Genomic DNA, 43,299 nt, shown 5'->3' with positions numbered 1-43,299 from the left:
CGGCCTGCAGGCCGATGCCCTGCCCATGCAGTGGCGCTGCGGCGAGGAACTGGTGCAGGCGGCCGCCGATCCGGCGCGCGAGCGCCTGGCCCTGCAGGTGCGCGGCACCCGCCTGGACATGCAGCGCACCGATGCCGGCGGCGCCACCGGCGCGCGCTACACCGACGCCCTGGGCAATACCTTCTGGCAGTCGCAGCCGGACCAGGCCACACTGACCCTGGCCGGCCTGGGCGAGACCCTCAAATGCGTCCGCCACGACAGCGGCATGACCGGCTGAAGACCGGCGCGGGCGCGGCCGCCGCCAAAAACCCGGCACAGTTCACACCTTCAGAATGGCGCGGCGGGGCCGACATCTAGAGCGTCCCCGCTTCGGCCCGCAGGCTGCCCCGCCATGCTCATCATCGTTGGCTTCATCGTCGTCATCATCAGCGTGGTCGGCGGCTACGTGCTGTCGCACGGCAAACTCGGCGCGCTGTGGCAGCCCTACGAGCTGATGATCATCGGTGGCGCGGCGCTGGGCGCGTTCCTGGTCAGCACCCCGGGCAAGATCGTCAAGGCGACGCTCTCCGGCGTGCTGGGCGTGTTCAAGGGCCCGCAGTACAAGGCCGACGACTACCGCAGCACCCTGACCCTGATCTACGAACTGCTGAACAAGGCGCGCCGCGACGGCTTCATGGCCCTGGAAGACCACGTCGAGCGCCCGGCCGACAGCGCGATCTTCGGCAACTACCCGAAGGTGCTGGCCGACCACCACCTGCTCGACTTCATCACCGACTGCCTGCGCCTGATGATCGGCAGCAACATCGAGCCGCACGAACTGGAACCGCTGCTGGAACTGGAGCTGGAGAAGCACCACCACGAGGCGATGGCGCCGGCGCATGCGCTGAGCAAGGTGTCCGACGGCCTGCCCGGTTTCGGCATCGTCGCCGCGGTGCTGGGCATCGTCATCACCATGGGCTCGATCGGCGGCCCGATCGAAGAGATCGGCCACCACGTCGGCGCGGCGCTGGTCGGCACCTTCCTCGGCATCCTGCTGGCCTACGGCTTCGTCGCGCCGCTGTCGGCGGCGATGGAAGCGCGCGCCGAGCAGGACAGCCGCATCTTCGAATCGGTGAAGACCGCGCTGCTGGCCTGCCTGCGCGGCTACAACCCGAAGATCGCCCTCGAATTCGCGCGCAAGACCCTGCCGACCGACGTGCGGCCGAGCTTCGCCGACTTCGAATCGCATCTGAAGACGATCAAGTAACGCGGTCATGGCCGAGACCAAATCCACCGTCGTCATCCGCCGGGTCAAGAAGGTCCAGGGCGGCGGCCACCACGGCGGCGCGTGGAAGGTGGCCTATGCCGACTTCGTGACCGCGATGATGGCGTTCTTCCTGGTGCTGTGGCTGGTGGCGGCCACCACCAAGGAACAGCGCGCGGCGATCGCCGAATACTTCCGCAATCCCAGCCCGCTGGCCGGCAAGAGCCCGGCGCCGAGCCCCGGCATGGCCGGCCCCGGCGGCGCCAGCACCTCGATGATCAAGCTCGGCGGCGCCGGCGAGATGCAGCGCGGCAACAACAAGGATCCGTTCGGCAGCAAGAGCCTGAAGGGCGACGACAGCAAGACCACGCAGCGCGAGAAGGAGAAGCAACGCCTGGAAACGCTGATGCAGGAGCTGAAGGAAGCCATCGACAAGAGCCAGGCGCTGGAACCGTTCAAGGACCAGCTGCTGCTGGACCTGACCCCGGACGGCCTGCGCATCCAGATCGTGGACAAGGAAAACCGGCCGATGTTCGACCTCGGCAGCGCGGTGCTCAAGCCCTACACCCGCGGCATCCTCCACGAGCTGTCCGGCTTCATCAACCAGGTGCCCAACCACATCAGCATCACCGGCCACACCGACGTCACCCAGTACAGCGGCAAGAACGGCTACAGCAACTGGGAACTGAGCGCGGACCGCGCCAACGCCGCGCGCCGCGAACTGGTCGCCGGCGGCATGGGCGAGGACAAGGTCTCGCGCGTGGTCGGGCTGTCCTCCTCGGTGCTGTTCGACAAGCAGGTGCCGAACAATCCGATCAACCGCCGCATCAGCATCGTGGTGATGACCAAGGATGCCGAGGACGCCGCCACCGCCGACGGCGATCACAGCGTCGCCCTGGGCACGGTGCAGCCCGACGCCGACACCAAGGTGCCTGACCTGAGCGCCGCGGCGGGGGACGCGGCCGCCGCGCCGACCACCGGCAAGGGCGCGCCCGCGGCGGCGCCTGCCGCCAGCAACGGCGCTACCCCGACGGCGCCGGCCGCGACGTCGGGCAAGGCCTCGGTGCAAATCGCCGAGCCGCGCACGACCTCGCCGGAAGCCGCGGCCGCGGCCGCGCGCGATGCCTTGCGCAGCATCAACGGCAGCGCACCGGTGGCGAGCACCGCCGCCCCCGGCGGGACCCCGGCAGCGACCAACACGCGCTGACCGCGCCGCCGCCGCGCGCGCGGGCGATGACCGCGCCGCACCGGCCCGGCGGGACCGCACACGGCGCGGCGCTTACAATGGCCGCCACTTCGCCAACGAGACCGCCGTGTCCAAGCAATCCAAAGCCAAGCGCGACAAGCGCAAGAAGCAGCAGTCGCCGCGCCCCTTCGCCCGCCTGGGCCGCGAGCAGCCCATCGCCAACCACGCCGTGCTGCAGAACGAGAGCGGCCGCGTGCTGGCCGCGATCGGCCTGCAGGGTCGCCAGTGGTTGCTGTCGGTCGGTGGCCAGACCATGGGCAATGCCGACAATCCGGTGCCGATGCTGGCGATGCTCAAGCACCTGGCCAACCTGCAGGAGCAGGAAGGCAACACCATCACCCTGGACTACTCCACGCAGCTGCAGCAGATGATCGACGCGCTGGCGGCCGAGGCCGGCCAGACCCCGACCGAGTACCTGGACGCGCTGGTTGCCGAGTTCGCGGCGGGCGATGGCGCGGCAGAGGATGCGGACGAGGACGGGGCCGACGCGGACGCCGCGGCGGAGACGGGCGATGCCGCTCCGGCCGAGGCCGACGGCAGCGCCACCGCGGAACCCGCGGCGGACGCCGACGGCACGCACAAGCCGGCCTGACCTGGCGCGTGGCGGTCTACATCGACGATGCGGTGCATCCCTGGCGGGGCCAGCGCTGGGGCCACCTGCTCGCCGACACGCTGGACGAACTGCACGCCATGGCGGCGCGGCTGGGCATTCCCCGCCGCGCCTTCCAGAACAAGCTCAGCGGCGCGCACTACGACGTGCCCGCCGCCCTGCGCGACGACGCGATCCGCCTGGGTGCGGTGCCGGTCTCGCGGCACAGCGACCGCGAGCTGCTGAAAGCATTGATCCGCAATGCACGTGCGCAGGCGCGCGGCGAGGCGCGGTGAACGGCGGCGCCACGTCCGCCTAGAACGGATCGCTGCCCGGGCGCAGTTCGATGTCCAGCAGCGCCGCCAGGCGCCGCATGTCCTCGTCGTCGCGGCTGAGCGCCATCCACCCGGCGTACGCATCGCCCTCGGTGTCCCAGCACCAGAGGGTATAGCCGTGTTCGCGCAGGCGGTCGTAGGCGACGTTCAGCAGCGCCGGCACGTCATGGCTGTCGAGGAAGTCCTCGTCGTCCACGTCGCCGCCCCAATCGATGCGCAGGTTCCAGCGCGTCGCCAGCTCGTCGATCGCGCCTATCAGCGACTCGGTGTCCTTCCAGTCCACGTAGAAGCCGGCACTCCAGTCGATGGCATCCTTCAGCGTCCACAACCAGCCGTCGTCCTCTTCGCCCTCGTGCTCGGCGCGCGCTTCGCGGAACGCGTTGAACTGACGCAGCGCACTTTCCTCGTCGCCGGGATTGATCAGCAGCAGCAGGTTCCAGATCAGCCCTTGCTGGGTGTCCGGATCGTCGTCGAGCTCGTCGTGCAGATCGTCGGGATCGTCGTAATCGGTGCTGTTGTCGGGCATGGCGTGAGCCGGCGGATGGAAGGGAAGGTGCAAGTGTGCCGTGCCCGCCGCGGCGACGGAAGCGCACGGAACTCGGCAACGGCGCCGCAGGCGTTTATCCTTCGCAGCCCGGAAGACGGCGCTGTCCGCCGCCACGCGAAGCCACCACGATGTCCGACACGCCCCCCGACCGCCTGGCGGTCAGCCCGCAGAGCCCCTTCCACGATGCCGAGACGCTGTCGCGCGGCGTCGGCATCCGCTTCAACGGCGTGGAGCGCGACAACGTCGAGGAGTACTCGATCAGCGAAGGCTGGATCCGCGTCCAGGTCGGCAAGGCGCGCGACCGCCGCGGCAACCCGATGACCATGAAGGTCAAGGGCACGGTCGAAGCCTTCTGGCTCGACGCCAAGTAGGCGCGACCGCCGGCAGGCGCCGCGCCTGCCGGCATGCTGCTGCGACGCACGGCCGCACGCCGCGGCCCCCGCTGCCGCCTCAGGGCTTGAGCCGGTAGCCGCTGCGGAAGATCGCCCACACCACGCCCAGGCACAGCGCCAGGAACGCCAGGGTCATGCCCAGGCTGGTCGCGATGTGCACGTCGGCCTTGCCGTAGAACGCCCAGCGGAAGCCGCTGATCAGGTACACCACCGGGTTGAACAGGCTGATCTTCTGCCACAGCGGCGGCAGCATGTTGATCGAGTAGAAGCTGCCGCCGAGGAAGGTCAGCGGCGTGATCACCATCAGCGGGATCACCTGCAGCTTCTCGAAGCCGTCGGCCCACACGCCGATGATGAAGCCGAACAGGCTGAAGGTCAGCGCGGTCAGCACCAGGAAGCCGAACATCCACAGCGGATGCGCGATCTCGTACGGCACGAAGGCGCGTGCGGTGAGCAGGATCAGCAGGCCCAGCAGCACCGACTTGCTGGCCGCCGCGCCGACATAGCCGATCACCACCTCCCACCACGCCACCGGCGCCGACAGCACCTCGTAGATGGTGCCGGCCCAGCGCGGCATGTAGATGCCGAAGGAGGCGTTGGAGATGCTTTCGCTGAGCAGCGACAGCATCACCAGCCCGGGGATGATGTAGGCGCCATAGCTGATGCCGTCGATGGCGCCCATGCGCGAACCGATCGCCGCGCCGAACACCACGAAGTACAGCGAGGTCGACAGCACCGGCGAGGCGATGGACTGGGTCAGCGTGCGGAAGGTGCGCGCCATCTCGAAGCGGTAGATCGCGGCGATCGCGTGCAGGTTCATGCGCGCACCTCCGCCGCGGCCGACGCCGGCCGCACCAGGTTGACGAAGATCTCCTCCAGCGAACTCTCGCTGGACTGCAGATCCTTGATCTCCACGCCCTGCGCCTCCAGTTGCCGCAGCAGCGGGCCGATGCCGGTCTGCGCGGCCTGCGCGTCGTAGGTGTAGGTCAGTGTCGTACCGTCGGCGGACAGCTCCAATGGCTGCGCCGCCAGCGCCGGCGGCAACGCGTGCAGCGGTGCCTGCAGGGTCAGCGCCAGTTGCTTCTTGCCGAGCTTGCGCATCAGCGTGCGCTTGTCCTCCACCAGCACCAGTTCGCCGCGATTGACCACGCCCACGCGGTCGGCCATGTCCTCGGCTTCCTCGATGTAGTGCGTGGTCAGGATGATGGTGGTGCCCTGCTCGCGCAGGCGCCGCACCATCTGCCACATGTCGTGGCGCAGCTCCACGTCGACCCCGGCGGTGGGTTCGTCCAGGAACAGGATGGACGGCTCGTGCGCCAGCGCCTTGGCGATCAGCACGCGCCGCTTCATGCCGCCGGACAGGGTGGAGATGCGGCTGCCGCGCTTGTCCCACAGCGACAGCTCGCGCAGAACCCGCTCCAGATGGGCGTCGTCGCGCGGCTTGCCGAACAGGCCGCGGCTGAAGCGCACCGTCGCCCACACCGTCTCGAACGCATCGGTGGCCAGTTCCTGCGGCACCAGGCCGATCTTGCTGCGCGCGGCGCGGTAGTCGCGCACGATGTCGTGGCCATCGGCCAGCACCCGGCCGCTGCTGGGCGTGACCAGGCCACAAATGATGCTGATCAGCGTGGTCTTGCCGGCGCCGTTGGGGCCGAGCAGGGCGAAGATCTCGCCGCGGCGGATCTCCAGATCGATGCCCTTGAGCGCCTGGAAGCCCCCGGCATAGGTCTTGGTGAGCTGTTGTACGGAAATGATCGGCGACACGGGGACTCCCTGGGCGCGCGGCGGCTGCGGAAACGGCCCCCAGGGTAGAAGCCGGCTTGTGATGGATAAATCCCGATCCGGCGGAAGCACTCTCCCGGATGCGGGACAGTGCGCCAGCGAGGTATCCGCAAACGCCGGGCGACGCCGTCGTCGCGCCGTGGACTAGCGCTCGCCGGTCTTGAGCCGGCTGGCAGGCGCCCGCGCTGCGCGCGGCCACGGCAGCACGCGCCAGCCGAAGTTGACCCCGGCCGCCGCCAGCAGGATCAGCAGCGCCCCGAGTACCTGCGTCCACGCCAGCGACTGCCCGAAGGCGATGCGATCGACCGCGATCGCCACCACCGGATAGATGAACGACAGCGCCCCGATCATCGCGGTGGGCAGCGCCTGAATGGCGCCGTACAGCAGCACGTACATCACCCCGGTGTTGACCACGCCGAGCACGACCAGATCCAGCCATTGGCCGGGACGGCTGGGCAAGGCATCGAAATGCACGAACGGCGCCAGCAACACGATGCCGATGCCCAGTTGCAGCAGCGCGAGCAGATGCGGCGGCGTGCCTTTCAGGTGCTTGGTGACGATCGACGACACCGCGTACAGAAACGCGGCACCGAGCGCCAGGGCGACGCCCTGCAGGTACTCGCCCGGCACCGCGAGCACCGCAGGCGCGATGCGCACCACGCCCACCAGGCCGACGAACGCCACCGCCAGCCACCCCACGGTCGAGGCGCTGATGCGCTCGCGGAACACGAGCGCGCCGAGCCCGACCAGCATGAACGGCTGCGTGTTGTAGACGGCGGTGGCCATCGAAATCGACGCGCGGCCGTAGGCGGCGAACAGCAGCAACCAGTTGCCCACGATCGCGATCCCGCCGAGCAGCACCAGCGCCAGCATCCGCGGCGAGAACGCCTTGCGCCGCAACAGGCCCAGCGCCGCGCAGACGATGAGCAGCGTGGCCGCGCCGAACAGGCAGCGGAAGAACACCACGTTGAACGGCGACTGCCCCGACGACACCACCAGCCAGCCGATCGTGCCGGACATGAGCATGGCCACGACCATCTCGGCCGCACCACGGCGAATCTCGTTCGAGGCCATCCCGGTTCCTTTCAATGCTGCGAACAGCCGTCATTGTAGAAACCGAAATTCCGCGAAAATATGCTTAAACTTAGGCCAATTGCGGAGTTCACCTAAAAAATGAAGGTCACCATGCAAACCCGCCTTTCCCCTCCCGCCATCGCCCCACTCGACGCGATCGACCGCGCCATCCTGGCTGCATTGGCGCAAGACGCGCGCATGGCGACCAGCGAACTGGCCCGGCAGATCGGCCTGTCGGCCCCGGCGACCGCCGACCGCGTGCGCCGGCTGCAGCACCAGGGCGTGATCGCCGGATTCACGGTCGAGCTCGATCCGCGCGCGCTGGGCTACACCTTGCAGGCGATCGTGCGGGTCAAACCGCTGCCGGGGCAGTTGCACCTAGTGGAGGAACTGCTGCAGCGCATCCCGGAATTCGTCGAGTGCGACAAGGTGACCGGCGAGGACTGCTTCATCTGCCGGCTGTACCTGCGCAACATCGAGCACCTGGACAGCATCCTGGCAAAAGTCACCGATCGCGCCGAAACCAACTCCGCCATCGTGAAGTCGACCCCGGTGCCGCGACGGCTGCCGCCGCTGGCCGAGGACGCCTAGCGCGATGCGCTAGCCACGCGGCTTGCAACAGACCACACAGCGCCAGGGGCGCAGGCCGGCGTGCGCCCCTGGCGGGCAGAAAGCGACGAGCAGTGAACCGGCGCGCGCCGAAAGTGGCATCGCGGCGAGCCCAAAACGACGCCAGGAAGCCGCTTTCACGAATCCCCATTCCCGACTCCCCATTCCCGGCCGTCGATCAACTCTTGCGCCGCGCCTCCAGCAGATCCAGGTTGCGGATCAGCCGCCGCGCGATCTCGTCGGAGATCTTGCGCTGGCGGGTCAGCTTGAACAGTTCCTGGCGTTCGGCCTGCAGGCCGGCGTGCCGCAGCTGGCGCAGCACCGAGTCCAGGCGCCGCGCCTCCTCCGGATCGCTCTCCATCGCCTCGCCATGGTCGAGATGGCGCTGGTACAGCGCGCTGACCCGGTTGGCGGCCTCGTTGTAGAGATCGGCGTGCTCGCTGTCCTGCACCAGCCGCTGGCGCAGCTTCTCCACCGCCGCCAGCGCCGCGCGCGAGGACTCGCGGCGGGCCAGGTCTTCCTCCAGGCGATCGGTCGGCTCTTCCGGCAACTCCAGGCCGCGCAGCAGCCGCGGCAGGCCGATGCTGGCGACCAGCAGCGAAGTGACGATCACCGCGCTGGCCAGGAAGATCGCCAGGTCGCGCGCCGGGAACGCGGCGCCGCCGGGCAGGGCCAGCGGCAGGGTCAGCACGCCGGCCAGGGTGATCGCGCCGCGCACGCCGGCCAGCGAGGTCGCCACCACGATCCGCCACGGCGGGCTCTGCCGGTCCTCGCCGCGACGGCGCGCCTTGAGCAGGGTCCAGCGCAGCGACAGCCACACCCACAGGAAGCGCAGCAACAGCAGGCCGACGTAGATCGCCAGCGCGTAGGCGGGCAGCCACCACGGGTCCAGGTGTCCGGCTTCGTCCATGTTGTGCATGGCGCCCTGCACGATGCCCGGCAACTGCTCGCCGAGCAGCACGAACATGATGCCGTTGAGGGTGAACTGGACCATGTCCCACACCGCCGAGCGCTGCACGCGCATGCTGCCCGGGGCGCGGCCGCTCAGTTCCACGTAGCTCATGGCGATGCCGGCGGCGACCGCGGCGAGGATGCCCGAGGCGTTGATCGCCTCGGCCAGCAGGTAGGCGGCGAACGGCAACAACAGGTTGACCAGGATCGCCGCGCCCGGCTCCTCGCCGACCTGGCGCCACACCCAGCGCTGCGCCAGGCTGGTGCCGACCACCACCGCGATGCCGGCGGCCACGCCGACCAGCGCCACCCACAGGAAGGTCAGCGAGGCATCGGCCAGCGAAAACGTGCCGGTGATCGCCGCGGCCACCGCGAACTGGAAGCAGACCAGGCCGGAGGCGTCGTTGAGCAGCGACTCGCCTTCCAGGATGTGCATCAGCCGCTTGGGGATCGGCGCGCGCGCGGCGATCGAGGACACCGCGATCGGATCGGTCGGCGACACCACCGCGGCCAGCGCGAACGCCACCGCCAGCGGCATGGTCGGGATCATCCAGTGGATCAGGAAGCCGGCGCCGATCACGGTGAACACCACCAGGCCCAGCGCCAGCTCCAGGATCACGCCCTTGTCGCGGAACAGGCCCTGCTTGGGGATGCGCCAGCCGTCCAGGAACAGCAGCGGCGGCAGGAACAGCAGGAAGAACAGCTCCGGCTCCAGCGCATAACCCTTCTTGAACACCCCGGCGATGATCGCGCCCAGGCCGATCTGCACCAGCGGCAACGGCAGCGAAAACGGCAGTACGCGCACCAGGTAGCCGCTGGCCACCACGGCCAGCAACATCGCCAAGACCACTTCGATCGAATGCATGCTCGTCCGGACGGCGGCGCCACGCCGGCGGCGCCGCCCATGAATGGGGGAGCCTGCAAGCAAAGCGCACCGCGGCGGCGATGTCCAGTGGTGCGGGCGGCGCGGTGTCCGGCCGTACTGCCGGGTCGGCAGGCGGCGCCGCGGACACAATCGCACCGACGTGGGGCTTCACCCTGATCGAGCCACTGCCGCCCGTCTCAAGATGCCGGTCCGTCCGGGCTCCGACGGCGACCATGCCGGTGCGGTCGCGCCGGTCCCGGCATGCGTGCCGCCGTCCCACCACGCCGCCCTCAGCGCGAGGCGGACACGTACTCCACGAAGATATGTCCGTTCACCCGCGCCACCGGGTCGTAGCCGGTGCACCAATAGGAATAGCCCACGTGCGGCCGGTCCGGACCATTGCCCTGCGCACCTGCGGGGACGTCGTCCATGTCGACCATCAGCGTCCAGTGTCGCGCCCGCGCGCCCTGCCCCGTGGTGACCTCGTAGCGCCACTCCACCGGCGTGGAGGGACCGGTGTCGCCGACGGCGGTCCTGGTCACCGAAAACTGGCTGAGCGACAACGTCAGGCCGGTCGCCGCCGACAACCGTGCGATGGCGCGCGCCTTCGCCGTACCCTCCTTGTTGCGCATCCGTGCCGCACTCTGGGTCAGCGGCGGGGCGTCCTGCAGATCTTCATCGTGGGCCGATAGCTGATAATTGTTGCGACTGCCGCGCAGTGCGACCATCGTCCTTTCTCCTGGTTGGGCTGCACCGCGCCCATCGCGGTACAACCGCAGCGTCGGCGGACGCTCACGCCACGGCCATCGGACCAGGACTGATTCCACGGGCGATGCATGCCTCTGCGTCGCCACGCGCGGACGACCGGGCGCCGCGGGACGCATCGTGACCCGACACGCCCCCGCGGGGGCGTCCAGGCGTGTCCCGAGGAGGCTACTATCCGGCGGCAGAGCCGGTGGCGGACACCGGCGCATTTTCGCCGGAGACCGCATGCTCACCATCCAGGAACTCAACCGCTTCATCGACGAACACGCGGCCGAAGGCAGCATTCCGCGGATCTGGGACCTGATCGGCGACCACTTCGTCCAAGCCCAGGCCGGCCTGCCGGCCGAGCACGCGATGGAGCGACGCGAGCTGTCCTTCCACGACCATGTGCGGCTGCTGGGTTATCTGTGCCTGCTGCTGGAGGGCGTGCCGGGCGATCTGATGGAGATCGGGGTGTGGAAGGGCAAGTCGCTGGTGCTGATGAACGAGGTGTCTGGCCGCCAGCGCCGGGTGATCGGCATGGATCCGTTCGCGCTGCCGAATCAGTTCGAGGAATTCAACCACTATCGGCAGCAGTTGCTGCCCAATGCGCGCTTCATCCGCGGCTATTCCGAATTCTGCGCCGAACATTTCTACGCCATGGAGCCGAAGGTGGCGCTGTTGCACATCGACGGCGGCCACACCGGGCGCAACGTGTTGCTGGATTTCCTGCTGTACGGGCCGAGCGTGGTCTCCGGCGGGTTCGTGGTGTTCGACGACTACGGCGACTGGGAATACTCGCCGGAGGTCGGTCCCGCGGTGGACCTGCTGCGCGCCGCCGGCTACTTCGGCGACTTCCATGTGCTCGGCTGCGCCCACGGCTTCGAGAACAGCTATGTGCTGCAGCGCCGCTGAGCCGGCGCGCCTTGGCCCTCCAGCGCGTGCCGGCAGCGCAAAGCGACGTTCCGAGAGCGGCATCGCCGGGATGATCCCGGCCAACCAACAGGACAAACATTTCCGACACACCGATCATCGGTCCTGGACCCTGAGCCCGACAGCCACTCAGGGTGCGGACGTCGCGGCGCGTCCGAAGCTGCAGCCGCGCTCAACCATAACGGCATGGCAGATAGCATGCCGCCAATTCATCGCCGAGGCGGCCACCCATGAAAAACACAACCGCCAAATGGCGAAACCATGAATATCTGGCGAGCATCATCGACAGCATCGATTCGATCGCGGCTGGACGACCGATCATTCGCGACGCTGATCTTTCCGGCATCAGCATCGGCCCATCTGCCATCCTGGAGCAGTTAAAAGCCGCAAATCTCTTCGAATCGAGGATCAGCAACACCGACCTGTCTTACTCGAAAATATCGGGAAGTGCGAACGATAGTTTCTTCATGAATGTCAGCTTCGAAAGTGCCAGCTTGAACGGAGCCCTTTTGTGCAGATCGGAAATAAAAAACTGCAACTTTTCAAAAAGCAAGCTTGTAATCAACATGGATGATGCGATCTGCGAAAAAACCGATTTCGTCAAAGCCAGGCTTTCCGGTGGATCTTGCGGAGTGGAGTACGGCGGCCGCCGGGTAAAATTCATGGACTGCGATTTTACCGGCGCAGTCTTTGACAGAGTCGAATTCAGAGCATCGACATTCATCAACTGCATCTTTGCCGATGCGAAATTCAGGAAATGCGACTTGCGTGGCGCCAGGTTTGAGGCTGGCGTTCTGCCACTGGCAGCCCAGTTTGAGGATATGGACATCCCTTCTCAGTGTCGGTGATCTCGTCGGCGCAGGCCGACGATGAGGCCTGCCTGCACTCGTATAGACCGTTCGCCGGAGCGCTGCCCGGCCTTGCGGCTGCACCACCGTGCGACAGGGCGCTCGCCTGAACCGCCCTGGATGCGAGCGACGGTACCCGCCAGCCCCCCCCCCTGTTCATCATTATCTGGACGGCGTGATGCAACCGCGTCGGCGCAGGCCGCGTAAAGACAGGTGCACGGCCGACTGGCCGCGCATCCCTTTCAAGGAGCAAGCCCATGAAGATCCACTTGCTGTCCCTGGCCCTCGCCGGCCTCGTCTCCCTGCCCGCCATGGCCGCCCCCAGCCAGGCCGCGATGCACGACCACGCCGCGATGAGCGAAGCCAAGCCGAATCCGATGGTCGGCGGCGCGCCGATGTACGCCACCAAGGACATCATCGACAACGCGGTCAACTCCAAGGATCACACCACCCTGGTCGCCGCGGTCAAGGCCGCCGGCCTGGTGGACACGCTGAAGGGCGCCGGCCCGTTCACCGTGTTCGCGCCGACCAATGCCGCCTTCGCCGCGTTGCCGGCCGGCACGGTCGACACGCTGCTCAAGCCGGAGAACAAGGAAAAGCTGACCCAGGTGCTGACCTACCACGTGGTCCCCGGCAAGCTCGATGCGGCGGCACTGCTGGCGCAGATCAAGGCCGGCGGCGGCAGCGCCAAGCTGACCACCGTGCAGGGCGAAACGCTGATCGCCAAGACCCGCGGCGGCAAGGTCACGCTCACCGACAGCAAGGGCAACACGGCGCACGTCACCACCGCCGACGTGATGCAGAGCAATGGCGTGATCCACGTGGTGGACAAGGTTTTGATGCCGTAAGCACGCGTCGGGGGGTGCATTGGCATCGCGGGGGCGGCTACGGCCGTCCCCGTTTTGCACGTCCACGCCTGCAACCGCGCCGCCGCGCCCCGATGGCGGCAACTGCAGCACGCACACGAGCGGTCAGTTGCCGGAATTCCCCGCGTGCGGCATGGGCACCTGCTCCGCCAGCACGCGCAAGTCATCCACGAAGCCTTGATAGGCGGCCTCGCCCGCCTCCCCGCCGCGCTGGCGCAGCACCCACGACGGATGCACGGTGGCCAGGGCGCGGGTGCCGTCGTCCAGCGCCTGCCATTGCCCACGTTGGGCCATCAGCTTGAAGCCGCTTCCCAGCACCGCGCGCGCCGCGGTCGCGCCCAGGCACAGCACGATGCGCGGACGCACTCGCGCCAGTTCGCCGGCCAGCCACATCCGGCAGGCCTCGACATGGGCTCGCTCGGGATTGCGATGCAGCCGCGCCTTGCCGCGCTGCTCGAAACGAAAATGCTTGACCGCGTTGGTGACGTACAGGCCTGCGCGTTCGACGCCCAGCTCCTGCAACGCGCGGTCGAACAAGCGCCCGGCCGGGCCGACGAAGGGACGCCCGCTCAGGTCCTCCTCGTCGCCAGGCTGCTCGCCCACCACCATCACTGCGGCATCCTGCGGACCTTCGCCGAACACGGTCTGGGTGGCCGGCTGCCACAGCGGACAGCGGCGGCAGTCGCGCGCCGCCGCGCGCAGCGCGTCGAGGCTGTCGTCGGCGGCCACCACCGGCGCCGGTGCCGGCGCGGGAATGCGCCGCCGCACCGGCTCGGGCGCGCGCTCGGCCATCTCGCGCACGCGCTGCCCGGCGTCGCGGATCAGCGTGGGCAGCAGTTGCGCTTCCGGCAGGTGCTTCCAGTATTTCTGCGGCATCTCCTGGCGCATCATCGTCGGATTGAGCCGCGCCGGGTTGAAGATGTTGGCGTAGTAGGTGCGCCACAGCGTGTCCTGCGCGTCGTCGGCCGGCGCATCGGCACGCTGCGCACCGGCGCCGAACTGCAGCGTCTCGCCGTCCCAGCGCACGCTGCGGTACGGGGTGAGGATCGCCCAGCGCATGCCGGCGAAACGGCGTGCGAAGAACGGCGCCACCCGATCGACGATGTGGTGTTCCGGCTCGAACCAGGCGATGTAGGCCTCCTGCTCGCCCGGCACCTCGCGGAAGCGCACGAAGGCCTTCATCTTGTGGCTGTCGCGGCGCACCGCCTGCGCCCATTGCTGGGTGCGGTGCACATCGGCATCGGTGACCCGCTGCAGCAGCGCGCGCTCGCCGCCGGCGATGCGCCACAGCAGCCGGTACAGCAGCGCATGCCGCTGCGGATCGCGATGGCACAGCACCGCACCGGCCAGCGCCAGGAACTCGGCCGACACCCGCGGCGGCGGCACCTGCGTCGGCAACGTCGCGACGTCGGTCCCGACCAGCAGGCCGCCCTGCGCATCGCCGTCCCAGGCCAGCGTCTCCGGCGCCACCTGCGCACACCACGCCGCCCGCGCCACCGCCCGCCACGCCTCCAGGCTCCACGGCGGCACCACCTCAGCCTGGAACATGCCCCGCTCCACGCATCAGCTCACCGAAACGAATGCAGAACAAGGCAACACAACCGCCAACACAGCATCCGCAACCATCGCCGCGCGTGCAGATGTTGCTGTTGCTGTTGCTGTTGCTCGTGATGTTGCTTTTAAAACTTCCCGCCTTAAAGCGAGCCGAGCACCGGAGTGGCGAGCGGCCGAAGAGGCGCCCTTGTTTGAGCGAAGCGAGTTTGGGCGCCGTGCCGCTCGCCGCGAGGAGCGCAGGGGACCGGTGCGGCCGTATCGCACCGGCTCGTGTCAGGCGGGAGCGGTTTTGGTGACTTTTGCCAAGACAAAAGTCACTCGCGCCCGTAGGCGCGAAAGCCTTTGCTGTTGCTGTTGCTGTTGCTGTTGCCGTTGCCGTTGCCGTTGCCGTTGCCGTTGCCGCAAGCATGGCAACACCCCACCCCACCGCGTCAATCAAACAAGCCCCCCTGCCGCGGTGCCGGCGCCAGTTGCGCACGCAGCCGCTGCGGATCGTCCAGCCGCTGCCGCGGATGGTGGTCCAGCACACTGACGAACGGCAGCAACTTCTTCAGCGGCACCCGCAGCCGCGCCAGGTCCTCGACCCGCAGCCGCGCATGCCGCCGCGCCAGCAGCAAGCGCTCGACGTTGCGGGTGCCCAGCCCCGGCACGCGCAACAACAGTTCGCGCGCGGCGGTGTTGAGATCCACCGGGAATCGCTCCGGGTTGCGCAGCGCCCACGCCAGCTTGGGGTCCACGTCCAGATCGAGCATGCCGCTGGCCGCAGGCGGGGCGATCTCCTCCACCGAGAAGTCGTAGAACCGCAGCAGCCAGTCGGCCTGGTACAGGCGGTGCTCGCGCTGCAACGGCGGCGCCTGCAGCGGCAGCTTGCTGGAGGCGTCGGGAATCGGGCTGAACGCGGAGTAGTAGACCCGGCGCAGGCGATAGTTGCCGTAGAGATTGTGGCTGGTGTGCAGGATCGCGCGATCGTCCGCGCCGTCGGCGCCGACGATCATCTGCGTGCTCTGCCCGGCCGGGGCGAAGCGCGGCGGCTTGGCGCGGACGCGGGTTTCGGCCTTGCGCGCCTCCTTGCTCTCCTCGATGCGCCAGCGCAATTCGCCCATCGCCGCACGGATGCCGCCGACGTTCTTCTCCGGCGCCAGTTGCGCCAGGCCGCGCTCGGTCGGCAACTCCACGTTGATGCTGAGCCGGTCGGCGTAGCGGCCGGCGGCGGCGAGCAGCTCCGGCGCCGCGTCGGGAATGGTCTTGAGATGGATGTAGCCGGCGAAGCGGTGCTCCTCGCGCAGCTGCCGCGCCACTTCCACCAGTTGCTCCATGGTGTAGTCGCTGTTGCGGATGATGCCGCTGGAGAGGAACAGCCCTTCGATGTAGTTGCGCTTGTAGAAATCCAGGGTCAGCTTGACCACTTCGGCCGGGGTGAAGCGCGCGCGGCGCACGTTGCTGGACACGCGGTTGACGCAGTACGCGCAGTCGAAGACGCAGAAGTTGGTCAGCAGGATCTTCAGCAACGACACGCAGCGCCCGTCGGGCGTGTACGAATGGCAGATGCCCATGCCCTCGGTGCTGCCGATGCCGCCGCTGCGCAGCGAATGGCGCTTGTCGGCGCCGCTGGAGGCGCAGGACGCGTCGTACTTGGCCGCGTCGGCGAGCACGGCGAGTTTCTCGAGGGTATTCACCGGCCGACGATGCCGGGTCCGCGTCTCAAACGGTGAGACGCGGATGCGGTGCGGCCTTCACCGCGATGAATCGCTCAGGTCGATCTCCTGGCGTTCAGGCCGCCACGCGCGCCGCGGCGCCGTCGAAGCGGTAGATGTCCATCGCCAGCAGGCCGGCGTCGATCCCCGCATCGATGCGCTGCGCGCCCAGCCCGTCCGCGCCGGCCGCACCCATCGCCACATAGATCGGCAGCCAGTGCTCGTCGGTGGGATGCGCGCGCTCGGCGAACGGCGCCTGCCGGCGGTAGTCGAGCATCGCCGGCACGTCGTCGCGGCGCAACGCCTGCTCGGTCCATTCGATGAACGGACGCACGTAGGGCACTTCCTTGCCCTCGGCGTAGCGGCCGAAGTCGTGCAGGTTGTGGGTGATGCTGCCCGAGCCGATCACCAGCACGCCGTCCTCGCGCAGCGGCGCCAGTGCGCGGCCCAGCGCCAGGTGGTGCTCCGGCCCGAGTTCCGGCTGGATCGACAGCGGCACCACCGGGATGTCGGCCTGCGGGTACAGCAGCGACAGCGGCACCCACACGCCGTGGTCCAGCCCGCGACGCTCGTCCAGCACCGGCGCCAGCCCGGCCTGCGCCAACAGCTCGGCGACCTGCTGGGCCACGGCCGGCGCACCCGGCGCCTGGTACTGCATCGCGTACAGCGCCTGCGGGAATCCGCCGAAGTCGTGGATGGTCTGCGGCTGCGCCGCGGCGCCGACCAGCGGCCGCCTGCCCAGCCAGTGCGCCGAGGCCAGCACGATGGCGCGCGGTCGCGGCAGCGTCGCCGCCAGTTCGGCCAGCCGCGTGCCGACCAGGCCGGGCTGCAGCGCGGTCATCGGCGAACCGTGCGAGATGTACAGGGAAGGCAAACGCGCCATGGCAGGTCTCCACAGTGGGGGGCGGCACGGTGGCGCGCGCGGCCAGCGCCGGGCGTTCGTGCAGGCGACCAGGGTATTTCCGCCATCTGCGGGAATAAATTACCCTGCCGCCGACGATCCATTTCAGGAACCGAAACAATGGACACGCTGGAGGCGATGCGGGTCTTTGTCGCCGTCGTCGACCGCAACGGCTTCAACGCCGCTGCCGACGCGCTGGGCATTTCCACCGCCAGCGTCACCCGCCAGGTGGCGTGGCTGGAACAGCGCCTGGGCTCACGCCTGCTCAACCGCACCACCCGCCGGGTCAGCCCGAGCAGTGTCGGCGCGGCGTATTACCAGCGCTGCCAGTTGCTGCTGGCCGAGTTCGACGACATGGAGGCGGCGGTCGGCGAGCAGGCGCTGACGCCCTCCGGCACGCTGCGGATCAACGCACCGTTCAGTTTCAGCGTCGCCCGGCTGGGCCCGCGCCTGGCCGGCTACAGCGCGCGCTATCCGCAGGTCGCCCTCGATCTGTCGCTGTCCGACCGCCTGGTGGACATCGTCGAGGAAGGCTACGACCTGGCGATCCGCATCACCCGCCAGGTGGCGCCCACCTTGATCGCGCGCAAGCTCGGCGAAGTGCAGGCGTTCCTGTGCGCGTCGCCGGACTACCTGGCGCGTGCCGGCACCCCGCAGCTGGCCGCCGACCTCGCCGGCCACGCCTTCCTCAGTTACAGCTACGTGCAGGACGACCTGACCCTGCACGGCCCCGACGGCGCGACCCAGGTGCGGGTGGCCGGCACGCTGCGCGCCAACTGCGGCGACGTGCTGCGCGAGGCGGCCATCGCCGGCATGGGCGTCACCGTGCAACCGGACTTCATGGCCGAAGCGGCGCTGGAGGACGGCCGCCTGGTGCGGGTGCTGCCCGACCATGAGATCGGGCCGATCGGCGTCTACGCGGTGTACGCCAGCCGCAGCCACCTGGCGCCGAAGGTGCGCAGCTTCATCGACTACCTGGTCGAAGTGGGCATCGATCGCACGATGCGCTCCCCGGCCGAGAGCTGAACCGCAGCGCGCGGACCGGACACAACATCCCGCCGATGGCGCTGATCGCGGCGGCCGCGCATGCGCACAATGCCCGCGCTTTTCCCCCTCACCTTCAGGAGTCCGCGTATGAGCAAGATCGCGATCGTCTACTTCAGCGGCTACGGCCACACCGTCAAGCAGGCCGAGGCCGTGCACGCCGGCGCCGCCAGCGTCGGCGAAGCCACGCTGTACCGCATCGACCAGGACGGCAACCTGCCCGACGGCGCCTGGGAGGCCATCGGCCAGGCCGACGCCATCGTCTACGGCAGCCCGACCTACATGGGCGGCCCGGCCTGGCAGTTCAAGAAGTTCGCCGACGCCAGCTCCAAGCCGTGGTTCTCGCAGGCCTGGAAGGACAAAATCGCCGCCGGCTTCACCAACTCGGCCTCGGTCAACGGCGACAAGTTCGCCACCATCGAATACTTCTGGACCCTGGCCCAGCAGCACGGCCAGATCTGGGTTGGCACCGGCCTGCTGCCGTCCAACACCAAGGCGCACGGCCCGGACGACGTGAACTGGACTGCCGGCTCCGGCGGCGCGCTGGCGATCTCGCCGTCCGACGCCTCCCCGGACGAGGCGCCGCGCAGCGGCGACCTGGAGACCGCGCGCCTGCTCGGCAAGCGCGTGGCCGAGTTCGCGGCCAAGCTCAAGGGCTGAGCCTCCTCGGTGCCGCCTGCAAAGGGCGGCATCCTCCATCTCGACTGCCGTGGTGCCTGCGGCGATGCGATGCCCATTCGGCGCCCGGCCTTCCCGGTCGGGCGCTGCTCGACGCCGCGATCGCGGCCGCGGCGCCGCCGCCTGTTCCCTCTATTTCCACTTCACCCGCCGGCCTCGACCAGCGCCATCGCGCTACGCCGTGCCGCCAGCGGCATGCGCCGCGCGCAAGTGATCGATGAACACCCGCAGCTTCGGCGGCAGGTGTTCGCGCGCCGGGTAGTAGATATGCCAGCCGGCGAACGGCGCATGCCAGTCGTCCAGCACCCGCTGCAACCGCCCGGCGGCGACATCGGCCGCCACCTGCCATTCGAACGCCTGGCCCAGGCCCAGCCCACGGCGCGCGGCGTCCAGGCCGACCGCGGTGTCGTTGACCACCAGCCGCCCGGCGACTTCGACCAGAAAATCGTGGCCGTCGCGGGTGAACTCCCAGGCCTGCAGGCGGCCGTCGGTGCGCCGCCAGCGGATGCAGTCGTGTTCGGCCAGTTCGGCCGGCGTCTGCGGCGTCCCGTGCGCGGCGAAGTAGGCCGGCGCGGCCACCACCGTCTGCCGCTGCGGCGGACCCACCGGCACCGCGATCATGTCGCGCGCCAGGCTCTCGCCCAGGCGGATGCCGGCGTCGAAGCCGCCGGCGACGATATCGGCCAGGGTCCGGTCCGAATACAACTCCACGCTGACCTCCGGATAGCGGGCCAGGAACGCCGGCAGCTGCGGGCACACCAGTTGCTCGGCGGCCACCAGCGGCAGGTTGATGCGCAGCGTGCCGGCCGGGCGGTCGCGCAGGAAATCCAGGTCGGCGAAGGCCGCGTCGATCTGCGCCAGGCCCGGCGCCACCCGCTGCAGGAAGCGCTCGCCGTGCTCGCTCAGCCCGACCCGGCGGGTGGTGCGGTTGAGCAGGCGTGCGCCCAGTTGCGCCTCCAGCGCGCGCAGCGTCTGCGACAGCGCCGAGGGCGAGACGCCCAGCTCGGCGGCGGCGCGGGTGAAGCTGCCATGGTGGGCGACGCGGACGAAGGCGACGACGGCGGACAGCGGCGAGGGACGGTGCATGGCGGGCGGGCAGCAAGGGAGGACGGACGCGGCAGGCGCCGGTCATTGTGTAGCACAGCTTCAAAGCCCATGCGGATTACCAGGATTTATCCAGGGCGACGCGGCGCCTACAGTGCCCCGCACCCTCACCTGGAGACCGCCGCGATGGCCCTCGATCACTACCGCCTGCTCGGCCGTTCCGGCCTGCGCGTCAGCCCGCTGTGCCTGGGCACCATGACCTTCGGCGCCGACTGGGGCTGGGGCGCGGACGAAGCCGAGGCACGCCGCCTGTTCGACCTGTACGTCGATGCCGGCGGCAACTTCCTCGATACCGCCAACATCTACACCAACGGCAGCGCCGAGACCCTGCTAGGCCGCTTCGCTGCCGGTCGCCGCGACCGGCTGGTGATCGCCAGCAAGTTCGCGCTCAATCCCTTCCCCGGCGACCCCAACGGCGGCGGCAACCACCGCAAGGCGCTGCTGCGCTCGGTCGACGCCAGCCTGGCGCGGCTGGGCACCGATTACCTGGACCTGCTGTATCTGCACGCCTGGGACGGCACCACCGGCATCGACGAGGTGATGCGCGGCTTCGACGACCTGGTGCGCGCCGGCAAGATCCTCTACGCCGGCATCTCCGACACCCCCGCCTGGCAGGTGGCGCGCATGCAGACCCTGGCCGACCTGCGCGGCTGGACGCCGTTCGTCGCCCTGCAGATCGAGTACTCGCTGGCGCAGCGCACGGTCGAGCGCGAACTGGTGCCGATGGCCGAGGCACTGGGCATGTCGGTGCTGGCCTGGTCGCCGCTGGCGATGGGCGTGCTCACCGGCAAGTACGGCGCCGCCGATCTGGCGCGGGTGCGCTCGGCCGCCTCCGGCGGCGCGCAGGTCGATGGCGTGGGCCGCGCCGAGGTCGCGCATTCGCAACGCACCTTCAACGAACACGCGCTGGCGGTCGCCGAGACGGTGGTGGCGCTGGCCGCCGAGCTGCAGCGCTCGCCGGCGCAGGTGGCGCTGGCCTGGCTGCTGGCGCGCGGGGCGATGCCGATCGTCGGCGCGCGCAGCGTGGCGCAATTGCAGGACAATCTGGGCGCACTCACCCTGCACCTGGATGCCGAGGCGCTGCAGCGGCTGGATGCCGCCAGCGCGATCGAACTGGGCTTCCCGCACGACTTCCTGGCCTCGCCCAACCCGCAGGCGCTGCTGAGCGGCGGCACCCGCATCCAGCCGCGCTGAGCGCGGCGTCCTGCCCCTTCGTACACGAGCACCATTCCATGGCATCCATCGCGAACGCGTTGCCGAGCAACATGACCCTGGCCGAGGCCGAAGCGGCCGGCATCGCGCAGATCGCCGCGCTGATGGGCCCGCAGCAGGGCGCGGCGATCCGCGCCCTGGCCGACGACGCAGACACCGCACTGAGCGGCCGCGGCGCCGCCATCGCCTTCGCCGAGATCTACCGCGCCGACAGCGCGCTGGACCTGAAGACCCGCGAACTGGTCACGGTGGCGGTGCTGGCCAGCCTCGGCCACGCCGCACCGCAGTTGCGCCTGCATCTGCGCGCCGCGCAGGCGGCCGGCGCCAGCCGTGCAGAGATCTTCGCCGTGCTCGACCAGTTGTACGCCTACGTCGGCTTCCCCACCGCGCTCAATGCCCTGGCCGTCGCCCGCGACGCGCTGGGCCCGTCCTCACCCTGAGCGAACCGCCCGGCGGCCACGCTTTCCCTCCCCTCCCCCTCAGGAGCATCCTCCATGCAAACCCGCACCCTCGGCCGCAACGGCCCCCGCGTCTCCGCCCTCGGCCTCGGCTGCATGGGCATGAGCGCGTTCTACGGCGGCCGCAGCGACGACGCCGCCTCGATCGCGGTCATCCATGCCGCGATCGAGCACGGCGTCAGCCTCATCGACACCGCCGACATGTACGGCCCGCACACCAACGAAGTGCTGGTGGGCAAGGCGCTGGCCGGGCGCCGCGACCAAGTCGTGCTGGCGACCAAGTTCGGCATCAAGCTCGACCCCAACGACCCGGCCGCACGCGGCATCGACGGCCGCCCGGAATACGTGCAGTCGGCCTGCGAGGCCAGCCTGCGCCGGCTCGGCGTGGACCACATCGACCTGTACTACCAGCATCGGGTGGATCCGAACGTGCCGATCGAGGACACGGTCGGGGCGATGGCGCGGCTGGTGGAACAGGGCAAGGTGCGCTTCCTCGGCCTGTCCGAAGCCGCCGCGGCCACCATCCGCCGCGCGCACGCGGTGCATCCGATCACCGCGCTGCAGAGCGAGTACTCGCTGTGGTCGCGCGACCCGGAACACGACGGCGTGCTGGAGACGGTGCGCGAGCTGGGCATCGGCTTCGTGCCGTACTCGCCGCTGGGCCGCGGCTTCCTGACCGGGGCGATCCGTTCGCCGGAGGACTTCGAGGCCGACGACTACCGGCGCCATTCGCCGCGCTTCCAGGGCGAGAACTTCGACCGCAACCTGCAGCTGGTGGAGCGGGTACGTGAGCTGGCGCAGGCCAAGGGCGTGACCCCGGGGCAACTGGCGCTGGCCTGGGTGCTGGCGCAGGGCGAGGACCTGGTGCCGATCCCGGGCACCAAGCGCCTGGCCTACCTGGAAGAGAACCTGGGCGCGCTGCAGGTGAAGCTGAGCGCCGAGGAACTGGCGCAGATCGAGGCGATCTTCCCCGCCGACGCCGCCGCCGGCCATCGCTACCCCGCCGCCTCGCGCGGCGCGCTGCAGGGCTGAACCGCGCCCCCGGCCGCGGCGCGGGTCGATTGCCCGCGCCGCCCCGGCCCCGCATGATGCGGGGGTGATCTCCTTCATCGTCCCCGCGCACGACGAAGCCGCCCTGATCGGCGACACGCTGGCCTCGCTGCATGTCGCCGCCCAGGCGCTGCGGCTGGACTGCGAGACGCTGGTGGTGGCCGATGCCTGCCGCGACGGCACCGCCGAGATCGCGCGCCGGCACGGCGCGCAGGTGCTGGAGGTGGAACTGCGGCACATCGCCGCCGTGCGCAATGCCGGCGCCGCCGCCAGCCGCGGCCGCCATCTGCTGTTCGTCGATGCCGACACCCGGGTCAACACCCCGCTGCTGGCCGCGGCGCTGCGCGCGCTCGGCACCGGCGCGGTCGGCGGCGGCGCGCAGGTGCGCCTGCTCGGCGACATCGCCTGGCACGAGCGCCTGGCGCAGACGCTGTTCGGTTGGCTGTTCCGCTGCACCGGCATCGCCCCCGGCTGCTTCCTGTTCTGCACGCGCAGCGCCTTCGTCGCCGCCGGCGGCTTCGACGAGCGCTACTACGCCGGCGAGGACGTGGCGCTGAGCCGCGCACTGGCGCGGCAGGGACGCTTCGTGATCCTGCGCGAGCCGGTGCACACCTCCGACCGCAAGCTGCGCAGCTTCAGCAAGCGCGAGCACCTGGGGCTGCTGTTGCGCCTGCTGCGCCGCGGCCGCAGCCTGCTGCGCTCGCGCGACGGACTTGGCTTCTGGTACGGGCAGCGTCGCGGGCGCTAACGCGCCGCCCATTTCCGCACAGATTGCGTCGGGTCGGCAAAGCGGTTGCGCCCGACGCGGGCGACTTCCTACTGCCTGCAAATGCGCGAGAACGGCACCCTGGACATCAGGAACGCGGCAATGGCGGACCGGCAGGCGATCGTGACGCTGATGGCGGCACTGGACTACGCCGGAACCGAGGACTTCATCGAGGCGCGCCTGGCGCAGCTCCTGGCACATCCGGACGCGGCCTTGCTGTTGGCCGCCTCAGGGGACGACGTCCTGGGTGTGTTGTCGCTGCACTTTCTGCCGCAGTTGGCATTGGCCGGCGACATCTGCCGCATCAGCTATTTCTGCGTCGACGATCGCGCGCGCGGCGCCGGGGTGGGACAGCGTTTGCTGGCAGAGGGCGAGGCACTGGCGCGGCAGCGCGGCTGCGACCGCCTGGAGGTGCACTGCCACAGCCGGCGGGAACGCGCGCACGCCTTCTATCGGCGCGAAGGCTTTGTCGAAGCGCCCACGTATTTCGCCAGGTCGCTGCGCGATTGAGGATTGTCTGAGGTCGCCAGCCGCAGACAGCGGCGCGATCTTCGCAAGAGCGGTTGCCGGCGCCGAGCCGCTGGCAGTACGCTGCGCGCCCCTTGTGCGAGCTTTACGGATGAGCGTCCACACCAGCAGGCCCATCGCGCTGCGCATCCTCGGCACGGGCGAGTATCTGCCCGCGCAGCAGGTGCCGGCGGAGGCCTTCGACCGGCGCTGGGGCAAGCCCGCCGGCTGGACCCTGCGGCATACCGGGGTCGCCACGCGGCACTACGCGGGCGCCGACGAGCCGGCCACCTTCATGGGCGAACGCGCCGCGCGCGCGGCGCTGCAGGCGGCGCAGTTGCAGGCGCACGAGGTCGATTGCGTGATCAGCGCCTGTAGCCTGATGGAACAGGCGATCCCGTGCAGCGCGGCGCTGCTGCACGCGCGGCTGGGCCTGCAGGGAAGCGGCATCCCCGCCTTCGACATCAACGCCACCTGCCTGAGCTTCATCGCCGCGCTCGACCTGGCCGCCTGCGCGATCGCCGCCGGCCGCCATCGCCGCGTGCTGATCGTCTCCAGCGAGATCGCCAGCGTCGGCCTCAATCCGGACGATGCGGATACCGCGCCGCTGTTCGGCGACGGTGCCGCCGCGGTGGTGCTCGGCGCCGACGACGGCGCCAGCGGTTCGCAATTGCTGGCGGCGCGGCTGGAAACCTATTCCGAAGGCATCGACCACTGCCGCGTGCGCGCCGGCGGCACCCGCCTGCGCCTGGATCACGGTGTCGAGGCGCTGCGCGCCGGTTCGCAATTCGAAATGAACGGCCGCGCCACCTATCGCCTCGCCGCGGCGAAGCTGCCCGGTTTCCTGCAGCGGCTGCTGGCGCAGGCCGGGGTCGATCTGGCGCAGCTGCGGCGGATCGTGCCGCACCAGGCCAGCGCCAAGGCGCTGCGTCACCTGCGCGTGGCGCTGGGGCTGGCGCCGGACGCGCTGATCGAGGTGATCGGCCAGCGCGGCAACCAGATGGCGGCCTCCATTCCGAGTGCGCTGCACCAGGCGATCCACAGCGGCCGCATCGTCCGCGGCGACCTGATCGGCCTGGTCGGCTCCGGCGCCGGGCTGGCGTTCGGCGGCGCGGTGTTGCGTTACTGACATGGCACGCGTCCTGGTCACCGGCGCGTCCGGCTTCATCGGCGCCTACATCGTGCGCGCCCTGGCCGATGCCGGCGTAGCGGTGCGCGCCAGCGGTCGCGACGCCGCCAAGCTGGCGGCCTTCGCCGGCAATCCGCGGATCGAGGTCGTGCCCGCCGAGCTGTGTCGCGATGACCTGGCGCCGTTGCTGCGCGGCTGCGATGCGGTGATCCACTGCGCTGCGTTGTCGGCACCTTGGGCCAGCGCCGAGACCTTCCGCCTGGCCAACGTGGTCGCCACCGAACGCCTGCTCGCCGCCGCGCTGGCCGCACGCGTGCGCCGCTTCGTGCACTTCAGTTCGCCCAGCATCTACTTCCGCTTCGCCGATCAATACCAGATCACCGAAGACTTCACCCCGCCGCCGCGCTGGATCGGCGGCTACCCGCAGACCAAGTGGGAAGCCGAGGAGAAGGTGCGCGCGGCGGCGGCGGCCGGACTGCCGGCGGTGGTGCTGCGCCCGCGCGCGGTGTTCGGCCATGGCGACAACGCGATCGTGCCGCGCTTGCTGGCGGTGGCGCAGCGCGGCTGGTTCCCGCTGGTCAACGGCGGCCGCGCGATGATCGATGTGTGCTGCGTGGAGAACGCGGTGGCCGCGGCGCTGGCTGCGCTGCGCGCCGAGCACATCGGCGATGGCCGCGCCTACAACATCAGCAACGGCGTGCCGATCGCGGTGCGCGACCTGCTGACCGAACTGTTCGCGGTGCTGCGCCTGCGCGTGCGGCTGTTGCCGCTGCCGCGCGGACCGGCGTTGGCACTGGCCACGCTCGGCGAGCAGATCGCGCTGCGCCGTCGCGGGCAACCGGAGCCGCGGCTCAGCCGCTACGGTATCGGCGTGCTCGGCTATTCGCAGACGCTGGACATCGGCCGCGCCCGCCGCGAACTCGGCTATGCGCCCGTGCTGTCGACCGAGGCCGGGCTGGCCGCGCTGGGGCGGCCATGAGCGTACCCAGGCTGCAGTGGCGGCTGTACGAAGCCGGTCACTGCACGCATCCGGAGCGCGCCACGCGCCGCGGCGCGCCGCTGGCGCCATGTCCGTTTCCGGCGCTGGCGGCCCTGCTGCAGCATCCGCAGCAGGGCGACCTGTTGTTCGACACCGGCTACGCCCGTCATTTCTTCGATGCCACCGCGCGCTTTCCCGAACGCCTGTACCGCTGGCTGACGCCCGTGCAATTGGCACCCGGGCAATCGCTGCGCGAACAACTCGCCCGCGACGGCGTGGATGCGGACCGCATCGGCTGGATCGTGCTGTCGCATTTCCATGGTGACCACGTCGGCGGCGTCGCCGATTTCCCACACGCGCGCCTGGCCTGCGCGCAAAAGGCCTGGGACGATCTGCAGCGCCGCGGCCGGCTGGCCGCGCTGCGCGAAGGTTTCCTGCCGGCACTGCTGCACGGCGCGCGCCCGCGCATGCACTGGATCGAGGCGCTGCCCGCGGCGCTGTCGCCCGCCGCGCTGCGCGACTTCGGCACGCCGCGCGACCTGTTCGGCGACGGCAGCGTGCTGCTGGTGCCGCTGCCCGGGCATGCGCCCGGCCACTACGGCCTGTGGTTCGAGGACGCGCACGGCCCGGTGTTCCTGATCGCCGACGCGGCCTGGTCCAGCGCTGCGCTCGCCGACGGCACGCCGCCGCCAGCCCTGGTCACCCACCTGCTCGGCGAGCATCGCGTCTATCGCGACACCCTGGCGCGGCTGCATGCGCTGCGCCAGGCCGAGCCGGGCTTGCGCCTGGTGCCCTCGCATTGTCGGCAATGGCGGCCGGCACCGGCGGAGCACCCGCATGGCTGAGGCCCCCGGCGTGCTGATCACCGGCGCACGCGCGCCGGTCGCCCTGGACCTGGCGCGCCGCTTCGCCGCGCAGGGTTGGCGGGTGCACCTGGCCGACAGCGTCGCCAGTCGCATCTCCGGCTGGTCGCGCGCGGTGGCCGCGCATCACCGCGTCGCGCCGGCACGCGATGCGTCGCGCGCGTGGCTGGCCGATCTCAACGCCCTGCTCGCCCGCCAGCGCATCGACGTGCTGGTGCCGACCTGCGAGGAAGTGTTCTACCTGGCCCGCTATCGCAGTGCGCTGCCGGCGCAGTTGCAGCTACCGTTGCACGACTTCGCCACGCTGCGCACGCTGCACAGCAAGTATCACTTCATGGAACTGGCGCGTGGACTCGGCAGCGATGTGGAGGTGCCGGCCAGCGTGCGCGTGCGTAGCCTGGCGCAGGCACGCGAGTGGGCTGGTTCCGAACCGCTGGTGCTCAAACCGGAGTTCTCACGCTTCGGCGTGCATGTGCGGCTGTACCCGCAAGGCGTGCCCACCGATGCCACGCCGCTGCCCGCGCAGGGCGACTGGGTCGCACAGCGCTACTGTGAGGGCGAGGAACGCTGCTCGTATGCGCTGGCGCGCGACGGCATGTTGCTGGCGCATGCGGTGTACCGCCCGCGCTATCGGCTGCGGCGCAGCTCCAGCTATTACTTCGACGCGGCGCCGGATCCGCAGATCGAGCGCTTCACCGTGCAACTGGTGCAGGCGCTGCGCTTCACTGGGCAGATTTCCTTCGACTGGATGGTCTCCGCGCAAGGTCGCTGCAGCGTGATCGAATGCAATCCGCGTGCGACCAGCGGCCTGCACCTGTTCGCCGCGGCCGATCCGCTGGTGGCCTTGCTGTGCGGCGACGCGGGCGATGCGCCGGCGCCGTTGCGCCCGGCCGACGACCGCGCAGCGATGCTGGGCATGCTGATGCTCGGCGCGGCCTTGCCGGCGGCGCTGGGCCAGGGCCGGCTGCGACAGTGGCGCCACGACTACGCGCGCGCCGAGGACGTACTGGCGCCGCGCGGCGACCGCTGGCCGCTGGCCGGCACGCTGTGCGATCTGGGCAGCCACGCGCGCCTGGCGCTGGCACAACGCTGCAGCGTGCGCGAAGCCGCCACCCGCGATACCGAGTGGGACGGCGAGGCACTGCCGCCGCCATGAGCCATGGCGACGCCGCCGCCGCAGCCGCCGACTACGCCACGAAGCTGCAACGCTTCGCCGCGCTGCACGCCGGCGGCGACGCGCAGCGGTTGGCCGACAACGCACATGCGCGCATCGAGGTATTGCAGGCGGGCGACCTGGCGCTGCCGGTGACGGTCGGCGAACGCCACCCCGGCAACGCCTGGGTCTGCTCGCCGCGCACCACCTATGCCGACTACGCCGCCGAGGAAGCCGCGCGGCTGTTGCCGGGCGCGCTGGCCGCGCCGGTACGCGGCCTGTGCGGCGGCATCGGCGCTTGGCTGGACTGGGCACGGATCGACCGCGCGGTCACCCTCAACAACTGGCTGCTGTCCACCAACCTGTACCCGCCGCTGCCGCCGAGCGGCTTGCGGGCGTTGCTGGATGCCGCACGCGCGCGCTGGCCCGACCACGCGCTGTGGTTCCGCTCGCTCAACGCGGTGGACACGCCGCAGTGGCTGCACGCGCTGCAGGCCGAAGGCTTCACCCTGATCGCCAGCCGCCAGGTCTACCTGTACGAGGACTGGCCGCGACTGTTGCGCCATCGCGATCTGGCCCGCGACCTCAAGCTGGTCGAGCGCCGTGACCTGCAGCGCTGCGGCAACGACGCCATCGGCGAGGCCGACTATCCGCGCATCGCCGCGCTGTATGCGCAGCTGTATCTGGAGAAATATTCGCACTGCAATCCGGCCTACCACGCCGGCTTCCTGCGCGGTTGGCACCGCGCCGGGCTGCTGCGCTTCGACGGCTTCCGCGATGGCGACGGGCAACTGGTCTGCATCACCGGCCTGTTCGGCATCGGCGGCACCGTCACCGCACCGATCGTCGGCTACGACCTGCAGCTGCCGCAGCGGCTGGCGCTGTACCGCACCCTCACCGCCTGCGGCATCGACCATGCGCGACGGTATGGCCAGCGCCTCAACCAGAGCGCCGGCGCGGCCAGTTTCAAGCGCCAGCGCGGCGGCACGCCGGTCATCGAGTACAGCGCGGTCGATGCGCGCCACCTGCCGCTGCGGCGACGCCAGCCGATCGCCGCGCTCGGCGCCCTGACCCGGCGCATCGGTGTCCCGCTGATGCGCCAGTACCGGCTGTGAGGCCAAGCAGCGCCAAGCCCGAAGGCGGGCCGTAATCGTTTTCAGCGTCGATCGCGCATGCCGCGTCGGCTGCCCGACACTGGCACTGGCATATACTTTGCTGCATCTGCAACACCTCATCGCCGCTGCGGCCCGGAACATCTGTGGAATGGATTGCGCATCTGGCCCATGCCGGCACCTTGCTGATCGTCAACGCATTGCTCGCGGCGGTGTCCTCGGCGATGTTCCTGGCGCTGTACGTCACCGGCCGCAAGGAACGGCACGCCCGCAGCCTGTTGCTGCTGACGCTGAGCTACGGCGTGTTCACCCTGGGCTTCGGCACCCTGCTGGCGCCGGCCTGGCACTACATGGACGTCTGGGTCGCGCCCGCCGGCAACGTCACCCTCGACGTGGCCACCGCACTGACACTGGTGGCGGTAAACGCCTACCTGCGACGCCCGCTGCTGCAGTGGACATTGCTGGTCCCGATCGCGCTGCTCTGCGCGCTGGAACTCTACAGCCTGCACTACACAGGCCTCGATCACCGCATCATGGTGATCTTCGGCGGCCTGGTGCGCGGCATGCTGACCCTGGCCACCGCGGTGGCGTTGTGGCGCCACGCCGACAGCACCGTACGCACGCCGGCGCGCTTCACGGCCGTCTTCCATTTCCTGTGGGCCGGCATGGTCGGGCTGCGGGTGGTCTGGTGGGCCGTCCATCCCGACGTCGATACCAGCTACGACCCGACCACCAACTTCGGCCTGCTCTCGCGCATCGTGCTGACCGCCAGCATCACCCCTGGCTTCCTGTGGATGCTGACCCGCGAAATGAACGCGGAACTGCGGCGGCACGCCTCGCAGGATCCGCTCACCGGGGTCACCAACCGCCGGGTGATGTGGGAGCGCGGCGAGGCGGCGACCCTCGATGCCGCACGCAAGCGGGCGTCGATCGCGGTGCTGATGATCGACGTGGACCATTTCAAGGCGATCAACGACCGCTTCGGCCATGCGGTCGGCGACCAGGTGCTGGTCGCCATCGCGCAGACCCTGACGCAGCACATCCGCATGCCGGACCTGCTGGCGCGCATCGGCGGCGAGGAGTTCATGGTGCTGATTCCGCAGGGCGACGAGGCGTCGGTGCGCGATCTCGCCGAACGCCTGCGGCGGCGCATCGAGCAGCAACAGATCGATGCCGCGCCGGAGGCGCCGCTGGTGTGCACGGTGAGCATCGGCTACTGCCTGTCGTCGCCCGGGGCGCAGGCGTCCTGGCAGACCCTGGTGCTGGCCGCCGACCAGGCGCTGTACGCGGCCAAGCGCGCCGGCCGCAACCGGGTCGCCGGCACCACCCTCACATGAACGCGCGCGGCGCGCGGCACACCACGCGCGTGGCGCCGGCGGCATGAGCGCCTGGCATCCGTCCCTGTACCGGCAGTGGTTCGCCGTCGCCCCCGCCACGGCGTTGCGGCGCCAGCCGCTGGCGGTGTCGGTGATGGACCGGCATGCGGCGATCGCGCGTTGCGCCGATGGCGGCCTGCTGGCGCTGGAAGACCGCTGCCCGCACCGGCACGCGCCGCTGTCGGCCGGCTGCGCCACCGGCGACGGCCTGTCCTGCCCCTATCACGGCTGGCGCTTCGACCGCGCCGGCGCCCTGCGCGAGATCCCCGGCCTGCCGCCCGGGCAGGCGCCGCCGGCGGTGCGGGTGCGCGCCTTCGCCGCGCGCGAACACGACGGCCTGATCTGGCTGCGTCCCGATCCGGAAGGCGCGGACGCGCCCTCGCAACTGGTGCAGGCGCTGCAGCCGTCGGCGCGGCGCTTCCTGTGGCGCACGCGCTGGGATGCGCACGTGGTCGATGCGCTGGAGAACTTCCTGGACCCGCTGCACACCCATCTGCTGCATCCGGGGCTGGTGCGGCGCGGCGGCGCGCGCACCGCCAAGCGCGCCGAGCTGCGCCACACCGACGAAGGCTTCCACGTCGACTACCGCGGCGCCGCGGCGCAGAGCGGCTGGCTGTACCGGTTGTTCGAGTCGCCGCGCATCCTGGAACGCGCGCATTTCGCCGCGCCCGGCAGCGCGCAGATCGAGTACCGCTACGCGCGCGGCGGCCGCGTGCGGATCAGCCTGCACTTCACCCCGCTCGACGCGCGCAGCACCGACGTCTTCGCCAGCCTGCACGTGGAGGGGCGCTGGGCGCCGGCGTGGGCGGTGCGGCTGCTGGTGTGGCCGCTGCTGCGCCGGGTCGGCGAACAGGACCGGCGCATGCTCGCGCTGCAGTCGCGCAACCTGCAGCGCTTTCCGGGCGCGCGCGGTGCCTCCACCGCGCTGGACCTGGTGCGCGAACCGCTGCGGCGTTACTGGGACGGCGAGCCGCTGCCGGCACCGGGCAGCGGGCACGACGTGGAACTCATGCTGTGACCGCGCCGAGCCGCTGCAGCACATCCGCCAATGGGGCCGGACGCCCGAACAGATAGCCCTGCACGCCGCCGCAGCCGTGCGCGCGCAACCAGCGCAGCTGCGCCTCGGTCTCCACGCCTTCGGCGACCACGTCCAGCCCCAGGCAATGGCCCAGGGTCAGCAGCGCCTGGCAGATCGAGGCGTTGCGTGGATCGCGGTCCACCTCGGCGACGAAGCTGCGATCGATCTTCAGCGTGTCCAGCGGCAGGTCGCGCAGATACGCCATGCTGGAGAAGCCGGTGCCGACGTCGTCCAGGGCCACGCGCACGCCCAGCGCGCGCAGTTGCCGCAGCACGTCGCCGGCCTGCTGCGGCTGCCGCATCAGGCTGCTCTCGGTCAGCTCCAACTGCAGGCCGTTGGCGGCCAGCCCGGCCTCGGCGCAGGCCTGCACCAGGTCGGCGACCAGGTCGCCGTCGAAGAACTGCAGCGCCGACACGTTCACCGCCACCGGCAGGTCCGGCCATCCGTGCTCGACCAGGGCGCGGCGCGCCCGCGCCGCCGCGCGCATCACCCAGCGCCCCAGCGGCAGGATCAACCCGGTGTCCTCGCACAACTGGATGAACGCATCCGGCGCGATGAAACCGCCATCGCGCTGCGGCCAGCGGATCAGGGCTTCCAGTTCGCGCGGCGCGCCGCTGACGGCATCCATGATCGGCTGGAAGTACAACTCGAACTCCTGGCGCTCGATCGCCTGCTGGATGCGCCCGGCCAGGCGCAGGCGTTCGCCGGTGCGCGCGGCCATGGCGCGGTCGAAGCGCACCAGGCTGCGGCCCTCTGCCTGCGCCGCATGCGCGGCCTGCGCGGCGCTGCCGATCGCCTCGTCGGCATCGGCGGCATCGTCCGGACACAGCGCCACGCCGATGTGCGCCTGCAATTGCTGGGCGAATTCGCCGCCCTGCACCGGTGCGTACAGCGCCTCCTGCAGCGCCTGCAAAGCCTGCGGCAGGAGCTGGGGGTCCAGGATCGCCAGCACGAAGTCCTGCGCCGGCTGGTGCGCGCTCAGCCCGAAGCGCTCGCCGAGCGTGCGGATGCGCCCGGCCACCGCGCTGCGCACCGCGTCGCCGGCGGCGCGGCCCAGGGTGTCGCCGATCAGGGCCAGGCCGCGCACCTGCACGTAGGCGATGGCATAGCCGCCGCGCTGCGCACGCAGGGCTTCGGCCATCGCGCGCGGCTTGAGCAGGCCGGTGTTGAACTCGTGGCGTGCCAGGTAGGCCAATTCGCGTTCATGGGCAAGACGCTCGGTGACGTCTTCGGCCAGGATCAGCCGCGCAGGCACGCCGCCGAATTCCAGGTCGACGCTGTGGATGCATACCGACAGCAGGCTGCCGTCCTTGCGCCGGTGGGTCCACACGCTCGGCGCGTCGAAGCCCTCGCGCGGTTTGCGCACGTCCTGCAGCAAGCGCTCCGCGTCCTCCGCCGGGCGCAGATCGCACAGGTCCATCGCCAGGAATTCCTGGCGGCTGTAGCCGTACTGGCGCACCGCGGCCTGGTTCACTTCCAGGAAACGCAGGCTGTCGACGGCGAACACCCAGTACGGCAGCGGATTGCGGTCGAACACCAGGCGGAACTGGCGCTCGGCATCGAGCAGGCGCGCGTGCGCCGCCACCCGGTCGCTGACGTCCTGCACCGCGCCGGTCATGCACATGCCCTCGCGCGTGCGCACCAGCGCGCCGCGCGCGGCCAGCCAGCGCAGGCGTCCATCGGGCAGGTGCATGCGATAGACGGTGTTGTAGTCCGCGCGCCCTTGCGCCGCGTCCTCGTACAGCTGCGTCACCCGTGCGCGATCCTCGTCGTGGATCCGCGCCAGGAACGCCTCGATGGGCAGTTGCATGCGCTGCAGGCCGAACATCGCGCCGGTCGGTTCGGACAGGCGCAGCACGCGCCGCGCGATGTCGACGCGCCAGGTGCCGATGCCGCCCATGCCGTGCGCCAGGCGCAGATCCTCGTCGCCACGCCGCAGGCGCTGCAGCAAGTGGCGCTGGCGACGCTCGGCGCGGCGCAGGCTGACCAGCAGATAGGCCAGGCCGAGCAGGTACAGCACGTACACCAGCGCCGCCGCCGCGACGAACCACCACCAGCCGGACAGCGTCTCGCGCAGCCCCACCCCGGCCACCGCCAGCAACGGATACGCACCGCCGCCGCTCAGCGCCAGGATCCGCGGTGTCCCGTCGAAGACATCGCGGCGTACCCCCAGGGCGCCGCCGTGCGGCATCGGCTGCGCCAGCGCGATCGGCAGGCGTGACTGGCCGGCCGCGAGCGGGCGGCTGGCGGCCAGCAGCACGCCCTGCGCGTCGGTCAGGGCGACGATGCCGTCGCGCCCGCTGTCGGTGCCCTGCACGATGCGTTGCAACGCGGCCACCCGCCATTGCGCCTCGACCCAGCCATCGGTCCCCCACGGGACCGCCACGCGCACCACCGCCTCGCCATCGGCCAGGCGCACTGGCGGACTCACGCAGACCCGATCGCCGCAGCGCGCGCGCGGCATCCATGCGCGCAGTTGCGGATCGCCCGTGCCGCCGAAGCGGCGTTGGCCCTGCACATCCAGCAGGGCCACGTCGCGCAGTTCCGGGTGCCGCGCCTGCAGGCCGTGCAGCGAGGCGGCGATCAGCTCGGGCGCCCGCATCGGCGTCTCCGCCAGCAGCGCCTGCGCACTCAGGCCCTCGCCATGCAGGGCCTGGCCGAGATTGTCCAGTTGCAACTGCAGCAGGCGGTCGCTGCCGGTGGCCAGGGCCAGGCTCTGCCGCTGCGCTGCGGCCAGGCGGTTGTGGCGGTCCTGCGCCAGCACCAGCACCAGGCCGGCGGCCAGCAGCACCGCCAGCGCCACGCCCCAGGTCGCGATCGCCCGCAACGGCGCGCGCGTGGCGCGCCGCAGGCTGTGCCGAAAGCGACGGTCACGCTTCCTGTCGGCGAGCGGATTCGGCGGCATCGAGGGTCGGGAGTGCGGCGTAGATGCTGGATACAGCGGCCTGGGACCGGCGATCTTGACCGTCCGTGACGCGATGCTGCGTTCAGCGATGCGGATAAATCATTCAGTCCGCTGTGGCCACTGCGCCAGTGCCTGTGTCGTCAGCCCCACCCGTCGGCACGCCCGCGCGGCGATGCCATCGTGCAGTGCCACCCGGAACAGCGGCGCCACCTGCTGCAGCAACCAGGCCGGCACCGTCGGGCCGGTGCGCTGCAGCCGTGCCTGCCGCAGCAGGGCGCTGGCCCACGGCGGCAACAGCGCTGCGCCGGCGCCCAGGAACAGTTCGCGCGACAGCCCCGGCGCCGGCACCGGCAGGCGCAGGCCGGACAGCACCGCCAGCACCTCGCGCGAGCGCGCATCCACCCGCAGCAGCGGCCGCTGCCGCGCGAAATAGTCCAGCACCGCCGCCTCGCTGGCCGGGACGTCGCGCGCGCCCAGCGCTTCGGCGACGCGACGGCCTTCGTCGTAATAGCGGTCGGCGATCGCCGCCGGCACCGCGCGGCAGTAGCGGCGGTAGCCCTGCAGGAAGCCGTAGGCCTCGGTCACGTGGACCCAGGTCAGCAGCGCCGGATCGTCGGCGGCGTAGGCACGCCCGTCGGGCGTGTGGCCGCGCACCCGCGTGTGGATCGCACGCACACGGGCGATCTGGCGCTGCGCCGCGTCGGTGGGCGCGTAGCTGGTGGCGGCGACGAACTGGGTGGTGCGGCGCAGGCGCCCGACCAGATCCTCGCGAAAGTTGGAATGGTCGTAGACCCCGGCCAGCGCCAGCGGATGCAGGGTCTGCAGCAGCAGCGCACACAGCCCGCCGGCCAGCATCCCGGGAAACTCGGCATGGATGCGCCAGGTGACGCTGTCCGGACCGAACAGGCCCACATCGCCGAGCGGCTGGTCGTAGTCGATGGCGTCGCGTTCGCGCGGGAACGCGCCCAGCACCCAGCGGCGGATCTGCGCGGTGGCCGGAGCGGAGAGGGTGCGTAGCAGCGGGGGCATGCGCCGATGGTAGCGAAAGCGGCGCGAGCGCCGTGCGATGGCGTATGGCGCGCCGCGGCCGCGCCGCATGTGCGACCGCAGCATGCACTTTGCGGCCGCTGTGCTAGAAAGAAGCTGCCTCAAGATCGCCAACCGACGTTCCGCGTCCGTCACCGCATCTGCAAGGAGCCCGTCATGCTCGCTCTGTTCAAAGGCTTGGGATTGCTGCTCGAGGACAACGCGCTGCACCAGCGCTCGTTTCCCGAACAGGTCGCGCACTGGCAGCACAAGAGCGAGGCGCAGATCCGCGAAGAGGTCGCGTTGCTGGCCAAGGCCAAGCAGCAGTGGCTGGTGGCGTCGATCATCGGCTGGCAGGCGATCTCGCTGATCCTACTCGGCGTGATCACCGCGCAGTTGTGGCAGCACGACTACCACCTGACATTCTCGCGCATCGTCATCGTGGTCACCTCATGGGTGGCGATCCTGTTCGTGATCTGGTTCATCGCCAACATGTTCGACCGCACCGCCGGCTTCGAGCGCTGGCTCACCGCGTTCAACAGCCGCGAACCGCTGTCGGCCGATGCCGACACCGTGGAGTGCGTGGCCGACGCGCTGAACATGGCGCGCAAGTATCCGGAGATCCTCGCCTACAAGCGCGAGGTGGTGGCCAACCGCGAACTGCGCCACGAGGACATCCGGATCATGCGCGAGATGGGCCGCATCCGCCTGCATGCCGAACTGGTCGCCTCGCTGATCCAGTTCGAGGGCACGCCGCCCGGCGGCCAGCCCGGCGTGTTCCGCGTCGCCGGCTGAGGCCGCCGCACACGCATCTCACGCGCGCCGTCTGCGATAGACGGCGCGCCCGCCGATCCGACATCACGCGCGGGCGCGACTCGGGCGCAACACGCGCACAGTCGGTCGTGATCCGCGCGTCCGACGGCGTGTGCGCTCAAGCCCGCGATCGCCGCAAGGGCGCAATGCCACGGCGATGCCAGCCCCCAGTCAAACCGCACCGACCCGACGCAGCCGGCGTCAGCCGACCGCGTTGACACAGGGCATTCCCAACGCCCGTTTCGCGAAATATAATCATTCTCGATTAGAACTTTCGCCTCACGGTCTCGATGACACTGCATCCCCTTTCGTGCGCCTGCCTGCTGGGCATGGCGCTGTCCTTGCCTGCGCACGCCGCCACCGCCTCGGACGCCGACAGCGGCGCCGATACCGCACAGGCGACCGCCCTGCCCACGGTGCAGGTGCGCGCCGACGCGCAGAGCGGCTTCCGCGCCACCGGACCGGTGCAGGCCGACAAGTCGGATGCGCCGCTGGCGCAGACGCCGTTCTCGATCACCGTGGTGCCGCGCGCGCTGCTGGACAGCCAGCAGGCGCGCACCTTGTCCGATGCCCTGCACAACGTCTCCGGGGTCGTCGCCAACACCTACGGCCGGCGCGGCTGGGACGACCTGATCATCCGCGGCCAGACCGCCTCCGACGCGCTGTTCGTCGACGGCCTGCACACCGCCGACAGCAACCGTGTGGCCGAGCAACTGTTCGGCGTGCAGCAGGTGGAGGTGATGAAGGGCCCGGCCTCGCTGCTGTACGGACAGGTGCTGCCGGGCGGCCTGGTCAACCTGATCAGCAAGCGTCCCGGCGCCGAGCCGATGCGGCGGGTCGACCTGGGCGTGGGCAGCGACGGCCTGCGCCAGGGCAGCGTCGATCTCAACCAGCCGCTGTCGGCCGACGGCAAGGTCGCACTGCGCCTCAATGCGCTGGCGATGAACAGCGACGACCCCACCGACCACGTGTACTTCCGCAGCCGCTGGATCGCTCCCTCGCTGTCGCTGGACCTGGGCCCGCGCACCGACTTCGTGCTGCTGACCAGCTACCAGGAACGCGACTACATCCGCCAGCAGGGCCTGCCCTGGGAAGGCAGCGCCGAACCCAACCGCAACGGCAAAATCGACCGCGCGCTGTTCACCGGCGAACCCGGGCAGCGGCCGTACCACAGCCATCAGAGCCGGATCGGCTACGTGCTCGATCACCGCTTCGACAACGGCTGGAGCCTGCACCATGCCGCGCGCTGGCAGAGCTTCGGCCTGGACGGTTTCCTGATCGCCAACAACGGCCTGGCCGCCAACCTGCGCACCCTGCGCCGTACCGCCACCCAGCAACAGTTCGACGGACGCACCTGGGTGCAGGACACCTACCTGCAGGGCGGCTTCGCCACCGGCACCTGGCAGCACACCGTCACCGCCGGCCTGGACGCGTTCAAGACCTGGGAATGGAACGTGCAGTCGACCTGCCGCGTCGGCAATCTCGACGTGTACGCGCCGGTCTACGGCAGCGCCGTGACCTGCCCGGCACGCCCCACCCGCGACAACCTCAGCGTGGTGACCTCGGGCGGCCTGTACCTGCGCGACCGCATCCAGTTCGCGCCGGACTGGCAACTGCTGCTGGGCCTGCGCCACGATCGCAGCCGCAACCAGAGCGAGGATCGGCTGGCCGGCAGCGACACGCGCACCGACAACAGTGCCACGACGGGTTCGGCAGCGCTGATGTTCGACGCCGGTGGCGGGCTGCGCCCGTATGTCAGCGTCGCCACCTCGTTCTATCCCAATGTCGGCGTCGATGCGCAGGGCGCGCAGTTCGATCCCGAGCGCGGGCGCCAGGTGGAACTGGGCGTCAAGATGGAAGTCGGCAGCGGCACCAGCCTGAGCATGGCGCTGTACGACCTGCGCCGGCGCAACGTGCTGCAGACCGATCCGTTCAACGACGGCTACAGCATCGCCGTGGGCGAACAGCGCAGCCGCGGCCTGGAGCTCAACGCCGCCGCCGACCTGGGCAACGGCTTGAGCCTGTTCGGCGGCTACGCCTACACCGATGCGGTGGTCACCGACGACGGTGGCCAGCGTGTCAGCAGCGTCGGCAGCCGCCTGAACAACGTGCCGCGGCATAGCGGTTCTGTGTGGCTGCAGTACACCGCCCACGGCGCGGCCGACGGCTGGAGCGTCAGCGGCGGCGCCCGCGCCGAAGGCGAGAAGACCGCTTACGGCCATCGCATTCCCGGCTACCTGGTATTCGATGCCGGCCTGGGCTACCGCCAGGGCCATTGGCGCTACGCGCTGAACCTGAAGAACGCCTTCGACCGCGACTACTTCACCGGCGGCCTGCAGCGCGCGGTGGCCCTGGGCGACCCGCGCACACTGTTGTTCTCGGTGGGCGTGGATTACTGAGTGGGTGCGCGTCGTTGCGCACGACGCGACGCCGTTCGTGCCAGCGTGCTGTGGGATTGCGGGACAGCGTCCTGTGGTAGCGACTTCAGTCGCGACGCGAGAGGCCATCCGGCGGCTCCGTTGCAGAGGCGTCGGGACTGAAGTCCCTCCCACAACGGCAGCGATCCGATTGCGACAGTCGGATGCAAGGCGGATACGGCGACGCGATGCGTCGGTCGACCTCGCATCCGGGTCGCGGCTGACGCCGCTCCGACGGTGCCGATCTTCGGACCGCAACGAGGCATCGCGCAGGAGCGGCTTCAGCCGCGACGCATGACGTCGTCCGACGGCTCTGCGGCAATGCCTCTCAACGGCTTCAGCCGCGACGCGCGACGTCCGACAGCTCCGCGGTAATGCCCGCGTGGGAGCCACTTCGGTCGCGACGCAAGACGCCATTCGGCAGTTCCATTGCAGACGCGCCGGGACTGACGTCCCTCCCACAACAGCCGCGGCCATCGTGACATCGCTGGATGTGGCGGAAGATCGTATCGACCAGCCGTTCGCTATCGCCTCTCACTCGCGCCCGCAGGCCGACGCCGGTGCATCCGACACCACGCACTGGCGGAAGTCGCGTGGCAGCCCGGCGATCTCGCGGCGCTGACCGATCGCCAGATCGAAGGCCTGCAGCACGCGCGGATTGCAGGCAGCGGCATCGCCGCCGCTGGCCTGCGGCGATGCCGTGCAGGCGGCGTAGACCTGGTAGTGGCAGCGCCCGCTGCGGCTGTCGATGCAACGGAACGTGGCCAGGCCACCGCGATACGTAGTGCGGCTGAAGAGCAGCGGCACGCCGCGTTCGCTGGCCTGCACCACGGTCTCGCGGCGGGCGCCCATGGACAGGTCGAGATCGGCATGTCCCTGGCAGCCGAACAGGCCGAGCAGGCACGACCACAGCACGGAGAGCAGACGCATGGCGGAGATTCCTTGTTCCAGTGCGAAGCGAGGGAATGCGCGGCTACATGCCGCGGAACAGGCTCATGTACGGCTGGCTGACGGTCAGGACCTCGTCGCGGTGGCGCAGCTTCAGCCGGCCCTTGCCGGTGTCGTCGCGCACCACCGAGGCCACCGCCTTGAGGTTGACGATGGTGGAGCGGTGGATCTGCCGGAACGCCGCCGGATCGAGCACGTCCAGCAGCTCGCGCAAGGAGGTGCGCAGCACCGCCTCGCCATCCCGGGTGAGCACCGTGGTGTACTTGCTGTCGGCCTGGAAATACAGCACGTCGTCGAGCAGGATCAGCCGCGTCTCGCGGCCGCTGCTGGCGGTGACCCAGGCCAGCGGCGGCGGCGCCGACGGCGCGACCGGGCGCTGCTGCAGACGCTGCAGCAGCGCGTCGAGCACCGCCGGATCCGGCCCCTGCGCCGCCCGTGCCTGCAGCCGCTGCACCGTGGCCTGCAGACGCTCGCGCACGATCGGCTTGAGCAGGTAGTCCACCGCGCCGTGCTCGAACGCATCGATGGCGTACTGGTCGTAGGCAGTGACGAATACCACCTGCGTGTGCGGGCTCAGTTCGCCCAGCGCACGCGCCACCTCGATGCCGCTCAGCCCGGGCATGCGGATGTCCAGGAACGCCACCTGCGGGCGCAGCTCGGCCAGCCGCTCCAGCGCGCTGGCGCCGTCCTCGCACTCGGCGACGATGCGCAACTCCGGCCACACCTCGCCCAGCAGCGCGACCAGCGCGTCGCGCAGCAGGGTTTCGTCCTCGGCGACGATCGCGTCAGTCATGGTGCGCTCCCGTGTGCGTCGCCACCGCTGCCGGCGCTGGCGGCGGTGTCTGCGTCGTCCCCGCCGGCCACGGCAGGGTAATGGTGGCGGCCACGCCGCTGGGGAAGTTGGAGACGATGGCGAAGCTCGCCGCGCCGGCATAGGTGAGGCGCAAGCGCTCGCGCAAATTCTTCAGGCCGATGCCGGTGCCGCTGGACTGGGTGTTGAAGCCCAGGCCGTCGTCGGCGACGGTCAGGGTGACGTGGTCGTCGACCGCGCGCGCCAGGATCCAGATGGTGCCGCCGCCGGGCTTGGGTTCCAGACCGTGCTTGATCGCGTTCTCCACCAGCGTCTGCAGCATCATCGACGGCAGCGGCAGCGTCTTCATCGTCTCCGGCACCTGCACCTGCAGTTGCAGGCGTGCGCCCATGCGGATGCGCAGGATCTCCAGGTACGCCTGGGTCCGCTCGAGTTCGTCGCCGAGCGAGCTCATCGCGTCCTCGGTGCTGGGCAGCGAACGCCGCAGGTACTGGATCAGATAGCCCAGCATCAGGTCGGCGCGCGGCGGATCGGTCCGCGCCAGCACCTGTGCACTGGCCAGCGTGTTGTAGAGGAAGTGCGGCTCGACCTGCGCGTGCAGCAGGTTCAGCCGCGCCACGGTCAGTTCCTGCTCGGTGGCGGCCTGTGTGGCGGCGGCCTGCTCGTCGCGGCGCAGCTCGGCCACGCGCCGCGCCAGCGCACGACCCAAGGCTTCGGCGTTCTCGTAGTTGCTGCCCTCGTCGACCGCGAACAGGTCGATCCAGGCGCTGGCATCCGGCTCCAGCAGCAGGGTCAGGCTGCTGGTGCCGGTGCCCGGGGTCACTGTCGCCACCACCTGGTTGCGCTTGACCGCGAAGCGCGCGGCCAGGTTCCAGCGCGACGGCGGACGGCCGTTGTAGGGATCGATGCGGCGCACCTTGGCGCGCACCTGCAGGCTGTCCAGCGTGCTTTCCACCTCCTCCACCCGCGGCAGCTCGCGCACCGCCGCATCCAGCAGTGCGAACGCCTCATGGGTGTCCAGCGGGATCTCGATCTGGCGCCGCTGGCGGCTGGCCAGGGTGCCCCAGTCCAGGCGCCCGGCGATCAGCCAGACCTTGCGCAGGTGGGTGATGCCGGCGATCAGCGCCGACAGCATCAACAGCATCGCCAACAGGCCGAACAGCCAGCCCGGTCCGGAATTCATACCGTAGAACAACCCGGCCCAGACGAAGGCGGCGACAACCACCGCCACTGCCCAGGCGCACAACAGGCGAACGAGGAAGAACAGGCTGGCGAGCATGGCGGCCGGGGACTGGGAAGTTCCGGCGAGGATAGCCGCGGCGTCGCACGGCGCCAGCGGCGTGCGACGAAACCGCCGCTGGCGAGGATGGGACCGGGCCTTGGCAGGACGAAACCGCAGCCCAGCCGCACGCAGAGGCGGCGGCGCCATTCCAGGCGACAGCGCGCCCTACAGCCGGCTCACGCTGCGGATGCGGATCTCGCTGCTGTCCACGCCGTGGCGTTGCGCCGCCTGCGCGCGCAGGCGGCACAGCAACCGCTCCGGGTCCAGCGGCGCGGGCTCGGCCCAGGTGTGCGCCAGGGTGCCCCAGGCCACGCGCTGGCCGAAGCTGTAGGCCTCGTAGTCGGCCAGGTAGTGGCGCGCGCGCTCAGGTGCCGACGTGGACATCGCCTTCGTAGCCGTTGCAGCCAAGATGTTCGAGCGCGATCGACAGCGCCAGCGCGTAGCCCTGCGCGCAGTAGCCGCCGACCTGGCCCAGGCGCTGCCCCGACGCCGCGCACAGGCAGGCTTCGCGGCGATCGCTGGCATCGTCGTGCACTTCCACGTAGGGCCGGCGCAGGTGCGCGACCGCGTCGGCGGTAACGGCGCTGTCCGAGCACGCGCCCGGATCCAGCAGCAGCATCTCCACCCCGGCCTGGTCGGCCTGGGCCAGCGCCTGCAGCAGTTCGCGCTCGCTGGCGCAGCCGCGCACGGCCAGGGTCTTGCCGGCGCGGCCGGCATGGGCGAGCAATTGCCGCATCACCGGTGGGGCGATGCGGGCCGGGCGGCCGCGATGGCCGGCCACGCAGTCCGGGCCACGGAGCAACAGGATCGACATGGCGGCGCCCTCAGTTGGTCAGCGCCGCGCGCGCGCCGAGCCGGCGCTGCGCCACGCCCAGGGCGATCGCGTAGCTGTCGGCGAGCGCACCGTTGGCGATCACCGTCAGCAACGGCATGTGCCGCGGATGCAGCAGCGGTTCCAGCGCCTGCGCGCTGGCATCGTGCACCTCGATGTACGGATGGCCCAGCGCATCCAGCGCCGCGCACAGCTGCGCGCCATGGTCGGCCAGCTCCGACGCCGGCAACTCGCCGGAATCCAGCAGCACCAGCTCGGTGTCGTCGCACGCGCCTTGCTGCAGCCGCGCCACGATCTGCGCGGCATCGGCACAGGCCACCGGCACCACCTGCGCAGCATGGGAAGCGGCCAGACACTGCGCCGCGGCGATGGCCGACGCATCGCGATGCGGGCCCTGGATCAGCAGAATCGACATGGAACACATCCAACGGAAAGGACGTGGCGCAGTCTGCGCGCGCGCCGCGTAAGCGTTCCATGGCGGAAGTGGGCCTGGGGCGTAAAGTCTTTGTAAGGCCGGGATTGGGGAGTCGGGATTGGGGATTCGCTGAAAAGGCGGGATTCGGGATTGGGGATTCGGGATTGG

Annotated in this window: 44 protein-coding genes; 26 read left to right on the top strand and 18 right to left on the bottom strand. The window is 70.3% G+C overall.

Annotated elements, in window-relative coordinates; genetic code table 11:
• From CEK66_RS01780 to CEK66_RS01760, 5 genes are all read left to right on the top strand, one after another.
• The coding region (locus CEK66_RS01780; RefSeq protein ID WP_226978463.1) for an MliC family protein at positions 1 to 277 on the top strand (277 nt) is incomplete at its 5' end.
• 114 nt (positions 278 to 391) lie between these two features.
• Complete coding sequence (gene motA, locus CEK66_RS01775) at positions 392 to 1,246, top strand: flagellar motor stator protein MotA (RefSeq protein WP_017908926.1); 855 nt, start codon at positions 392 to 394, stop codon at positions 1,244 to 1,246.
• Positions 1,247 to 1,253: 7 nt separating this feature from the next.
• Positions 1,254 to 2,450: a flagellar motor protein MotB gene (gene motB / locus CEK66_RS01770; RefSeq protein WP_152235754.1), complete on the top strand. Its 1,197-nt coding sequence runs from the start codon at positions 1,254 to 1,256 to the stop codon at positions 2,448 to 2,450.
• 106 nt (positions 2,451 to 2,556) lie between these two features.
• The gene (locus CEK66_RS01765) at positions 2,557 to 3,081 is read left to right on the top strand and encodes a hypothetical protein (RefSeq protein WP_150411040.1); all 525 of its coding nucleotides are present in this window, start codon (positions 2,557 to 2,559) and stop codon (positions 3,079 to 3,081) included.
• Positions 3,082 to 3,089: 8 nt separating this feature from the next.
• Positions 3,090 to 3,374: a DUF4031 domain-containing protein gene (locus tag CEK66_RS01760; RefSeq protein ID WP_017907657.1), complete on the top strand. Its 285-nt coding sequence runs from the start codon at positions 3,090 to 3,092 to the stop codon at positions 3,372 to 3,374.
• A gap of 19 nt (positions 3,375 to 3,393) precedes the next feature.
• Here CEK66_RS01760 and CEK66_RS01755 read toward each other — a convergent pair whose 3' ends face one another.
• Positions 3,394 to 3,939, bottom strand: coding sequence for a hypothetical protein (locus CEK66_RS01755; RefSeq protein ID WP_017907656.1), 546 nt, complete (start codon positions 3,937 to 3,939; stop codon positions 3,394 to 3,396).
• Between the two features lie 149 nt (positions 3,940 to 4,088).
• Here CEK66_RS01755 and CEK66_RS01750 point away from each other — a divergent pair, with 149 nt between their 5' ends.
• The gene (locus tag CEK66_RS01750; protein ID WP_010343635.1) at positions 4,089 to 4,331 is read left to right on the top strand and encodes a DUF3297 family protein; all 243 of its coding nucleotides are present in this window, start codon (positions 4,089 to 4,091) and stop codon (positions 4,329 to 4,331) included.
• 79 nt (positions 4,332 to 4,410) lie between these two features.
• On the opposite strand, the gene CEK66_RS01745 is transcribed toward CEK66_RS01750, so the two are convergent.
• From CEK66_RS01745 to CEK66_RS01735, 3 genes are all read right to left on the bottom strand, one after another.
• Positions 4,411 to 5,172 (bottom strand): ABC transporter permease, encoded by a 762-nt coding sequence (locus CEK66_RS01745; RefSeq protein ID WP_152235753.1) that lies wholly within the window; start codon positions 5,170 to 5,172, stop codon positions 4,411 to 4,413.
• Positions 5,169 to 6,116: an ABC transporter ATP-binding protein gene (locus tag CEK66_RS01740; RefSeq protein ID WP_152235752.1), complete on the bottom strand. Its 948-nt coding sequence runs from the start codon at positions 6,114 to 6,116 to the stop codon at positions 5,169 to 5,171. Before CEK66_RS01740 ends, CEK66_RS01745 begins: the two co-directional genes overlap by 4 nt.
• Before the next feature lie 162 nt (positions 6,117 to 6,278).
• Positions 6,279 to 7,208, bottom strand: coding sequence for a DMT family transporter (locus CEK66_RS01735; RefSeq protein WP_152235751.1), 930 nt, complete (start codon positions 7,206 to 7,208; stop codon positions 6,279 to 6,281).
• Between the two features lie 111 nt (positions 7,209 to 7,319).
• Between CEK66_RS01735 and CEK66_RS01730 the strand changes: the two genes are divergently transcribed.
• Entirely contained in the window at positions 7,320 to 7,799 is a 480-nt protein-coding gene (locus tag CEK66_RS01730; RefSeq protein ID WP_017907652.1) for an Lrp/AsnC family transcriptional regulator, read from the top strand.
• Positions 7,800 to 7,995: 196 nt separating this feature from the next.
• On the opposite strand, the gene CEK66_RS01725 is transcribed toward CEK66_RS01730, so the two are convergent.
• A complete protein-coding gene (locus CEK66_RS01725) occupies positions 7,996 to 9,633 on the bottom strand; it encodes a Na+/H+ antiporter (protein ID WP_152235750.1) in 1,638 nt (545 codons plus the stop codon).
• A 290-nt stretch (positions 9,634 to 9,923) separates the two neighbouring features.
• The gene (locus CEK66_RS01720; RefSeq protein ID WP_152235749.1) at positions 9,924 to 10,361 is read right to left on the bottom strand and encodes a hypothetical protein; all 438 of its coding nucleotides are present in this window, start codon (positions 10,359 to 10,361) and stop codon (positions 9,924 to 9,926) included.
• Between the two features lie 262 nt (positions 10,362 to 10,623).
• Here CEK66_RS01720 and CEK66_RS01715 point away from each other — a divergent pair, with 262 nt between their 5' ends.
• The 3 genes from CEK66_RS01715 to CEK66_RS01705 all read left to right on the top strand — a co-directional run bounded on the left by CEK66_RS01715 (position 10,624) and on the right by CEK66_RS01705 (position 13,006).
• Positions 10,624 to 11,292: a class I SAM-dependent methyltransferase gene (locus CEK66_RS01715; protein ID WP_152235748.1), complete on the top strand. Its 669-nt coding sequence runs from the start codon at positions 10,624 to 10,626 to the stop codon at positions 11,290 to 11,292.
• Positions 11,293 to 11,540: 248 nt separating this feature from the next.
• Positions 11,541 to 12,158: a pentapeptide repeat-containing protein gene (locus tag CEK66_RS01710; protein WP_226978462.1), complete on the top strand. Its 618-nt coding sequence runs from the start codon at positions 11,541 to 11,543 to the stop codon at positions 12,156 to 12,158.
• A 257-nt stretch (positions 12,159 to 12,415) separates the two neighbouring features.
• Positions 12,416 to 13,006 carry a fasciclin domain-containing protein gene (locus CEK66_RS01705; protein WP_017911977.1) on the top strand — a complete coding sequence of 197 codons (591 nt, stop codon included), beginning with the start codon at positions 12,416 to 12,418 and terminating at the stop codon, positions 13,004 to 13,006.
• 123 nt (positions 13,007 to 13,129) lie between these two features.
• On the opposite strand, the gene CEK66_RS01700 is transcribed toward CEK66_RS01705, so the two are convergent.
• The 3 genes from CEK66_RS01700 to CEK66_RS01680 form a co-directional block, all read right to left on the bottom strand.
• Positions 13,130 to 14,572, bottom strand: a complete 1,443-nt coding sequence (locus CEK66_RS01700) for a UdgX family uracil-DNA binding protein (RefSeq protein WP_152235747.1) — start codon at positions 14,570 to 14,572, stop codon at positions 13,130 to 13,132.
• A 437-nt stretch (positions 14,573 to 15,009) separates the two neighbouring features.
• On the bottom strand, positions 15,010 to 16,254 hold the full coding sequence (locus CEK66_RS01685) for a putative DNA modification/repair radical SAM protein (RefSeq protein ID WP_152235746.1): 1,245 nt from the start codon (positions 16,252 to 16,254) through the stop codon (positions 15,010 to 15,012).
• 94 nt (positions 16,255 to 16,348) lie between these two features.
• A complete protein-coding gene (locus CEK66_RS01680) occupies positions 16,349 to 17,155 on the bottom strand; it encodes a class III extradiol ring-cleavage dioxygenase (RefSeq protein WP_152235745.1) in 807 nt (268 codons plus the stop codon).
• Between the two features lie 138 nt (positions 17,156 to 17,293).
• On the opposite strand from CEK66_RS01680, the gene CEK66_RS01675 reads away from it, so the two are divergent.
• Entirely contained in the window at positions 17,294 to 18,199 is a 906-nt protein-coding gene (locus tag CEK66_RS01675) for a LysR family transcriptional regulator (RefSeq protein WP_017909607.1), read from the top strand.
• A 108-nt stretch (positions 18,200 to 18,307) separates the two neighbouring features.
• Positions 18,308 to 18,877: a flavodoxin family protein gene (locus CEK66_RS01670; protein ID WP_152235744.1), complete on the top strand. Its 570-nt coding sequence runs from the start codon at positions 18,308 to 18,310 to the stop codon at positions 18,875 to 18,877.
• Positions 18,878 to 19,069: 192 nt separating this feature from the next.
• Here CEK66_RS01670 and CEK66_RS01665 read toward each other — a convergent pair whose 3' ends face one another.
• Positions 19,070 to 19,981: a LysR family transcriptional regulator gene (locus CEK66_RS01665; protein ID WP_152235743.1), complete on the bottom strand. Its 912-nt coding sequence runs from the start codon at positions 19,979 to 19,981 to the stop codon at positions 19,070 to 19,072.
• A gap of 144 nt (positions 19,982 to 20,125) precedes the next feature.
• On the opposite strand from CEK66_RS01665, the gene CEK66_RS01660 reads away from it, so the two are divergent.
• From CEK66_RS01660 to CEK66_RS01605, 12 genes are all read left to right on the top strand, one after another.
• A complete protein-coding gene (locus CEK66_RS01660; RefSeq protein ID WP_152235742.1) occupies positions 20,126 to 21,193 on the top strand; it encodes an aldo/keto reductase in 1,068 nt (355 codons plus the stop codon).
• A gap of 38 nt (positions 21,194 to 21,231) precedes the next feature.
• Entirely contained in the window at positions 21,232 to 21,651 is a 420-nt protein-coding gene (locus CEK66_RS01655; protein ID WP_152235741.1) for a carboxymuconolactone decarboxylase family protein, read from the top strand.
• A gap of 54 nt (positions 21,652 to 21,705) precedes the next feature.
• Complete coding sequence (locus CEK66_RS01650; protein WP_017909601.1) at positions 21,706 to 22,701, top strand: aldo/keto reductase; 996 nt, start codon at positions 21,706 to 21,708, stop codon at positions 22,699 to 22,701.
• Between the two features lie 64 nt (positions 22,702 to 22,765).
• Positions 22,766 to 23,467, top strand: a complete 702-nt coding sequence (locus tag CEK66_RS01645) for a glycosyltransferase (RefSeq protein WP_043093436.1) — start codon at positions 22,766 to 22,768, stop codon at positions 23,465 to 23,467.
• Positions 23,468 to 23,548: 81 nt separating this feature from the next.
• Positions 23,549 to 23,995 carry a GNAT family N-acetyltransferase gene (locus CEK66_RS01640; RefSeq protein ID WP_208602381.1) on the top strand — a complete coding sequence of 149 codons (447 nt, stop codon included), beginning with the start codon at positions 23,549 to 23,551 and terminating at the stop codon, positions 23,993 to 23,995.
• Between the two features lie 109 nt (positions 23,996 to 24,104).
• Positions 24,105 to 25,121 carry a 3-oxoacyl-[acyl-carrier-protein] synthase III C-terminal domain-containing protein gene (locus tag CEK66_RS01635; RefSeq protein ID WP_152235740.1) on the top strand — a complete coding sequence of 339 codons (1,017 nt, stop codon included), beginning with the start codon at positions 24,105 to 24,107 and terminating at the stop codon, positions 25,119 to 25,121.
• A gap of 1 nt (position 25,122) precedes the next feature.
• A complete protein-coding gene (locus CEK66_RS01630; protein ID WP_152235739.1) occupies positions 25,123 to 26,100 on the top strand; it encodes an NAD-dependent epimerase/dehydratase family protein in 978 nt (325 codons plus the stop codon).
• Complete coding sequence (locus CEK66_RS01625; protein WP_152235738.1) at positions 26,097 to 26,945, top strand: MBL fold metallo-hydrolase; 849 nt, start codon at positions 26,097 to 26,099, stop codon at positions 26,943 to 26,945. The genes CEK66_RS01630 and CEK66_RS01625 overlap by 4 nt, the downstream gene beginning before the upstream one ends.
• The gene (locus tag CEK66_RS01620) at positions 26,938 to 28,119 is read left to right on the top strand and encodes an ATP-grasp domain-containing protein (RefSeq protein WP_152235737.1); all 1,182 of its coding nucleotides are present in this window, start codon (positions 26,938 to 26,940) and stop codon (positions 28,117 to 28,119) included. The genes CEK66_RS01625 and CEK66_RS01620 overlap by 8 nt, the downstream gene beginning before the upstream one ends.
• Positions 28,116 to 29,231, top strand: coding sequence for a hypothetical protein (locus CEK66_RS01615; protein WP_152235736.1), 1,116 nt, complete (start codon positions 28,116 to 28,118; stop codon positions 29,229 to 29,231). The genes CEK66_RS01620 and CEK66_RS01615 overlap by 4 nt, the downstream gene beginning before the upstream one ends.
• 143 nt (positions 29,232 to 29,374) lie before the next feature.
• Positions 29,375 to 30,565 (top strand): GGDEF domain-containing protein, encoded by a 1,191-nt coding sequence (locus CEK66_RS01610; RefSeq protein ID WP_152235735.1) that lies wholly within the window; start codon positions 29,375 to 29,377, stop codon positions 30,563 to 30,565.
• 43 nt (positions 30,566 to 30,608) lie between these two features.
• Positions 30,609 to 31,622: a Rieske 2Fe-2S domain-containing protein gene (locus CEK66_RS01605; RefSeq protein ID WP_152235734.1), complete on the top strand. Its 1,014-nt coding sequence runs from the start codon at positions 30,609 to 30,611 to the stop codon at positions 31,620 to 31,622.
• Here CEK66_RS01605 and CEK66_RS01600 read toward each other — a convergent pair.
• Both CEK66_RS01600 and CEK66_RS01595 read right to left on the bottom strand, forming a co-directional pair.
• A complete protein-coding gene (locus tag CEK66_RS01600; protein ID WP_226978461.1) occupies positions 31,612 to 34,587 on the bottom strand; it encodes an EAL domain-containing protein in 2,976 nt (991 codons plus the stop codon). The genes CEK66_RS01605 and CEK66_RS01600 overlap by 11 nt on opposite strands.
• Before the next feature lie 99 nt (positions 34,588 to 34,686).
• Complete coding sequence (locus CEK66_RS01595; RefSeq protein ID WP_043091289.1) at positions 34,687 to 35,616, bottom strand: oxygenase MpaB family protein; 930 nt, start codon at positions 35,614 to 35,616, stop codon at positions 34,687 to 34,689.
• Positions 35,617 to 35,622: 6 nt separating this feature from the next.
• Between CEK66_RS01595 and CEK66_RS01590 the strand changes: the two genes are divergently transcribed.
• The gene (locus tag CEK66_RS01590) at positions 35,623 to 36,408 is read left to right on the top strand and encodes a hypothetical protein (RefSeq protein WP_226978460.1); all 786 of its coding nucleotides are present in this window, start codon (positions 35,623 to 35,625) and stop codon (positions 36,406 to 36,408) included.
• A 308-nt stretch (positions 36,409 to 36,716) separates the two neighbouring features.
• Positions 36,717 to 38,825: a TonB-dependent siderophore receptor gene (locus CEK66_RS01585; RefSeq protein WP_152235732.1), complete on the top strand. Its 2,109-nt coding sequence runs from the start codon at positions 36,717 to 36,719 to the stop codon at positions 38,823 to 38,825.
• Positions 38,826 to 39,377: 552 nt separating this feature from the next.
• On the opposite strand, the gene CEK66_RS01580 is transcribed toward CEK66_RS01585, so the two are convergent.
• The 6 genes from CEK66_RS01580 to CEK66_RS01555 form a co-directional block, all read right to left on the bottom strand.
• Complete coding sequence (locus CEK66_RS01580) at positions 39,378 to 39,773, bottom strand: hypothetical protein (protein WP_152235731.1); 396 nt, start codon at positions 39,771 to 39,773, stop codon at positions 39,378 to 39,380.
• 43 nt (positions 39,774 to 39,816) lie between these two features.
• On the bottom strand, positions 39,817 to 40,584 hold the full coding sequence (locus CEK66_RS01575) for a LytTR family DNA-binding domain-containing protein (protein WP_017908516.1): 768 nt from the start codon (positions 40,582 to 40,584) through the stop codon (positions 39,817 to 39,819).
• Positions 40,577 to 41,881 carry a histidine kinase gene (locus CEK66_RS01570; RefSeq protein ID WP_152235730.1) on the bottom strand — a complete coding sequence of 435 codons (1,305 nt, stop codon included), beginning with the start codon at positions 41,879 to 41,881 and terminating at the stop codon, positions 40,577 to 40,579. Before CEK66_RS01570 ends, CEK66_RS01575 begins: the two co-directional genes overlap by 8 nt.
• Before the next feature lie 168 nt (positions 41,882 to 42,049).
• A complete protein-coding gene (locus CEK66_RS01565) occupies positions 42,050 to 42,268 on the bottom strand; it encodes a hypothetical protein (protein WP_152235729.1) in 219 nt (72 codons plus the stop codon).
• Positions 42,249 to 42,698, bottom strand: coding sequence for a type II 3-dehydroquinate dehydratase (locus tag CEK66_RS01560; protein WP_017908518.1), 450 nt, complete (start codon positions 42,696 to 42,698; stop codon positions 42,249 to 42,251). Before CEK66_RS01560 ends, CEK66_RS01565 begins: the two co-directional genes overlap by 20 nt.
• A 10-nt stretch (positions 42,699 to 42,708) precedes the next feature.
• Positions 42,709 to 43,131: a hypothetical protein gene (locus tag CEK66_RS01555; RefSeq protein ID WP_043093452.1), complete on the bottom strand. Its 423-nt coding sequence runs from the start codon at positions 43,129 to 43,131 to the stop codon at positions 42,709 to 42,711.
• Between the last annotated feature and the right edge of the window lie 168 nt (positions 43,132 to 43,299).

This window comes from Xanthomonas sp. LMG 12460 (assembly GCF_009192895.1).
Lineage (GTDB): Bacteria > Pseudomonadota > Gammaproteobacteria > Xanthomonadales > Xanthomonadaceae > Xanthomonas_A > Xanthomonas_A sontii.
This window is presented reverse-complemented; position numbering and strand designations above follow the sequence as displayed.

Excerpts from the sequence above, each read along its gene's own strand:
- CEK66_RS01715 (WP_152235748.1), top strand. The coding sequence starts at position 10,624 with ATGCTCACCATCCAGGAACTCAACCGCTTCATCGACGAACACGCGGCC.
- CEK66_RS01745 (WP_152235753.1), bottom strand. The coding sequence starts at position 5,172 with ATGAACCTGCACGCGATCGCCGCGATCTACCGCTTCGAGATGGCGCGC.
- CEK66_RS01700 (WP_152235747.1), bottom strand. The coding sequence starts at position 14,572 with ATGTTCCAGGCTGAGGTGGTGCCGCCGTGGAGCCTGGAGGCGTGGCGG.
- CEK66_RS01675 (WP_017909607.1), top strand. The coding sequence starts at position 17,294 with ATGGACACGCTGGAGGCGATGCGGGTCTTTGTCGCCGTCGTCGACCGC.
- CEK66_RS01555 (WP_043093452.1), bottom strand. The coding sequence starts at position 43,131 with ATGTCGATTCTGCTGATCCAGGGCCCGCATCGCGATGCGTCGGCCATC.
- CEK66_RS01735 (WP_152235751.1), bottom strand. The coding sequence starts at position 7,208 with ATGGCCTCGAACGAGATTCGCCGTGGTGCGGCCGAGATGGTCGTGGCC.
- CEK66_RS01660 (WP_152235742.1), top strand. The coding sequence starts at position 20,126 with ATGGCCCTCGATCACTACCGCCTGCTCGGCCGTTCCGGCCTGCGCGTC.
- CEK66_RS01560 (WP_017908518.1), bottom strand. The coding sequence starts at position 42,698 with ATGTCGATCCTGTTGCTCCGTGGCCCGGACTGCGTGGCCGGCCATCGC.
- CEK66_RS01570 (WP_152235730.1), bottom strand. The coding sequence starts at position 41,881 with ATGCTCGCCAGCCTGTTCTTCCTCGTTCGCCTGTTGTGCGCCTGGGCA.
- CEK66_RS01575 (WP_017908516.1), bottom strand. The coding sequence starts at position 40,584 with ATGACTGACGCGATCGTCGCCGAGGACGAAACCCTGCTGCGCGACGCG.
- CEK66_RS01565 (WP_152235729.1), bottom strand. The coding sequence starts at position 42,268 with ATGTCCACGTCGGCACCTGAGCGCGCGCGCCACTACCTGGCCGACTAC.
- motA (WP_017908926.1), top strand. The coding sequence starts at position 392 with ATGCTCATCATCGTTGGCTTCATCGTCGTCATCATCAGCGTGGTCGGC.
- CEK66_RS01600 (WP_226978461.1), bottom strand. The coding sequence starts at position 34,587 with ATGCCGCCGAATCCGCTCGCCGACAGGAAGCGTGACCGTCGCTTTCGG.
- CEK66_RS01635 (WP_152235740.1), top strand. The coding sequence starts at position 24,105 with ATGAGCGTCCACACCAGCAGGCCCATCGCGCTGCGCATCCTCGGCACG.
- CEK66_RS01750 (WP_010343635.1), top strand. The coding sequence starts at position 4,089 with ATGTCCGACACGCCCCCCGACCGCCTGGCGGTCAGCCCGCAGAGCCCC.
- CEK66_RS01640 (WP_208602381.1), top strand. The coding sequence starts at position 23,549 with ATGCGCGAGAACGGCACCCTGGACATCAGGAACGCGGCAATGGCGGAC.
- CEK66_RS01720 (WP_152235749.1), bottom strand. The coding sequence starts at position 10,361 with ATGGTCGCACTGCGCGGCAGTCGCAACAATTATCAGCTATCGGCCCAC.
- CEK66_RS01615 (WP_152235736.1), top strand. The coding sequence starts at position 28,116 with ATGAGCCATGGCGACGCCGCCGCCGCAGCCGCCGACTACGCCACGAAG.
- CEK66_RS01655 (WP_152235741.1), top strand. The coding sequence starts at position 21,232 with ATGGCATCCATCGCGAACGCGTTGCCGAGCAACATGACCCTGGCCGAG.
- CEK66_RS01670 (WP_152235744.1), top strand. The coding sequence starts at position 18,308 with ATGAGCAAGATCGCGATCGTCTACTTCAGCGGCTACGGCCACACCGTC.
- CEK66_RS01605 (WP_152235734.1), top strand. The coding sequence starts at position 30,609 with ATGAGCGCCTGGCATCCGTCCCTGTACCGGCAGTGGTTCGCCGTCGCC.
- CEK66_RS01725 (WP_152235750.1), bottom strand. The coding sequence starts at position 9,633 with ATGCATTCGATCGAAGTGGTCTTGGCGATGTTGCTGGCCGTGGTGGCC.
- CEK66_RS01580 (WP_152235731.1), bottom strand. The coding sequence starts at position 39,773 with ATGCGTCTGCTCTCCGTGCTGTGGTCGTGCCTGCTCGGCCTGTTCGGC.
- CEK66_RS01585 (WP_152235732.1), top strand. The coding sequence starts at position 36,717 with ATGACACTGCATCCCCTTTCGTGCGCCTGCCTGCTGGGCATGGCGCTG.
- CEK66_RS01620 (WP_152235737.1), top strand. The coding sequence starts at position 26,938 with ATGGCTGAGGCCCCCGGCGTGCTGATCACCGGCGCACGCGCGCCGGTC.
- motB (WP_152235754.1), top strand. The coding sequence starts at position 1,254 with ATGGCCGAGACCAAATCCACCGTCGTCATCCGCCGGGTCAAGAAGGTC.
- CEK66_RS01595 (WP_043091289.1), bottom strand. The coding sequence starts at position 35,616 with ATGCCCCCGCTGCTACGCACCCTCTCCGCTCCGGCCACCGCGCAGATC.
- CEK66_RS01630 (WP_152235739.1), top strand. The coding sequence starts at position 25,123 with ATGGCACGCGTCCTGGTCACCGGCGCGTCCGGCTTCATCGGCGCCTAC.
- CEK66_RS01590 (WP_226978460.1), top strand. The coding sequence starts at position 35,623 with ATGGTAGCGAAAGCGGCGCGAGCGCCGTGCGATGGCGTATGGCGCGCC.
- CEK66_RS01625 (WP_152235738.1), top strand. The coding sequence starts at position 26,097 with ATGAGCGTACCCAGGCTGCAGTGGCGGCTGTACGAAGCCGGTCACTGC.
- CEK66_RS01710 (WP_226978462.1), top strand. The coding sequence starts at position 11,541 with ATGAAAAACACAACCGCCAAATGGCGAAACCATGAATATCTGGCGAGC.
- CEK66_RS01650 (WP_017909601.1), top strand. The coding sequence starts at position 21,706 with ATGCAAACCCGCACCCTCGGCCGCAACGGCCCCCGCGTCTCCGCCCTC.
- CEK66_RS01705 (WP_017911977.1), top strand. The coding sequence starts at position 12,416 with ATGAAGATCCACTTGCTGTCCCTGGCCCTCGCCGGCCTCGTCTCCCTG.
- CEK66_RS01680 (WP_152235745.1), bottom strand. The coding sequence starts at position 17,155 with ATGGCGCGTTTGCCTTCCCTGTACATCTCGCACGGTTCGCCGATGACC.
- CEK66_RS01665 (WP_152235743.1), bottom strand. The coding sequence starts at position 19,981 with ATGCACCGTCCCTCGCCGCTGTCCGCCGTCGTCGCCTTCGTCCGCGTC.
- CEK66_RS01755 (WP_017907656.1), bottom strand. The coding sequence starts at position 3,939 with ATGCCCGACAACAGCACCGATTACGACGATCCCGACGATCTGCACGAC.
- CEK66_RS01730 (WP_017907652.1), top strand. The coding sequence starts at position 7,320 with ATGCAAACCCGCCTTTCCCCTCCCGCCATCGCCCCACTCGACGCGATC.